The 55,252-nt window shown below is 65.9% G+C and carries 56 protein-coding genes and 1 tRNA gene (1 of these 57 cut by a window edge); 28 read left to right on the forward strand and 29 right to left on the reverse strand.

Annotated features, from left to right (window positions below; translation table 11 throughout):
• Positions 1-20: 20 nt before the first annotated feature.
• The 18 genes from F7P65_RS14365 to mnmA form a co-directional block, all read right to left on the reverse strand.
• Positions 21-452, reverse strand: coding sequence for a tyrosine-type recombinase/integrase (locus F7P65_RS14365; RefSeq protein ID WP_240334311.1), 432 nt, complete (start codon positions 450-452; stop codon positions 21-23).
• 170 nt (positions 453-622) lie between these two features.
• Positions 623-698 (reverse strand) — tRNA-Phe (locus tag F7P65_RS14370).
• Positions 699-748: 50 nt separating this feature from the next.
• Entirely contained in the window at positions 749-943 is a 195-nt protein-coding gene (locus tag F7P65_RS14375; RefSeq protein ID WP_150292888.1) for a DNA gyrase inhibitor YacG, read from the reverse strand.
• Positions 933-1,922 carry a ribonuclease gene (locus tag F7P65_RS14380; protein ID WP_150292890.1) on the reverse strand — a complete coding sequence of 330 codons (990 nt, stop codon included), beginning with the start codon at positions 1,920-1,922 and terminating at the stop codon, positions 933-935. The genes F7P65_RS14375 and F7P65_RS14380 overlap by 11 nt, the downstream gene beginning before the upstream one ends.
• Before the next feature lie 63 nt (positions 1,923-1,985).
• On the reverse strand, positions 1,986-2,558 hold the full coding sequence (locus tag F7P65_RS14385; protein WP_150292892.1) for a Maf family protein: 573 nt from the start codon (positions 2,556-2,558) through the stop codon (positions 1,986-1,988).
• A 12-nt stretch (positions 2,559-2,570) separates the two neighbouring features.
• Complete coding sequence (infA, locus tag F7P65_RS14390) at positions 2,571-2,789, reverse strand: translation initiation factor IF-1 (protein ID WP_003049127.1); 219 nt, start codon at positions 2,787-2,789, stop codon at positions 2,571-2,573.
• A 59-nt stretch (positions 2,790-2,848) separates the two neighbouring features.
• Complete coding sequence (locus F7P65_RS14395) at positions 2,849-4,138, reverse strand: adenosylmethionine--8-amino-7-oxononanoate transaminase (protein WP_150292894.1); 1,290 nt, start codon at positions 4,136-4,138, stop codon at positions 2,849-2,851.
• 69 nt (positions 4,139-4,207) lie between these two features.
• Positions 4,208-4,630, reverse strand: coding sequence for a DUF4168 domain-containing protein (locus F7P65_RS14400; protein WP_150292896.1), 423 nt, complete (start codon positions 4,628-4,630; stop codon positions 4,208-4,210).
• 206 nt (positions 4,631-4,836) lie between these two features.
• A complete protein-coding gene (locus F7P65_RS14405) occupies positions 4,837-6,864 on the reverse strand; it encodes a M13 family metallopeptidase (RefSeq protein ID WP_150292898.1) in 2,028 nt (675 codons plus the stop codon).
• Positions 6,865-7,021: 157 nt separating this feature from the next.
• A complete protein-coding gene (bioD, locus tag F7P65_RS14410; protein WP_150292900.1) occupies positions 7,022-7,636 on the reverse strand; it encodes a dethiobiotin synthase in 615 nt (204 codons plus the stop codon).
• Positions 7,633-8,757 carry an 8-amino-7-oxononanoate synthase gene (locus F7P65_RS14415; protein ID WP_150292902.1) on the reverse strand — a complete coding sequence of 375 codons (1,125 nt, stop codon included), beginning with the start codon at positions 8,755-8,757 and terminating at the stop codon, positions 7,633-7,635. Before F7P65_RS14415 ends, bioD begins: the two co-directional genes overlap by 4 nt.
• A 102-nt stretch (positions 8,758-8,859) precedes the next feature.
• Positions 8,860-9,540 (reverse strand): DUF2490 domain-containing protein, encoded by a 681-nt coding sequence (locus tag F7P65_RS14420; protein WP_150292904.1) that lies wholly within the window; start codon positions 9,538-9,540, stop codon positions 8,860-8,862.
• A gap of 321 nt (positions 9,541-9,861) precedes the next feature.
• Positions 9,862-11,985, reverse strand: coding sequence for a sodium-translocating pyrophosphatase (locus F7P65_RS14425; RefSeq protein WP_150292906.1), 2,124 nt, complete (start codon positions 11,983-11,985; stop codon positions 9,862-9,864).
• A 227-nt stretch (positions 11,986-12,212) separates the two neighbouring features.
• Positions 12,213-13,127 (reverse strand): thiamine-phosphate kinase, encoded by a 915-nt coding sequence (gene thiL, locus F7P65_RS14430; RefSeq protein WP_150292908.1) that lies wholly within the window; start codon positions 13,125-13,127, stop codon positions 12,213-12,215.
• Between the two features lie 27 nt (positions 13,128-13,154).
• The gene (nusB, locus tag F7P65_RS14435; RefSeq protein WP_150292911.1) at positions 13,155-13,601 is read right to left on the reverse strand and encodes a transcription antitermination factor NusB; all 447 of its coding nucleotides are present in this window, start codon (positions 13,599-13,601) and stop codon (positions 13,155-13,157) included.
• 87 nt (positions 13,602-13,688) lie between these two features.
• Positions 13,689-14,978 carry a histidinol dehydrogenase gene (hisD, locus tag F7P65_RS14440; protein WP_150292913.1) on the reverse strand — a complete coding sequence of 430 codons (1,290 nt, stop codon included), beginning with the start codon at positions 14,976-14,978 and terminating at the stop codon, positions 13,689-13,691.
• Positions 14,968-15,630: an ATP phosphoribosyltransferase gene (gene hisG / locus F7P65_RS14445; RefSeq protein ID WP_150292915.1), complete on the reverse strand. Its 663-nt coding sequence runs from the start codon at positions 15,628-15,630 to the stop codon at positions 14,968-14,970. The genes hisD and hisG overlap by 11 nt, the downstream gene beginning before the upstream one ends.
• A 53-nt stretch (positions 15,631-15,683) precedes the next feature.
• Complete coding sequence (mnmA, locus tag F7P65_RS14450; protein ID WP_150292917.1) at positions 15,684-16,790, reverse strand: tRNA 2-thiouridine(34) synthase MnmA; 1,107 nt, start codon at positions 16,788-16,790, stop codon at positions 15,684-15,686.
• Between the two features lie 124 nt (positions 16,791-16,914).
• On the opposite strand from mnmA, the gene F7P65_RS14455 reads away from it, so the two are divergent.
• From F7P65_RS14455 to F7P65_RS14465, 3 genes are all read left to right on the forward strand, one after another.
• Positions 16,915-17,211: a hypothetical protein gene (locus tag F7P65_RS14455; RefSeq protein ID WP_150292919.1), complete on the forward strand. Its 297-nt coding sequence runs from the start codon at positions 16,915-16,917 to the stop codon at positions 17,209-17,211.
• A 110-nt stretch (positions 17,212-17,321) separates the two neighbouring features.
• Positions 17,322-17,621, forward strand: a complete 300-nt coding sequence (gene sciP / locus F7P65_RS14460; protein WP_007687284.1) for a CtrA inhibitor SciP — start codon at positions 17,322-17,324, stop codon at positions 17,619-17,621.
• 163 nt (positions 17,622-17,784) lie between these two features.
• Positions 17,785-18,039, forward strand: a complete 255-nt coding sequence (locus F7P65_RS14465) for a GlsB/YeaQ/YmgE family stress response membrane protein (RefSeq protein ID WP_022682486.1) — start codon at positions 17,785-17,787, stop codon at positions 18,037-18,039.
• Positions 18,040-18,098: 59 nt separating this feature from the next.
• On the opposite strand, the gene F7P65_RS14470 is transcribed toward F7P65_RS14465, so the two are convergent.
• On the reverse strand, positions 18,099-18,347 hold the full coding sequence (locus F7P65_RS14470) for a GlsB/YeaQ/YmgE family stress response membrane protein (RefSeq protein WP_150293100.1): 249 nt from the start codon (positions 18,345-18,347) through the stop codon (positions 18,099-18,101).
• Between the two features lie 157 nt (positions 18,348-18,504).
• Between F7P65_RS14470 and F7P65_RS14475 the strand changes: the two genes are divergently transcribed.
• The 9 genes from F7P65_RS14475 to ribH all read left to right on the forward strand — a co-directional run bounded on the left by F7P65_RS14475 (position 18,505) and on the right by ribH (position 29,056).
• Entirely contained in the window at positions 18,505-19,677 is a 1,173-nt protein-coding gene (locus tag F7P65_RS14475) for an efflux RND transporter periplasmic adaptor subunit (RefSeq protein ID WP_150292921.1), read from the forward strand.
• Positions 19,678-19,729: 52 nt separating this feature from the next.
• Positions 19,730-22,888 (forward strand): efflux RND transporter permease subunit, encoded by a 3,159-nt coding sequence (locus F7P65_RS14480; protein ID WP_150292923.1) that lies wholly within the window; start codon positions 19,730-19,732, stop codon positions 22,886-22,888.
• Positions 22,889-22,949: 61 nt separating this feature from the next.
• The gene (locus F7P65_RS14485; protein WP_150292925.1) at positions 22,950-24,227 is read left to right on the forward strand and encodes a DUF445 domain-containing protein; all 1,278 of its coding nucleotides are present in this window, start codon (positions 22,950-22,952) and stop codon (positions 24,225-24,227) included.
• A 117-nt stretch (positions 24,228-24,344) separates the two neighbouring features.
• Positions 24,345-25,046: an energy transducer TonB gene (locus tag F7P65_RS14490; protein WP_150292928.1), complete on the forward strand. Its 702-nt coding sequence runs from the start codon at positions 24,345-24,347 to the stop codon at positions 25,044-25,046.
• A gap of 22 nt (positions 25,047-25,068) precedes the next feature.
• Positions 25,069-25,584, forward strand: coding sequence for a hypothetical protein (locus F7P65_RS14495; protein WP_150292930.1), 516 nt, complete (start codon positions 25,069-25,071; stop codon positions 25,582-25,584).
• Between the two features lie 56 nt (positions 25,585-25,640).
• Positions 25,641-26,594, forward strand: coding sequence for a bifunctional diaminohydroxyphosphoribosylaminopyrimidine deaminase/5-amino-6-(5-phosphoribosylamino)uracil reductase RibD (gene ribD, locus F7P65_RS14500; protein ID WP_150292932.1), 954 nt, complete (start codon positions 25,641-25,643; stop codon positions 26,592-26,594).
• 40 nt (positions 26,595-26,634) lie between these two features.
• A complete protein-coding gene (locus tag F7P65_RS14505) occupies positions 26,635-27,240 on the forward strand; it encodes a riboflavin synthase (protein WP_150292934.1) in 606 nt (201 codons plus the stop codon).
• Positions 27,241-27,337: 97 nt separating this feature from the next.
• On the forward strand, positions 27,338-28,621 hold the full coding sequence (ribB, locus tag F7P65_RS14510) for a 3,4-dihydroxy-2-butanone-4-phosphate synthase (protein ID WP_150292936.1): 1,284 nt from the start codon (positions 27,338-27,340) through the stop codon (positions 28,619-28,621).
• A gap of 12 nt (positions 28,622-28,633) precedes the next feature.
• On the forward strand, positions 28,634-29,056 hold the full coding sequence (gene ribH, locus F7P65_RS14515; protein ID WP_150292938.1) for a 6,7-dimethyl-8-ribityllumazine synthase: 423 nt from the start codon (positions 28,634-28,636) through the stop codon (positions 29,054-29,056).
• Between the two features lie 50 nt (positions 29,057-29,106).
• On the opposite strand, the gene F7P65_RS14520 is transcribed toward ribH, so the two are convergent.
• The gene (locus tag F7P65_RS14520) at positions 29,107-30,186 is read right to left on the reverse strand and encodes an alkene reductase (RefSeq protein ID WP_150292940.1); all 1,080 of its coding nucleotides are present in this window, start codon (positions 30,184-30,186) and stop codon (positions 29,107-29,109) included.
• Positions 30,187-30,256: 70 nt separating this feature from the next.
• Here F7P65_RS14520 and F7P65_RS14525 point away from each other — a divergent pair, with 70 nt between their 5' ends.
• The 5 genes from F7P65_RS14525 (at position 30,257) to ssb (ending at position 34,651) form a co-directional block, all read left to right on the forward strand.
• A complete protein-coding gene (locus tag F7P65_RS14525; RefSeq protein WP_150292942.1) occupies positions 30,257-31,138 on the forward strand; it encodes a DMT family transporter in 882 nt (293 codons plus the stop codon).
• 10 nt (positions 31,139-31,148) lie between these two features.
• Positions 31,149-31,814, forward strand: coding sequence for a COQ9 family protein (locus tag F7P65_RS14530; RefSeq protein WP_150292944.1), 666 nt, complete (start codon positions 31,149-31,151; stop codon positions 31,812-31,814).
• 88 nt (positions 31,815-31,902) lie between these two features.
• Positions 31,903-32,163, forward strand: a complete 261-nt coding sequence (locus F7P65_RS14535) for a FeoA family protein (RefSeq protein WP_150292946.1) — start codon at positions 31,903-31,905, stop codon at positions 32,161-32,163.
• Entirely contained in the window at positions 32,160-34,016 is a 1,857-nt protein-coding gene (feoB, locus tag F7P65_RS14540) for a ferrous iron transporter B (RefSeq protein WP_150292948.1), read from the forward strand. Before F7P65_RS14535 ends, feoB begins: the two co-directional genes overlap by 4 nt.
• Before the next feature lie 50 nt (positions 34,017-34,066).
• Positions 34,067-34,651, forward strand: a complete 585-nt coding sequence (ssb, locus tag F7P65_RS14545; RefSeq protein ID WP_150292950.1) for a single-stranded DNA-binding protein — start codon at positions 34,067-34,069, stop codon at positions 34,649-34,651.
• Between the two features lie 389 nt (positions 34,652-35,040).
• Here ssb and F7P65_RS14550 read toward each other — a convergent pair whose 3' ends face one another.
• The 3 genes from F7P65_RS14550 to F7P65_RS14560 all read right to left on the reverse strand — a co-directional run bounded on the left by F7P65_RS14550 (position 35,041) and on the right by F7P65_RS14560 (position 36,920).
• The gene (locus F7P65_RS14550; RefSeq protein WP_150292953.1) at positions 35,041-35,940 is read right to left on the reverse strand and encodes a UTP--glucose-1-phosphate uridylyltransferase; all 900 of its coding nucleotides are present in this window, start codon (positions 35,938-35,940) and stop codon (positions 35,041-35,043) included.
• 169 nt (positions 35,941-36,109) lie between these two features.
• On the reverse strand, positions 36,110-36,547 hold the full coding sequence (locus tag F7P65_RS14555) for a hypothetical protein (protein ID WP_150292955.1): 438 nt from the start codon (positions 36,545-36,547) through the stop codon (positions 36,110-36,112).
• 199 nt (positions 36,548-36,746) lie between these two features.
• Complete coding sequence (locus F7P65_RS14560) at positions 36,747-36,920, reverse strand: DUF1674 domain-containing protein (RefSeq protein ID WP_150292957.1); 174 nt, start codon at positions 36,918-36,920, stop codon at positions 36,747-36,749.
• Between the two features lie 108 nt (positions 36,921-37,028).
• On the opposite strand from F7P65_RS14560, the gene htpX reads away from it, so the two are divergent.
• The 9 genes from htpX to F7P65_RS14605 all read left to right on the forward strand — a co-directional run bounded on the left by htpX (position 37,029) and on the right by F7P65_RS14605 (position 48,001).
• Positions 37,029-37,952, forward strand: a complete 924-nt coding sequence (gene htpX / locus F7P65_RS14565; RefSeq protein ID WP_150293102.1) for a zinc metalloprotease HtpX — start codon at positions 37,029-37,031, stop codon at positions 37,950-37,952.
• Positions 37,953-37,983: 31 nt separating this feature from the next.
• On the forward strand, positions 37,984-39,267 hold the full coding sequence (locus tag F7P65_RS14570; RefSeq protein WP_150292959.1) for an RsmB/NOP family class I SAM-dependent RNA methyltransferase: 1,284 nt from the start codon (positions 37,984-37,986) through the stop codon (positions 39,265-39,267).
• 50 nt (positions 39,268-39,317) lie between these two features.
• Positions 39,318-39,803: a PAS domain-containing protein gene (locus F7P65_RS14575; RefSeq protein ID WP_150292961.1), complete on the forward strand. Its 486-nt coding sequence runs from the start codon at positions 39,318-39,320 to the stop codon at positions 39,801-39,803.
• Between the two features lie 90 nt (positions 39,804-39,893).
• A complete protein-coding gene (gene rpe / locus F7P65_RS14580) occupies positions 39,894-40,556 on the forward strand; it encodes a ribulose-phosphate 3-epimerase (protein ID WP_150292963.1) in 663 nt (220 codons plus the stop codon).
• The gene (locus tag F7P65_RS14585) at positions 40,553-42,322 is read left to right on the forward strand and encodes a heparinase II/III family protein (RefSeq protein WP_150292964.1); all 1,770 of its coding nucleotides are present in this window, start codon (positions 40,553-40,555) and stop codon (positions 42,320-42,322) included. Before rpe ends, F7P65_RS14585 begins: the two co-directional genes overlap by 4 nt.
• Positions 42,323-42,562: 240 nt before the next feature.
• Positions 42,563-44,152 (forward strand): bifunctional phosphoribosylaminoimidazolecarboxamide formyltransferase/IMP cyclohydrolase, encoded by a 1,590-nt coding sequence (gene purH, locus F7P65_RS14590; protein WP_150292967.1) that lies wholly within the window; start codon positions 42,563-42,565, stop codon positions 44,150-44,152.
• A gap of 135 nt (positions 44,153-44,287) precedes the next feature.
• On the forward strand, positions 44,288-45,814 hold the full coding sequence (locus F7P65_RS14595) for an NAD(P)/FAD-dependent oxidoreductase (RefSeq protein ID WP_150292969.1): 1,527 nt from the start codon (positions 44,288-44,290) through the stop codon (positions 45,812-45,814).
• Entirely contained in the window at positions 45,814-46,218 is a 405-nt protein-coding gene (locus F7P65_RS14600; protein WP_205452080.1) for a GtrA family protein, read from the forward strand. Before F7P65_RS14595 ends, F7P65_RS14600 begins: the two co-directional genes overlap by 1 nt.
• Positions 46,196-48,001 (forward strand): hypothetical protein, encoded by a 1,806-nt coding sequence (locus tag F7P65_RS14605; RefSeq protein ID WP_162854637.1) that lies wholly within the window; start codon positions 46,196-46,198, stop codon positions 47,999-48,001. Before F7P65_RS14600 ends, F7P65_RS14605 begins: the two co-directional genes overlap by 23 nt.
• Here the strand turns inward: F7P65_RS14605 and msrB are convergent.
• From msrB to F7P65_RS14620, 3 genes are read right to left on the reverse strand one after another with little or no spacing between them, the layout of a single operon-like run.
• Complete coding sequence (msrB, locus tag F7P65_RS14610; protein WP_150293104.1) at positions 47,998-48,465, reverse strand: peptide-methionine (R)-S-oxide reductase MsrB; 468 nt, start codon at positions 48,463-48,465, stop codon at positions 47,998-48,000. The two genes, F7P65_RS14605 and msrB, sit on opposite strands and share 4 nt — an antisense overlap.
• A 19-nt stretch (positions 48,466-48,484) precedes the next feature.
• Complete coding sequence (locus tag F7P65_RS14615; protein ID WP_150292971.1) at positions 48,485-49,675, reverse strand: ABC transporter permease; 1,191 nt, start codon at positions 49,673-49,675, stop codon at positions 48,485-48,487.
• Positions 49,672-50,640, reverse strand: a complete 969-nt coding sequence (locus F7P65_RS14620; RefSeq protein WP_150292973.1) for an ABC transporter ATP-binding protein — start codon at positions 50,638-50,640, stop codon at positions 49,672-49,674. The genes F7P65_RS14615 and F7P65_RS14620 overlap by 4 nt, the downstream gene beginning before the upstream one ends.
• 22 nt (positions 50,641-50,662) lie before the next feature.
• On the opposite strand from F7P65_RS14620, the gene queG reads away from it, so the two are divergent.
• Positions 50,663-51,709 carry a tRNA epoxyqueuosine(34) reductase QueG gene (gene queG / locus F7P65_RS14625; RefSeq protein ID WP_150292975.1) on the forward strand — a complete coding sequence of 349 codons (1,047 nt, stop codon included), beginning with the start codon at positions 50,663-50,665 and terminating at the stop codon, positions 51,707-51,709.
• A gap of 12 nt (positions 51,710-51,721) precedes the next feature.
• On the opposite strand, the gene F7P65_RS14630 is transcribed toward queG, so the two are convergent.
• Both F7P65_RS14630 and F7P65_RS14635 read right to left on the reverse strand, forming a co-directional pair.
• A complete protein-coding gene (locus tag F7P65_RS14630; RefSeq protein WP_150292977.1) occupies positions 51,722-52,096 on the reverse strand; it encodes a hypothetical protein in 375 nt (124 codons plus the stop codon).
• On the reverse strand, positions 52,093-52,773 hold the full coding sequence (locus F7P65_RS14635) for an EI24 domain-containing protein (protein ID WP_150292979.1): 681 nt from the start codon (positions 52,771-52,773) through the stop codon (positions 52,093-52,095). The genes F7P65_RS14630 and F7P65_RS14635 overlap by 4 nt, the downstream gene beginning before the upstream one ends.
• 112 nt (positions 52,774-52,885) lie before the next feature.
• Here F7P65_RS14635 and F7P65_RS14640 point away from each other — a divergent pair, with 112 nt between their 5' ends.
• Positions 52,886-53,887, forward strand: a complete 1,002-nt coding sequence (locus F7P65_RS14640) for an adenosine kinase (RefSeq protein WP_150292981.1) — start codon at positions 52,886-52,888, stop codon at positions 53,885-53,887.
• A gap of 55 nt (positions 53,888-53,942) precedes the next feature.
• Here the strand turns inward: F7P65_RS14640 and F7P65_RS14645 are convergent, their stop codons facing one another.
• Positions 53,943-55,252 carry the 3' portion of a lipopolysaccharide biosynthesis protein gene (locus tag F7P65_RS14645; protein WP_150292983.1) on the reverse strand. 211 nt of this gene lie beyond the right edge of the window, so the window shows 1,310 of its 1,521 coding nt (coding positions 212-1,521); its start codon lies off the right edge, out of view — the gene reads right to left on this strand; it ends in the stop codon at positions 53,943-53,945.

Genomic DNA, 55,252 nt, shown 5'->3' on the forward strand with positions numbered 1-55,252 from the left:
TCCGAATTTCCGGCACCACCTCAGTCTGCGATGGGTCGGGTGCCAATGAGTGGATAGGCGAGGTCGAGCAGCCACCGCATCTTTTGGAGCGTTTTGGGCGCACGCCCCTCGATCTCCAGGCGGGCAAGCCATTCATCAGCGATAGCCTTGAAGGTTTCTTCTGATTTGGCCTTTGCCTCGCGAACCTTGGCCTTCCGCACTTCAGCCGGGTCTTGCCCGTCCGCCAGCGCTTCTCGCGCCGCCGTTCTCTTCTCGCGAGCCTTAGCGAGAGACACTTCGGGGTAGCTGCCGAAGGAGAGCGTCTTCTGTTTTCCGAGGAAGCTATAGTTCATCCGCCAGAGGCGGCCGCCGTTCTCCTTGACCAGAAGATACAGGCCCAAGCCATCGGTCAGCTTGTAGGGCTTATCCTTTGATTTTGCTGCATTTATCGCCGTCACTGTGAGGGCCATCATGGTATCTCCGAAATGGCAAATTGCCGGATACCATGAAAATACCATGATCAGTGTGTGGCTGACAGTGCACCCCCGGGGACGTACGGGGACGATGGGCTATTCAAAAATCCAGGTTTTCCGCCATTTTCTAGACGGCGCTGGATGCTGCTGGATGAGGAAAAAAGAACAAATGGTGCCCGGGGACGGAGTCGAACCGCCGACACTGCGATTTTCAGTCGCATGCTCTACCAACTGAGCTACCCGGGCACGGGTACCGGCGAGGACCGCCGGCGCTTGGTGAGGCGTGCCTATAGGCATCAGTTCGGGGTGCTGTCTACCCCATCGTCGTCACTTTTTTTCATCTCGTCGGCAGCGGGCGCTCCGGGGACGCGATAACCCTCGCCCAGCCATTGCAAAAGGTCGCGGTCGCGGCACGCCTTTCCGCAGAACGGACGGGTGTCGGGATGCGAGGGCTGGCCACAGATCGGGCAGGAAGAGGCTTTAGGCGACATGGCCGGCCGATATGGCGAGGGCAGGGTCCGCCTTCAAGCCGATCGAGCCGCCCCGGCGGCGCGCGAGTTGTTCGATCCAGTCGGTCGCCTTGTGCAGACGGTCGATGATCGCGGGGGCGGCCGTGATCGTTGCCGGCCCGCCATTGCCGTGGCGCTCGGCGCGGCGCAGCAGTGCAAGCGCCGCCGTTTCCACCGGATCGGCGCGGAGCAGTTCCATGAGGTTCATGCGCTCGCGGCGGCGGATGATCTGGATAAAGCCGAAACCGTTCACCGCCGTGCGCTCGAAGGGGAGAGACAGATATTTGTCGATCTGGGCGGAGGCGACGGCGCGTTCATCCTTGTTGTTCATCGTCGGCAGGTCGATGCCGATGGAACCGGTCAGGCCCATGCGGCGGATTGCCTGCGCCGCCAGTTTCGCACCCTTGGGGCCGAGCTTGGCGGGCGGCATGGAACCGTCGACGTCGATCAGGATCATCGCGGGCGTGGGAAAGATGCGCAGGGCCGCTTCCTCCGTGCCGATGTCGCCGGACATCGCCTCTTCCATGAGTTCGCTCCAGCCATGGGCTTCCAGCCGGTCTTCCTCATGCGCCGGGCACGGCACGATGGGGATGCCGGTCGCGCGGATGCGCTGGAGCAGGCTGGGAGCAGAATGCGCTTTCGATCCGGGCTGGGCGATGCGCGCCTTGGCGAGCTTGGCGCGGCCTTCCTCCGGGATCGCTTCGCGCAGGATTTCGAGCAGGACCGTCGCGCCTTCCGCGATTTTCGGCGGGATGGGCTCGACCAGCACTTCCTCGCCGGAAATCAGACGGGCAATGCCGCGCTTCTTCGGAATGACGGTGTGGGTCAGCTTGCCCTGTATCACCGCGCCGGCGCGGGCGGTGTCGCCTTCACGCTCGATCTGCGCTTCGACCAGACGGCCCTTTTCGATCAGCGCCGCGCGGGCCTCGCCAATGCCTTCTTCATAAAGCCATTCGGCCATGGGTATATTCCTGTTGGTCGGGATTGCCGAGCCGGGAAATGTGCCATTTCCCGCGCAATCCCTCTAGTCCAGTGGATAGCCCGCTGCCTTGAGCAGCGCGCGGGTTTCGTAAAGGGGCAGGCCCATGATCGCGCTATGGCTGCCCTGAATGGCGCGGATCAGGCCCGCGGCGCGACCCTGGATCGCATAGCCGCCTGCCTTGCCGTGCCATTCCCCGGACGCGATATAGGCCTCGATCTCGGCACGGTCGAGGCGTTTGAAGGTCACGACGTTGGTCGAGAGGCGGTGGCGGGCCTTCCCCTCCGCATCGATCAGGGTGATGGCGCTGAGGACGCGGTGGCGGCGGCCGGAAAGAAGGTCGAGGCATAGGCGCGCTTCGGCTTCGCTTTCCGTCTTGGGAAGGATGCGGCGCCCGGCGGCCACCACCGTATCGCCGGAAAGGACCAGCGCGCCCGGATGGCGGGCAACCACCAACGCGCCCTTGTCGGCAGCGACGCGCGCAGCATAGGCGGCGGGCATTTCGCCCTTCAGGGGGGTTTCGTCAAGATCGGCCGGGTCCACCGCATCGGGGGACACGCCGATCTGGCCCAGAAGGTCACGCCGTCTGGGAGAAGCCGAAGCAAGGATAAGCCGCATGGGAAAAGCGGCTTATTTGAATCGGTAAGTGATCCGACCCTTGGTCAGGTCGTAGGGGGTCAGCTCGACCAGCACTTCGTCGCCCACCAGCACGCGGATGCGGTTCTTGCGCATCTTGCCAGCGGTGTGGCCGAGGATCTCATGATCATTTTCAAGCCGCACACGGAACATGGCGTTGGGGAGAAGCTCCACAACCTGTCCGCGCATTTCCAGTAGTTCTTCTTTTGCCATAATATCCTGGGAAGTCGAAAAATCGCGCCGCCATAGCGCCAAAATGTCGAAAAAGAAAGTCAGGCTGAAACACCGAATGCATCGCCGGCTTTCCGGAGCACCGCGAAGACGCGATCGAGTTGATCTGCGTCAAGGCAATAGGGTGGCATCAGATAGATGGTGTTGCCCAGCGGACGCAGCAAGAGGCCCTGTTCCCCGGCAAAGGCCCGCAGGCGCGGCGCGAGGTCGGAGAGGTAGCCCGCGTCCGGCGTCATCAGGTCGATGGCGATGACGGTGCCCAATTGGCGCGGATGGGCGAAGGCGGGATGTTCGGCCAATTTGTCGAGGCGCTGTTCCAGACCCCGTGCCAGAGTCGCGATGCGGCCCAGCACATCCTCCTCGCGCCAGATGGCGAGATTGGCGGCAGCGGCGGCGCAGGCGATGGCGTTCGCGGTGTAACTGCTCGAATGGTAGAAAAGGCGCGCCCGGTCGGTGGATTTATGCGCCTCGAAAATGCGCGACGTCGCGAGTGTCGCCGCAAGCGGGATCGCGCCGCCGGTGATACCCTTGGCCACCGCCATGATGTCCGGCACCACCCCCGCCTGCTCACAAGCGAACAGCGTGCCGGTGCGACCCCAGCCGGTCATCACCTCATCCGCGATGAACAGGACGTCGTGGCGCGCGCAGATCGCCGCCATCTCGCGCAGGACCCATGCGGGATAGATCAGCATCCCTCCCGCACCCAGGATCAGCGGTTCGACGATGAAGGCGGCGGGCTGTTGCGCGCAGGCGGCCTCCAGCGCGTCGAGCGTCGCCTGTTCCTGCCCCTCATGGGGGAAGGGGATCGTATCGACATCGAACAGCAGCGGGGTCCAGGCGGCGTTATAGACCCCGCGTTCGCCCACCGACATGGTACCGATGGTGTCGCCATGGTAGCCGTGCTGGAGGACGAGAATGCGATGGCGCGGCGCGGCCAAGCCGTCCAAAGCCAGATTATGCCAATAGCCGAGCGCCATTTTCAGCGCGACCTCGACCGCCGTGGAACCGCTGTCGGAGAAGAATATATGGGCGAGCGGGTCACGGTCTGCCGCCTTGGGAGCGAGGTCGATCAGGCCCCGCGCGACCTCTTCCGCCGGTTCATGGGTGTATCCCGCAAAGATGAGCTGGTCGAGCTTGCCCGCCTGTTCCGCAATGGCCGCCGCGATCCGGGGATGGCAATGCCCATGGGTCGTCACCCACCAGCTGGAAATGCCGTCGATCAGCGTGCCGCCATCGGCCAGATGCAGCAAAGCCCCCTCCGCCTTGACGACGTGGGGGATCGGCTCATTCAGACCGTGTTGGAAAAAGGGGTGCCAGACAGGGGAGGTCATAGCGGCTGCTTAAGCCCATGACCTCCCCCTCTGCAATGTCCGTCTTATCGCACGGCGCCGCGCGGGCTATTACTGTTGCGGTGCAGCCGGAGCCGCATCGGCGGCCGGCGCCGCTGGAGCCGCCGCAGCCGGAGCGGCCGCCTGGATTTTCTGCTGGAGCGCCGGATCAGCGGCTGCCGCCTGGCCGATCTGGTTGAATTTTTCCGGCGGCATGCCCGACGCCTGAAGCGCCGCCAGCATCTTGGGCTGCTTGTCGGCAGCCGCGATCGAGCTGTCCTGCTGAATCTTCGTCACTTCGACAGCGGCGGCGGCGAACTGCTTGATTTCAGCATCGGTGAAAGCGGTGGCGCCCGCAGCGGGGGCAGCCTGCGCCGGAGCGGCCTGAGCCGGGGCTGCGGGAGCGGCGGCGCCCTGCGCCAGAGCCGGCGCCGCAACGGCCAGTGCGATGGACGCGGCAGCGGATTTCAGAAGAATGTTGTTCAGACCCGTCAAAATACTTCTCCTCAACTTTACCCGACCAAGCTGTGGAAGAGCGGAAACGGTTTAAAGAGGCTTCCGGCAAAGCGTTGCATTTAAGAGACAGTCAACGAGGAAAATGCAATTGATCGCTGGAGTCGAACGATCCACCGCCGGCGCCCATCATTGCCTTACCGAAATGGAAAGGAGGCAGGATTCGCGAAACCCGCCTCCCTCCCCTATTACCAGATCTTCACGCGATCCTGCGGTGCGAGATAGATTTTCCCGCCCGGCTGCGGCTTGAAGGCTGAATACCATTGGTCGAAATTCCGCACGGTATCGGCGCGATATTGCGACGGCGAATGCGGGTCGGTGACGAGTCGCTGGCGCAGATTGGGCTCGCGATAATTGCGCCGCCACACCTGCGCCCAGCCCAGGAAGAAGCGTTCATCGCCGCTCGTGCCGTCGATCACCGGCGCAGGCTTGCCGCCCAGCGAGGCGTGATAGGCGTCCAGCGCCACCGCGACTCCGGCCAGATCGCCAATATTCTCGCCCAGCGTGAAGGCGCCCTTCACATGCGCGCCCGGGAAGGGTTCATAGGCGTCATATTGCTTGACGAGCTTGTCGGTCAGCGCCTTGAAATTGGCGACGTCCTGATCGCTCCACCATTGGTTGAGCTTGCCGGTCTCGTCATATTTCGCGCCCTGATCGTCGAAATGATGGCTGAGCTCATGGCCGATCACCGCGCCGATGCCGCCATAGTTCACCGCCGGGTCGGCATGCGGATCGAAGAAGGGCGGTTGCAGGATGGCGGCGGGGAAGACGATCTCCACCATGCCGAAATTGGCATAGGCGTTGATCTCCATCGGGGTCATGCCCCATTCCCAGCGATAGATGGGCTTGCCGAGCTTGCCCATCTGATAGTCGAATTCAAACTGGTTCGACCGCAACGCATTGCCGAACAGATCGTCCCGCTTCACCGTCAGGCCCGCATAATCGCGCCATTTGTCGGGATAGCCGATCTTGGGCGTGAAGGCGGCCAGCTTCTTGTGGGCACGGGCCTTGGCGGCGTCGCTCATCCAGCTGAGGCCGTCGATGCGGCGGCCCATGGCCGCGATCACATTCCTGACCAGCTGATCCATCGCCGCCTTGGTTTCGGGCGGGAAATATTGGGCGACATAGACCTTGCCGACTTCCTCGCCCATGGAGGCTTTGAGGAAATCCACCGCGCGTTTCCAACGGGCCTCGCGCTCGGGCGTGCCGGAGAGGGTGGTGCCGTAGAAAGCGAAATCGGCGTTGGCGATATTGTCGGGCAACTGATCGGCAAAGCTGTGCAGCGTGCGCAGCAGCAGCGCGTCCTTCAGCACGCCGATCGGCGCCTTGGCAATCAGCGCGGCTTCGCCGGTGACGGCGCTGGGTTGCGACACCAACAGGTCTTTGGGGCCAAGCTTGTTGGCCGCGAAATAGGCGGTGAAGTCGAAGCCCGGCGCCGCCTTCTGCAAGTCCGCCAGCGTCATCTTGTTATAGGTCTTGTCGGCGTCGCGGCTGTCGACCTGGGTCCAGTGGACTTTGGCGATGTCCGTTTCAAAGGCCATCAGCGCGGCGGCGCGGGCCTTGGCGTCGGCTTCCCCGGCGAGGGTCAGCATCTGTTCGAGATGCGCGACATAGGCGGTGCGGATCGCCGCCATCTTCGCATCGGGTTCCAGATAGAAATCGCGGTCTGGCAGGCCCAACCCATCCTGATGCAGCACGAGGATGTAGGTTTCGGGGTCCTTGTCGTCCTGATTGACATAGAAGCCGAAGGGCCCGTCAATGCCGGCGCGGGCAGCCTCGGCAGCGAGCGTCGCATAGCCCGCCCTGTCCTTGATACCCTTGATCTTCGCGATCCACGGCCTGGCGGGGGTCAGGCCCTTTTTCTCGACGGTGGCGGCGTCGAGATAGCTGGCATAGGCATTGCCGATCTTGCTGTTGGGATCGTTCCGCGCTGCGTCGAGAATGCCCCTGGTCCGTTCCCGCGACAGGTCGTCCAGCGTGTTGAACGCGCCATAGTTGGACTTGTCCGCCGGAATCGGCGTGTTCTTCGCCCATGTGCCATTGGCGTAATCGTAGAAATCGTCGCCGGGCTTCACCGACCTGTCCATGCCGGCCGTATCGAAACCATAGCTGCCGTAGGTCGGTTTTGCCGCGCTCTGTTGCGCAGGATCGGTCTGCGCGACGGACGCGCCAGCAGCCAGCGCAACCGCCGCTGCGCCGAGGAGGAGATATTTCATCAAAGCTTTCCCTTGCTTCATTTGGTCAGGGCACGCGGACGCGCCCATGATGGCCGGGAGTTGAGCGCCTCAAGGCGGCGATGTCCATGTCGTTGGTCGAAAAATCTCAGGCGCTTGCGGCTTGGGCAAAAGAGCAGCTGCGCTCCTGCGCAATGCCTCAGGGCAGGCGGATGGCCGACGCGAACGCTGTCCGGAGCGCGCTCGCATCCAGCGGATCGAGATGCGGCAAACGGCCAAGGCACGGCACCTTGCCCAGCGCCGGAATGATCCGTTCATTCTCCGCATGCGGATCGCCGATGAACACGATCCCCGCAATCGCTATCGCCCGCGCCCGCAAGGCCTCGATGCTGAGCAGGCTGTGGTTGATCGTGCCCAGCCCGGTCCGGGCACAGAGGATGACCGGCGCACCCCAATGCGCGAACAGGTCGATCATCAACACCGTCTCGCTGACCGGCACCATCAGTCCGCCCGCGCCCTCCACCACCAGCGGGCCGTCGACCTTCGGCAAGGCCAGAGCGTCGAGGCCGATCTCCACCCCGTCGATCCGCGCCGCCAGATGGGGCGATGCGGGGGTGGTCAGGCGGTAGGCTTCGGGCAGGATGCGCGACGGCGGAAGCCCGGACAGCGCGGCCACCCGTTCCTTGTCGCCTTCGGGGTCGATGCCCGCCTGAACCGGCTTCCAATAATGCGCGCCCAGCGCTCCCGCGAGGCCCGCCGCGAACACCGTCTTGCCGATATCGGTATCGGTGCCGGTGACGACCAAGACGCTCATGCCGCCACCCGCAGCAAGGCCTCACCCAGCGCGGCGATGTCGGCGCGCCCGACATTCAGGGTCAGCGAAATGCGCAGGCGGCTGGTGCCGGGCGGCACGGTCGGCGGGCGGATGCCTCGCACGTCGAATCCAGCCTCCTGCAAGGCGGCGGCGGCAGCCATGGCGCGGCGGTCCTCCCCCAAAATGACCGGGATGATCTGGCTGCGCGGCGCGGGCAGGCCAAGCGGGGCGCAGATCACTTCGCTGGCGTCGACCTGCAACGTCTTCAATCGGTCGCGCAGGTCGCCCGCCTGTTCGATCCGGTCGAGCGCCGCCGACACCGCCACCGCCATCAGCGGCGAGGGCGCGGTCGAGAAGATAAAGGCCCGCGCCCGGTTGATGAGATAGTCGATCAGGATGCGCGGCCCGCAGATCAGCGCGCCCTCCACCCCCATCGCCTTGCCGCAAGTGTGCAGCGTCACGACATTGTGCAGGCCGTCCAGCCCTGCGGACAGGCCGCGTCCCGACGGACCGAAAACCCCTGTCCCATGCGCTTCGTCGAGGATCAGCATGGCGTCATGCTTCGCCGCCAGCATCGCCAGATCATGCAACGGCGCCATGTCGCCATCCATGGAATAGAGCGTCTCGACCGCGATCCACACGCGGCCCTTGCCGCCTTCCTGCCGCCACGCGACGATCAGGTCGGCAAAGCTCTGCACCTCATTATGGCGGGCGAACACCGTCACCGCCTTCGACATGCGGATGCCGTCATGGACGCTGGCGTGGATCAGCTCGTCCGCGACGATCAGGTCGCCGCGCTGCGGCAGGGTGGAGAACAGCGCCAGATTGGCGGCAAAACCGTTCGCCATGAACAGCGCGGCCTGGGTGCGGAAGAAGGCGGCGGCCTTGGCCTCCAGCCCCTCATGTTCGGGCGCGTTGCCGCGCAGCAGGCGCGATCCGCCCGACCCCACCGGCACGCCCCGCGCCACGGCGTCGGCCACCGCCTGGCCGATGATCGGATCGCCGGCGAGACCGAGATAGTCGTTGGAGGCGAAGTCCCGCCCGGAACGGGGAATCAGACGGCGCAACCGGCCGCGCTTCTCCAGCGCCGCGAGCTGCGAACGGAAAGGTTCGCTGGTCATGGCGAGCCTATAGGCCTTCGCGCCATGACCGGGCAAGCGCACCCCCTCTTTATTGCCGGGCCGCTCATTCCTTCCCCGGACAGGGCCCGAAGGATGGGGCCTTTAGAAAGAGAAGCTCAACGAGAAGGAGGCGACATTGTCGTTGCTGTCGTCGGCATCGGGACGGAAACCATGCTGGTGCAGATAGCCGATTTCCGCATTCACATTCCTGGCGACCGGCGTGGTGATGGCGATCAGGTTGCGCATCCGTTCCTCACCCTCGACGCGCTGAAAGCTGGTGGTGTTGAGATCGATGAAGCTCTCATGGCTCAGCACCAGCGCGGTCTTGCCGCCTTCCCTGAACGGCAGCACATATTTGACATAGGGGCGAAACCGCCAGGCCGTGCCGTCGATCCCCTCGCGCCAGCGCTCCTCCAGACGCAGACGGGCGCTGAGCTGGCCGGGGCCGATCTTCACGATATTGTCGAACGTCACCTGCTGGCGACCGCGATGCTCCATCACCGAAAAATCGCCGCCATTATATTGCGGGTCATGGGTGTAGCCCGCCCAGATCGTCACCCGCTTGTTCAGCTTGTAGCCGATCAGCGAGTTCATCTCGACTTCGTACAGCCCATCGCGGTCATTGCTGAACCGACCGACAACCTCCTGTGAAAAGCGCCAGCGATCGCTGAGCTTCACCGTCGCGCTGGCGGTGGTCCAGATTTGTCCGTCCTCGCTGGCATGGGCCATGACAGGCAGGCTCAAGGCGATACAAGCGGTGGTTAGTTTCAGGCGCAACGACATTCGATTCCCCAACGGTCCGGTAACGGGGGCCGTCTATGACCGTTTCGCGTCTTTAATGTTGCGGTTCTGTTTCACTTTAGTGACAGCCGCCTCGTCCGGCCCGAAAATTCCGGACGGGATGATGTCATCAGGCCAGTGGAAGGCTTCTTGCCCACCGGCCGTTCGACGACTCCAACCGGGCAGCTTCAGGAAATCGGGCTCGGGTCGATGTCGGAAATCGTACGGTGAAATGGATGGGAAACGGCCGCAAAAGCGGACAAAAATAACCCCGCCCATATCTGGGCGGGGTTATTTTTTGTCTTTCCCTTTTCAATCGATGAATTACGCGCCGTGCGCGAGCGCCGCCAGCAGCAGCAGGGCGACGATATTCGTGATCTTGATCATCGGATTGACGGCCGGACCGGCGGTGTCCTTATAGGGATCGCCGACCGTATCGCCCGTCACCGCGGCCTTGTGGGCTTCGCTGCCCTTGCCGCCATGATGGCCATCCTCGATGAACTTCTTGGCATTGTCCCAGGCGCCGCCGCCCGAGGTCATGGAGAGCGCCACGAACAGGCCCGAAACGATCACGCCCAGCAACAGCGCGCCCAGGGCCGCAAAGCCATTGGGCGTGCCCGCCACCGCCGAAATCGCGAAATAGACGACGATCGGCGCCAGCACCGGAAGCAGGCTGGGCAGGATCATCTCCTTGATCGCGGCGCGGGTGACGAGATCCACGGTCCGGGCATAGTTGGGCCGCGACGTACCCTCCATAATGCCCTTGTTGGTGGCGAACTGGTCGCGCACGTCCTTGACCACGTCACCGGCCGCGCGGCCCACGGCGGTCATGCCCATCGCGCCGAAGAGATAGGGCAGCAATGCGCCCAGCAACAGCCCGACAATGACATAGGGGTTGGAGAGGCTGAAATCGACCGGCTCGGTGAGGCCCAACGCCGAGTTGTAGAATTTCAGATCCTCCGTATAGGCGCCGAACAGCACCAGCGCGGCGAGGCCCGCCGATCCGATGGCATAGCCCTTGGTCACGGCCTTGGTGGTGTTGCCCACCGCGTCGAGCGCGTCGGTCTTGACCCGGACGCTGTCTTCAAGCTGCGACATTTCCGCGATGCCGCCCGCATTGTCGGTGACGGGGCCGTAGGCGTCCAGCGCCACGACCATCCCGGCAAGCGCCAGCATGGCCGTCGCGGCGAAGGCGATGCCGATCAGGCCCGCCAGTTGATAGGCGACGATGATGCCGACCACGATCACCAGGGTCGGCAGCGCCGTGGCCTCCAGGCTCACCGCAAGGCCCTGAATGACGTTCGTGCCATGGCCGGTTTCCGATGCACGGGCGATGCTGCGCACGGGGCGATAATTGGTGCCGGTATAATATTCCGTGATCCAGACGATCAGGCCCGTGACCGCCAATCCGACCATCATCGACCAGAACAGCGCCATGCCGGTATAGCCGCCGCTGCCGTCAAGGTCTGTGCCGAAGCGGGCATTAAGATCGCCCAAGGTGAAATGCGCCGCCGCATAGAGCGCCGGGATCGACAGGATCGCCGTCGTCCAGAAGCCCTTGTAGAGCGCGCCCATGATCGACTGGCTCGCCCCCAGCCGCACCATATAGGTGCCGATGATCGAGGTGATGATGCACACGCCGCCGACGATCAGCGGCAGCGACATGAGCTGCATCAGAAAGGCGTTGTCCACACCCTTCACCAGCAGGGCGGTCAGCACCATGGTCGCGCCGACCGTCACCACATAGGTTTCGAACAGGTCCGCCGCCATGCCCGCGCAGTCGCCGACATTGTCGCCCACATTGTCGGCGATCACGGCGGGATTGCGTGGGTCATCCTCCGGAATGCCCGCCTCGACCTTGCCGACAAGGTCCGCGCCGACGTCCGCCGCCTTGGTGAAGATGCCGCCGCCCAGACGCGCGAAGATGGAGATAAGGCTGGCGCCAAAGGCCAGAGCCACCAGAGAGTCGATCACCAGCCGGTCATCGGGCGCATGCCCCGCAGGCCCGGTCAGATACCAGAAGAAGACGCTGATCGCGAGCAGCGCCAGCCCTGCCACCAGCATGCCGGTGATGGCACCCGCCCGGAACGCCACGGTCAGGCCGCTTTGCAGCGTGTCGCGAGCGGCTTCGGCGGTGCGGACATTGGCGCGCACCGAGATGTTCATGCCGATGAAGCCCGCCGCGCCGGAGAGCAGCGCCCCGATCAGGAAGCCGATGGCCGACGTCGCGCCAAGGAAGAAGAAGACCAGCGCCGCGACGACGACGCCGACCATGCCGATGGTCATATATTGCCGGCTGAGATAGGCCTTCGCCCCTTCCTGAATCGCGCCTGCAATCTGTTGCATGGTATCATTGCCGGCGGAGGCCGCCAGCACCTGTCGACTGGTGAACAGGCCGTAGAACACGGCCAACAGGCCGCACCCTATGGCAATCGAGACAATCTGCATGGATGTTCCTCTCCCCCTGTTATGCCTGTCATCGGCCGCTCCGCAGGGAATGACGGGCGGACGAAAGGCGCAGAGACGGGCGGCCGGAATTCACGCATCCGGCATCAGGCACCGCATCAATCAGCATCAGGCTCACGCACATCATGCGGTCCTACCGGGCTGAGAAAGGTCGGGGGTGAAGCTACAGGGCGGACGGCTCGCGTCAACCCGTTACGAATCAGAGCGATTCAGCCATGTTGCCAGCCCAGCCGGTCTGGCAGGGGGAAGACGACCCCGTCGATCATCAGCGTCAGGCCCGATCCTGCGGAAAAATGCCCGACCGGGATCGCCCGCACCGGTGGCTTGATCGCGGCCGGGAGCACAAACAGCAATTCATAGTCGTCCCCGGCCCGCGCCGCCGCGATCTGCACGGCACTGCTGGCGCCGCGCGTTGCCTCCAGGGCGGGGGACAGCGGGATATGATCGATGGTGACGGCAAGGCCGCTCGCCTCCGCCATGCGGGCCGCGTCGATCAGCAACCCGTCCGATACATCCATCATCGCATGAACATGGCGGGCAAGCAGGGCCCCTTCGGCGAGGCGGGGGCGCGGTCGGCGATAGGCGTCGACCAGAGGACCCGACGCGCCGGGCATGGATTGCAGCAGGTCAAGGCCCACGCCCGCATCCCCCACCGGGCCAGTCAGATACAGCCGGTCGCCCGCCTGCGCGCCGCCGCGCACCGGCACCGGCCCGGTCGCTTCGCCCAGAGCGGTGAGGCTGTAGCTGCGGGGTGCGCCCTTCGGCATCTTGACCGTATCGCCGCCCAGCAGCGGCATGGCATGGCGGGCCAGCGCCTCGCCCAATCCCTCCAGAAAGGCCGCGTCCCACGCATCGTCGCCCGACAGCGCATAGTTGAGCAGGCAGCCGACCGGCTTGGCACCCTTGGCGGCAAGGTCGGACAGATTCACCGCCGCCAGCTTCCAGCCGATGTCGGCGGGCGGGTCGGTGGCGAGATAATGCACCCCCTCCACCATCGTATCGCTGGTCAGGATCAGCCGCGCATCGCCGATCTCCAGCACCGCCACATCGTCCTGCAAGCCCTGCGCGGCCGGGTCGTTCGCGAGCAGGCGCAGCAGGGTCAGAAAGCGGGATTCAGCGGACATGGCTTCCCCCCGCTTGGCCCAAGGCCGTTATTTCCGCACGTCCTTCGCGACAGCATCGAGCAGGCCGTTCACGAAGCCCGCCTCGCGCTTGTCGTAGAAGGCGTGGGCGACATCGACATATTCGCTGATGACCGTGCCGGTCGCCACATCCTTGCGGGCGAGCAACTCATAGGCCCCCGCGCGCAGGATTTGCCGCATCGGCTTGTCGAGCCGCTCGAGACTCCAGCCCTTGGACAGACGCGCCACGATCAGCCCGTCGATTTCCTCGCGGCGGCGGTCCACGCCCTGCACCACATCATCGAAGAAGCTCTCTTCCGCCTGTGCATAGGTCACATCCTCGATGGTCGCGCCCAGGCGGTGCTGGTGGAACTCATGCAGCAGCACATGAAGCGGCGTACCCTCCATTTCGAGCTGGTAGAGCGCCTGAACCGCGGCAAGACGCGCGGCGGAGCGGGATTTCGAGCGATCGTTCATCAACAGGTCCATAGCCGTTCGAACCGGAAAAGTCGAAACCGGTCCGAGGGGAGAAAAATGACCCCGCATGACGCGCGGGGCAACGGATTATTTAAGCCGCGCCGCCACCGAGGCCGCATGCGCCGGAAGCCCCTCCGCCTCCGCCAGCGCGACGGCGGCGGGACCGATGGCATCGATGCTGCGCTGGTCGAGGCTGAGGAAGCTGGTGCGCTTCATGAAGTCGAGCACCGAGAGTCCCGAGGAAAAGCGCGCACGCCGCCCGGTCGGCAGCACATGGTTGGGACCGGCGACATAATCGCCCACCGCCTCGGGCGTCATCCGGCCAAGAAAGACCGACCCGGCATGGCGCACCTGCCGGAACAGCGCGTCGGGATCATCCACAGCGAGTTCCAGATGCTCGGCGGCCAGACGGTTGACCAGCGGCATGGCTTCTTCGAGATCGCGCACGACGATGATCGCGCCATTGGCGTTCCAACTCGTGGTCGCCACCGCCTGCGTCGACAGCAACGGCAGACGCTTGTCCACCGCCGCTGCTACCGCATCGGCAAAGGCTGCGTCGTCGGTGAACAGGATCGACTGGCTGGTCGGATCATGCTCCGACTGGCTGAGCAGATCGGCGGCGATCCAGTCGGGATTATTCTTCCCATCGGCTACCACGGCAATCTCCGACGGCCCGGCCACCATGTCGATGCCGACCACGCCATAAAGCTGGCGTTTGGCCTCGGCTACCCAGGCATTGCCGGGACCGGTGATGACGTCGACCGGCTTGATCCGGTCCGTGCCGTAAGCAAGCGCCGCGACCGCCTGCGCCCCGCCGACGCGCCAGATTTCCTCGATCCCGGCGATGGAAGCGGCCGCCAGCACCAGCGGGTTGATCTCGCCATTGGGGGTCGGCGTGACCATGGCGATGCGATCGACGCCCGCGACCTTGGCCGGGATGACATTCATCAGCAGCGAACTGGGATAGGCGGCGCGCCCGCCGGGGACATACAGCCCCGCCGCATCCACCGCGCTCCACCGCGCCCCGAGACGGACACCCGCCGCATCGACGCTGTCGCTGTCCTGCGGCTTCTGCTTTTCATGATAGGCGGTGATGCGCGCCGCCGCGAGTTCCAGCGCATCGCGCAATTCGGTCGAAAGCCCGTCCAGCGCCTTGCGGCATTCGGAAGGCTCCACCGCCCAACCGCTGATGTTCAGGTCATGCCGGTCGAAGCGGCTGGTATAGTCGGCCAGCGCCGCATCGCGCTCGGCCCGGACGCGCTTCAGGATCGCGGTGACATCGCGCGAGACATCCTCGTCCGCCTCGCGCCGGGCATCGACCAGCGCGGTGAAGGCAGCGGCGAAATCCGCGCTCGCGCTATCGAGCCTAAGCGACATCCTTCACCCCCACGGCCTTGCGGAAGGCTTCGACCAGCGGCGTCAATTCCGCCGAACGCATCTTGAATGCAGCACGATTGACGATCAGCCGCGCCGACACCGGCATGATGACATTGGTCTCGACCAGGCCATTGGCCTTCAGCGTCGCGCCTGAGGACACAAGGTCCACGATCCGCCGCGACAACCCCAGCGAAGGCGCCAGTTCCATCGCGCCGTTCAGCTTCACGCACTCCGCCTGAATCCCGCGCGCCTCATAATATTTGCGCGTGAGGTAAGGATATTTGGTGGCAACGCGGACATGGCTCAGCGCCGCTTCATCCTCATCGGCGAGACCGACAGGCTCCGCGACCGACAGGCGGCAATGGCCCATGTCGAGGTCGACCGGCGCGTAAATCTCCGAATAATCGAACTCTTCCAGCACGTCCGATCCGACGATGCCGATCTGCGCCGCGCCATGCGCCACGAAGGTCGCGACGTCGAACGCCCGCACCCGGATGATCGACACATCGGGCCGGTTGGTGGCGAAGCGGAGCGCGCGGCTCTTCTTGTCATGGAACTCCGCCTCCGGTTCGATACCGGCTTTGGCGAGCAAGGGCAGCGCTTCATCGAGGATGCGCCCCTTGGGGATGGCAAAGGTGAGCGGACGAGTCATGACCCGCGCGCCTTACTTGCGAAGGGGCGAAAGGGCAAGGTAACGCATAGGATCTAGGCCGCCTCCGCCAGCGCCGCCTCGGTCGCCGCGATCCAGCCGCCGCCCAGCACCCGGTCGCCGGCATAGAGTACCGCCGCCTGCCCTGGCGCCACGCCATATTCCGGCGCATCGAAGACCAGCCGCTCGCCCTCCAGCCGGGCCGGAACCGGCTTCGCCATCGACCGCACCTTGGCGGTCAGCGGCCCGGTGAAATCCCCGCCCAGCCAATTGATGTCGCTCAGCCGCGCCCCCGACACCGCCAGCGCCGCCTTCGGCCCGACGATCACGCGCCGCGCCTCGGCGTCCAGCCGCACGACGTAGAGCGGTTCGGCCTGTCCGCCGATTTCCAGCCCCTTACGCTGGCCGACCGTATAGTGGATCATGCCCTTGTGCGTGCCCATCACGCGCCCGTCGATATGCACGATGTCCCCGCCCTCATCGGCATCGGGGCGCAGCTTGCGCACGATTTTCGCATAATCGCCGTCGGGGACGAAGCAGATGTCCTGGCTGTCGGGCTTCATCGCCACCGACAGGCCCAGTTCCGCCGCGATCTCGCGCACCTGGGGCTTGGGCAGGCCACCCAACGGAAAGCGCAGATAGTCGAGCTGCGCCTGAGTCGTGGCGAAAAGGAAATAGCTCTGGTCCCGCGCCGGATCGGCGGCGCGGTGCAGTTCCGCGCCCTGCGGCCCCTCCACCCGGCGGACATAATGGCCGGTGGCAAGGCAGTCCGCGCCCAGGTCCCGCGCGATCTGGAACAGGTCGGTGAACTTCACCCCCATATTGCACTTCACGCAAGGGATCGGGGTGCGCCCGGCCATATATTCATCGGCGAAATCAGCGATCACCGAATCCCGGAAACGGCTTTCATAATCAAAGACATAATGGACAATGCCGATGCGGTCAGCGACCGCGCGCGCATCGCGAATATCCTGCCCGGCGCAGCAGCTTCCCGTGCGGCCCACCGCCGCGCCATGATCGTAGAGTTGCAACGTCACGCCGATCGTTTCGGCGCCCGTGCGCGCGGCGAGCGCGGCAACGACGCTCGAGTCCACGCCGCCCGACATGGCAACGACGATGCGCCGCGCGTTGAGCGGCTCTGAAAGCTGGAACTGGGGCTGCATGCCCGCGCATATAGTCGCCCCTGCCCCGGCATTCCAGCGGGATTCAACCCGCGAAAACAAGATGGCGCCAAAATCCGGGTCAAGTTTACCGGACCTTATCCTTTAGCGCGTAGACCCCTTTCCCATGGATTTGGGATTCCTTCGGACAGGCGGGCTGAAGCCCAGCTTCGTCAAGCCTATCGGGCGTCGGCGCGTCCCGGTCTGGCCATCGCTGCGGGCTGCTTCGGCGGCGGCGCAGGCGGCCAGCCCGACCGCGCAGGCGGTCGCGGGCGTCCTGCGGGGGCAGGAAATCGAAGGCGACTGGATCCAGGAACTGGCCGATATCCTCGCGCCGCGTTCCAGCGGCCATATCGAGGCTGAAGGGCTTGCGGGTAGCTTTAACCCGTTGATCGCAAACCGTTTAAGGGTGGGGCAAGGATGATGAAAGGGGCGTTTACCGTGGCGCTTTAGACCCTGTTCAGGGCTTGAGGCGCAAACAGTTTCGCACTGCTGAAAAAACGGCAACGCCAGTGCCGCTTATTGAGGGTGATAATGATCGAAAATCAAAAAATCAGACCTGCCCAGGTCGTCGGGCCGCTCGGAGAACCCCTGACTCTGGAGAGCCTGCCGCCGGTGGATACGACCCGCTGGGTCGTGCGCCGCAAGGCGGAAGTCGTGGCGGCCGTAAATGGCGGACTGCTGACCGTGGACGAAGCCTGCGCGCGCTATTCGCTGACGCTGGAGGAATTTGCGAGCTGGCAGCGCGCGGTCGACCGTTCGGGCATGCACGGCCTGCGCGTGACGCGTATCCAATATTACAAGTCGCTCTACGAACGGCAGCAGAAATACTGAACACCCAAAAGGGTCGCATCGCAACGAACAGCAAGGCCGCCGGATCTGGCATCCGGCGGCCTTCTGCTTACCCTTTCATATCGCCTAGGGAACGGAAAGCCGACTTTTCCGTTGAACAGTTCAGCCTTCCCGGAAGGGGCTGTGGTCCAAGGAGAGTAAGACAATGGGCATCATCTTATGGCTTGTCGTCGGCGGCATCATCGGTTGGCTCGCCAGCATGGTCATGCGCACTGACGCGCAACAGGGCATCTTGCTGAACATCGTCGTCGGCATCGTCGGCGCCTTCATCGGCGGCCTGATCTTCAGCGGCGGTTCCATCAACGACGGCCTGACGCTGTACAGCTTCCTGGTGTCGCTGGTGGGCGCCATCGTCCTGCTGGCAATCGTCAATCTGGTGCGGCGCGGCTCGGTCCGCTAAGCGCCTTTCGTTAAGCCGAAGAGGGCCGTGCCAGACGATGGTGCGGCCCTCTTCATGCGTCAGCCGCGCCCGGCGAAGAACCGATAGAGGGCAAGCACGCCGATCGACCCGAACACCGCAGCGATGAAACTGGCCTGCTGGCCCGGCGCATAGACGCCCAGCATCCGCCCGACATAGCCCGCCAGCAGCGCGCCCGCTATGCCCAGCAGGATGGTCAGGACGCAGCCGCCCGGAGCGCGGCCGGGCATGACCAGCCGCGCGAGGGCGCCCGCAAACAGCCCGACGATGATCCACCCCAGCAATTCCATCCCGCCTTCCCCCTTCCGTGTCCGGACCATAGCGCCATAGCTGCGCGGCTTTGGCAAGGGCAGGCGCGGGGATCGTGATAATGGGACTTGAGCGGGGTGATGTATTCTTATAATACAGCAATCCGCGCGGCGCTTTTGGCCGGAAGATGGATTCAGGATGAATTACGAAACCCAATTGGTCGGCGATGTTCCGGCCCATATGCTGGATGAGCGGGAACAGCGCCCGATCTGGCGCAGACGGCTCGTCATCGGCGCGGCCGCCGCGATCGTCCTGATCGCCGTCGCGACGTGGATCGGCATGCGCGGCAAGGGCGCGGACAGCGTTCCGGCGGCGGCGCAGGCACCGGTGGTCACGGTGATCAGCCCCGGCCGGTCGGTCGTGTCGCACACCGTCAACGCCACCGGATCGCTCGCCGCGCGCGTAGACATGCCTGTCGGCGTCGTCGGCGAAGGCGGCGCGGTGACGCGCGTGCTGGCGCAGCCGGGCGACTGGGTCAAGGCGGGTCAGGTGCTGGCGACGGTCGAACGGTCGGTCCAGACCGAGCAGATCCGTTCGCTCGCCGCGCAGGTGGAGGTGAACCGCGCCGACGCCAAGCTGGCCCAGGCGCAGCTCGACCGGGCCAAGGCGCTGGTGGCGCGCGGCTTCATCAGTCAGGCCGACATCGACCAGCGCACCGCCACGCGCGACGCCGCCAATGCCCGCGTCAATGTCGCCGTCGCGCAACTGGCCGAACAGCGCGCCCGCACCGGGCGCCTCGACATCCGCGCGCCGGCAGCAGGGCTGGTGCTGACCCGCACCGTGGAACCGGGCCAGATCGTGGGCGCGGGCAGCGCCGTGTTGTTCCGCATGGCCAAGGACGGCGAGATGGAAATGCTGGCGCAGGTCAGCGAAGGCGATCTGGCCGCGCTGCGCGTCGGCAACGGCGCGACCGTCACGCCGGTGGGCGGCACCGCGCAATTCGCCGGCCGCATCTGGCAGGTCTCGCCCGTGGTCGACAATCAGAACCGTCAGGGCGTCGTCCGCATCGCCCTGCCCTATAATCCGGCGATCCGTCCGGGCGGCTTTGCCTCCGCCTCGATCGTCAGCGGCACCGGCGCCGCGCCGATGCTGCCGGAATCGGCGGTGCAGACCGATGAGAAGGGCCATTATGTCTATGTCGTCAACGGCCGCGAGGAAGTGCAGCGGCGAGACGTCAAGACCGGCCAGGTGACCGATGCGGGCGTATCGATCCTGAACGGGCTTAACGGCGATGAACGCATCGTCGCTTCGGCCGGCGCCTTCCTGACGCCGGGGCAGAAGGTGAAGCCAGAGGTCCGAACGTCGAAATAAGGCCGCGCCGCGCGCCCGTTCCGCGCGCCGCCCGGCAGGCGAGGAAGCCGACATGAGTTTTCGTAATATTTCCGCCTGGGCCATTCGCAATCCGGTGCCGCCGCTCGTGATGTTCGTGGCGCTGCTGCTGGCCGGGATGGTCAGCTTCAGCCGGATGGACGTCAATCAGCAGCCCGACGTCAGTTTCCCCATGGCGAGCGTCGTCGTGCTGCAACCCGGCGCTGCCCCGACCGAACTGGAAACCCAGGTCACCCAGCGCATCGAAGCCGCGGTGCGCGGCATCAGCGGCGTCGATGAAATCACCTCCTGGGTGTCGGAGGGCGAATCCCACACCAGTGTCCAGTTCCAGATCGGCACGCCGGTCGACCGCGCCGTCAACGATGTGAAGAACGCCGTCGACCAGATCCGCAGCGACCTGCCCGAAGGGATATTGGAACCGCAGGTCAGCCGCGTCGACATCGACGGCGGCCCGATCGCCTATTTCAGCGCCGAAGCCACCGACATGACGCTGGAGGAGCTGTCCTGGTATGTCGACAACACCGTCGCCAAGCGGCTGCTGGCGGTGCCCGGCATGGCGGCGGTCAAGCGCGGCGGCGGCGTCAGCCGCGAGATCCGCGTCATCCTGGACCCGGTCAAGCTCCAGTCCCACGGCATCACGGCCAGCCAGGTCAATCAGCAGCTTCAGCAGGTGAACCTGAACGCCGCGGGCGGGCGCACTGAAATCGCCGGCGCCGAACAGGCGATCCGCGTGCTCGGCAACGCCCGCGACGCCTATGCGCTGGGCCAGACCCAGATCGCCATTTCCGGCGGCCGCACCGTCAAGCTCGCCGATCTGGCCGATGTGCGCGACATGTATGCCGAACAGCGCTCGCTGGGGCTGATGAACGGGCGGCAGGTGACCAGCTTCAGCATGGAAAAGGCGAAGGGGTCGTCCGACGTTACCGTGTTCGACGACGCGATGAAGGTGCTGGACCAGCTCAAGAAGGAAAATCCCAAGGTCCAGTACAAGCAGCTTTATACCAGCGTCGAATATACCAAGAACCAGTATCACAGCGCCATGCAGTCGATGATCGAGGGCGCGGTGCTGGCGGTCGTCATCGTCTTCCTGTTCCTGCGCGACTGGCGCGCGACGATCATTTCTGCGCTGGCCATCCCGCTCTCCGCCATTCCCGCCTTCTGGTTCATGGACATGATGGGCTTCACGCTCAACATGACCTCGCTGCTGGCGCTCAGCCTGGTCGCGGGCGTGCTGGTCGACGACGCCATTGTGGAGATCGAGAATATCGTCCGCCACATGCGCATGGGCAAAAGCGCCTATCAGGCCGCCATCGACGCCGCCGACGAAATCGGCCTCGCCGTGCTGGCGACCACCATGGCGATCGTCGCGGTGTTCCTGCCGGTCGGCATGATGCCGGGCATTTCCGGTCAGTTCTTCATCCAGTTCGGCCTGACGGTGGTCGTGGCGGTGCTGCTCAGCCTGGCGGTCGCGCGCCTGATCACGCCGATGGTCGCCGCCTATTTCCTCAAGGCCCATGGCCAGGAAAGCCATGGCGAAGGCTGGCTGATGGATGTCTATATGGCGATATTGCGCTGGTCGCTCGACGAACGCCGCGCCATCGCCCACCGCGCCCGCGGTGGCCGGGCGCGCCTGACCGCCTGGCTTCGCGACCATCGCATCTGGACGATGGGCCTGGGCATATTGGCCTTCATCGCGACCATCGTCGCCTTTGGCACCCTGCCCATGTCGTTCCAGCCAAGCATGGACACGGATTTCAGTCAGGTGAAGATCGAAACCGTGCCGGGCAGCACGCTGGAGCAGACCACAGCCATCACCCGCAAGGTCGCGGACATGCTGGCCGCCGACAAGGACACGGTCGACGCCGCCTTCGCCGACATCCAGACGACCGGCGCCGACATCTTCCTGACGCTGCGCAAGGACCGGCCCACCAGTTCGGTCGAATGGGAACGCAAGGTCGCGCCCAAATTCCAGCAGGTCGCCGACGCGCGGGTCAATTTCCAGTCGCAATCGGGCGGCGGTTTCGGTCGGGACATCATCATCATGTTCGGCAGCGACGATCCGGCCCTGCTGGAAAGGACCGCGAATCGGCTGGTCAAGGAAATGGCGGGCATTTCCCTGATCCGCGCGCCGCGCGTGCAGGGCGACATGAACCGGCCCGAAATCGTCATCAAGCCGCGCTTCGACCTGGCCGCCAGCATGGGCGTGACGACCGCCGCGCTCAGCCAGACGATCCGCGTCGCGACCATCGGCGACATCGACCAGAACAGCGCCAAATTCTCCCTGTCGGACCGGCAGATCCCGATCCGCGTATCGATCGCGGAACACAGCCGCCGCGACATCGCCACGATCGAGAATATGCCGGTGCCCACGGTCAATGGCGGCTCGGTCCCGCTGAAGGTCGTCGCCGACATCGAATTCGGCGCCGGGCCGACGCAGATCCGCCGCTACAACCAGATCCGCCGCATCGTCGTCGGCGCCGACCTCGCCCCCGGCGTCGTCACCAGCCAGGCCATGGCCAAGATCAACGCCCTGCCGACGATGAAGGCGGTTCTGGACGGCAGGATTCAGGGCGTGCAGAAGATCAATATTGGCGACAGCAAGTTCGAAGCGGAGATGATCCAGAATTTCGTCATCGCTGTGATTTCCGGCATCCTGCTGGTGCTGGCGGTGCTGACGCTGCTCTACAAGCGGCTGATGCCGCCCTTCGTGAACCTGGGGTCGCTGCTGCTGGCGCCGCTGGGCGGGGCGCTGGCGCTGCATATCGCCGGGCAACCGCTGTCGATGCCGGTGTTCATCGGCCTGCTGATGCTGCTGGGCATCGTCGCCAAGAACTCGATCCTCGTCATCGACTTCGCGCTGGAGGAGATCGGCAAGGGCGTGCCCAAGCTGGAGGCGATCATCGACGCCGGGCACAAGCGCGCCCAGCCGATCGTCATGACCACGGTGGCGATGGTGGCGGGCATGGTGCCCACCGCCCTGTCGCTGGGCGGCGACGGCGCGTGGCGCGCGCCCATGGGGATCACCGTGATCGGCGGGCTGCTGCTGTCCACCGTGCTGACGCTGGTGATCGTGCCGGCATGCTTCAGCCTTGCGCTGGGGATTGAGGAATGGGTCGGTCCGCGCCTTGGCCGACGCCTGCTGACCTACAAGCCCGGCGATGGCCGCCCGGGCGAAGCGCAGCCGGCGGAATAACGAAGCGCCCGGAAAAGAAGTGCTTGCCTGAACGAAACGGCGGCGTAACCGTTGGTTCGTCATGAAGCTGCTTGCTCCATCCCGGTCCATGGCCCGGCCCGATGCCGACAGCCCAGTCCATCCGGCCCGGCGCATGCGGCTGGTGGCGACCGGCATGCTGCTGGCAATGGCGGCGCTGTTCCTCGGCGCGCGGGCGACGGTGCACCTGCATCCCGCCATCGGCTTCGTCCAGGCCTTTGCCGAGGCGGCGATGGTCGGCGGCCTGGCCGACTGGTTCGCGGTGACGGCGCTGTTCCGTCACCCGCTGGGCCTGCCGATCCCGCATACCGCGATCATTCCGCGCAACAAGGACCGGATCGGGGACACGCTCGCCTTGTTCCTGCGCGACAATTTCCTGACCCCCACCGTCGTCGCCCGGCGGATGCAGCGGCTGGACGTGGCGGGAGCGGCGGGGCGCTTCCTCGCCAGTCCCTCCGGCGGCGACGGGCGGCTGCGCGAAAGCGCCTCCCGCCTTGCTGCCGATCTACTGGAGACGCTGGATCAGGAACGGTTGGGCGGCATGGTGAAGGGCGCCATCGCCCAGCGGCTGCGCGGGATGAACCTGGCCCCGCTGATCGGCCAGGCGCTGGAGGCTGCGATGCGCGACGGCCGCCACGCTCCGGTGATGGACAGCCTCATCCACTGGGCCGACCGCACGCTGGAAGCGAACGACCATCTGATCCGCCAGATGGTGCACGACCGATCCGGCAAGATCATGCGCTGGACGGGTCTTGACGAGAATCTCGCCAATGCGATCATCGACGGGCTGCGCAAGCTGTTGACCGACATGGCGCAGGACCCCGGCCACAGCCTGCGCCTGAAGGCCGAGGAAGGCATGGCGAAGCTCGCCGCCGACCTGCAATTCGACCTGGAGATGCACGCCCGTGTCGCCCGTATCCGCGACGAAATCGTCGACAATCCGGCCATGCAGCGCTGGATCGACGGCCTGTGGGAACAGGCGCGCACCGGCCTGCTGCGCGCGGTCCGCGATCCGGGCAAGGCGATGGCGGGGCGGCTGGGCGAAGCGCTCCGCCAATTGGGCGGCACCTTGCAGGAGGACGCCCGGCTGCGGCTGCTCCTCAATCGCTTCATGCGCCGTGCAGCGGTTGGAGCGACAGCGACCTACGGAGACTCCATCGTGACTCTGGTCAGCGAAACGGTGCGCGGCTGGGACGCGGGCACCGTCACCAGCCGACTGGAACATGCGGTCGGCCGCGACCTGCAATATATTCGTATCAACGGCACGCTGGTCGGCGGTCTGGTCGGTTTAGCCATCCACGCCATCGATACGTTGCTTTAAACGCCCTTCCTTCAAAGGCGGTTCGCTCCCAAAAAATGATGTTGCAACATATCATTGAATAATGTTGTATCATTACATTGCGATTCCCAAGAGATTCGCAAAACAGGAGGATGCGAGATGCGACTGATGACGTTGCGGACGGCAGGCGGGACGACAGGCGACGAGCGGCTTTCCGGCTACAGGAGGGGCAACCGATCCCCCATCGGCATAGGCGGCGCTGTGGCCGTCCATGCCTTGGTCGTCGGGGTGCTTCTGCTGATGCCCAGAGAGATGATCGCGCCCTTCACCGGCGGCACGCTGACCACCTATGACGTGCCCGACCCCGTCCCGCCGCCACCGGAGACATTCGTCCCCGAAACCCACGCCAAGCCCCCCGAAGGCGGTCCGGCCATCATGGCGGTCAAGCCGGTCATCGACACCCCGGCCAACCCTTTCGCGGTCAAGGAAGACCCTCTTGCCACAAGCGGCACAGGCGGTGGGACAGCCACCATCGTCACCCCGCCGGTCACGCCGACCCTGCCCGATCCGGTGCTGGTCGAAGCATCGATCGACCCGCGTGCCCTGGCGGCGTTCCAGCCTGACTATCCCGGCGCGATGATCCGCCAGGGAATGGAGGGCAAGGTCACCGTCCGCGTGGCCATCGGCCCGGATGGCCATGTCACCGGCATAGAACGACTGTCGGCCACGGACGATGCCTTCTGGGTCGCGACCCAGCGTCATGCCTTGCGCAAATGGCGCTTCCGCCCCGCGACTCGGGACGGCGTGGCGATCGGCTCCAGCCGGGTGCTGACCGTTACATTCCGCCTCGCAGACGTCTGAAATCAGGGCAAAGGGGCCGGGCATGGCCGCATCGGACAACAGCGCTTTTGCATCCGGCCCCGCCTTATCCTATATCGGCGCCATGGCGATCTTCCCCCGTCCCGTGTCCCCCAAGAGCGCACTCAGCGATCTGTGGAGTTATTTTGGCAAGGACCGGCCCCATAAATGGCCGTTGCTCGGCCTGTCCGTCGCGTTCACCTGGGTCATCATCTGGGCCTTCATCGTCGACGCCAACACCAACACCATGCCGACGCGCAACAAGATCATCTATGTCCAGAGCTGGGACGCCAACCGTTCCGACGCGGCGATCATCCTCCAGCAGAAGATCGACCTTGCCAAGAGCGAGGCGGCGCTGGCCAAGCAGCAGAAGCGGATGCAGGGTTTCGCCGACGCCTTCGGCATCGAGTGGAAGGAGGAAGCCGCCCGCAACGGCGCGCGCCATCAAGAGGCGTTGAAATATGTCAACGCCCAGCTCGACGCCCGGCTGGCCAAGGCCGAAGCGGAAGAAAAGCCCGCGGCAGGAGCGAAACAGCCCTGAGCCCCCGCAGCAAAGCCGCAATCCCCCCCGCCGATTCCGCAGCGGACCGGCGCTTCATGGCCGCCGCCATCGCCCTGTCGGAACGGGGACGCGGGCTTTCCACGCCCAACCCCAATGTCGGCTGCCTGATCGTCAAGCACGGCCGGGTGGTCGGGCGCGGCTGGACGCAGAGGGGGGGCCGTCCCCATGCCGAGGCGCAGGCGCTGGATCAGGCGATGGACCGCGCCCGCGGCGCCACCGCCTATGTGACGCTGGAGCCCTGCTTCCACCTGTCCCCGCGCGGTCCGCGCTGCGCCGATCTGATGGCCCGCGCCGGCGTGCGCCGCGTCGTGATCGCGCTGCGCGATCCCGATCCGCGCACCGATGGGCAGGGCGCCGCCTGGCTGCGCCAGCGCGGCATCGCGGTCGAAATGGGTCTGATGGCGGAGGAAGCAGCGGCGGCCATGCGCGGCTTCGTGCTGCGTCAGACGCTGGGCCGACCGGCGGTGACGCTCAAGCTCGGCCTGTCGCTGGACGGCCGGATCGCGCTGGCGGACGGGTCCAGCCGCTGGATCACCGGACCGGAGGCCCGCGCCCACGCCCATCTGGAGCGGGCGCGCCATGACGCCATATTGGTCGGCGGCGGCACCTTGCGCGCCGACGCGCCGCGCCTCGACGTGCGCCTGCCCGGGCTCGAGGATCGCTCGCCCCGCCGCCTGCTGCTGAGCCACGGCAAGACGCCAAAGGGCTGGGAGAAGATCGCCGCGCCGGAGGACATCGCCACCCTGGCCCATGTCGATCATCTGCTGGTCGAAGGCGGCGCGCAGACGGCCGCCGCCTTTCTGCGCGCCGATCTGGTCGACCGGCTGCTGCTCTATCGCGCGCCGGTCCTGATCGGCGACGGGCTGGCGGGGATCGGCGCCATCGGCCTTACCGATCTGGCCGATGCGCATGGCCGCTGGCGCCTCGATGACGAGCGGCAATTGGGCAATGACCGGCTGGAGGTTTACCTGAGAAGCCGGAACGCCTAGATCACCGCCCACGTCCCACGGAATTGACAGGCCCCGCTTCATGTTCACCGGCATCATCACCGACATCGGCACCATTCGCACGGCGGAGCAGCGGGGCGACCTGCGTCTCGTCATCGGCTGCGCCTATGAGATGGAGGGCGTCGCCATCGGCGCGTCCATCGCCTGTTCCGGCGCCTGCCTGACCGTGGTGGAAAAGGGCGCCGACTGGTTCGCGGTCGATCTGTCCGCCGAAACCGTCGCCCGCACCGCGCCGGGCCTGTGGGCGCAGGGCGGACGTCTCAACCTGGAACGCGCGCTGAAGGTCGGGGATGAGTTGGGCGGCCATATCGTCACGGGCCATGTCGATGGCATCGGCACGCTGGTGTCCGCCACGGCGGAGGGGGATTCGACCCGCCTCGTCATCGCCGCCCCCGCCGCGCTGGCGCCCGCGCTCGCCGCAAAGGGATCGATCACCGTCGACGGCATTTCGCTGACCGTCAACACCGTCGAGGACCAGGCCGACGGCAGTGTGCATTTCGGGCTGAACATCATCCCGCACACCGCCGCCGCCACGACATTGGACAGTCTCACCGAAGGCCGCGCCCTCAATCTGGAGATCGACGTGCTGGCGCGTTATCTCGACCGGATGCAGAGTTTGCGCCGTTAATCTCCCGCAAAAATGGTAGCAATGTGATTATCTCTTGCCATAATCACATTGCAGTGTGATAAGCGGCGCCAACCCATCCGGGTAAGGAGTCGTTGCCATGTCGTCCGCACTGATCGATACCGTTCGCTCGCTTGTCACTGACGGCGGCATGTCCCGTTCCGGCCTGGCCCGCGCCGCCGGCCTTCACGCCAATTCGCTGCGCAAGCTGGGCGAGGCGGACTGGAACCCCACGGCGGAGACGCTGGGCAAACTCGAAGCCTATCTCGCCAAGCGGGAGGGAGGCACCGCGCTCGCCAGCCCTGAAGAGATCATCAACGAAGCCCGCAACGGCCGCATGTTCATCCTGGTCGATGACGAGGACCGGGAAAATGAAGGCGACCTCGTCATCCCCGCGCAGATGGCGACGCCCGATGCGATCAACTTCATGGCCACCCATGGCCGCGGCCTCATCTGCCTGGCGATGACCAAGGCGCGGATCGAGGAATTGGGCCTCGACCTCATGAGCCGCAACAACGGCACCCGCCACGAAACCGCTTTCACCGTGTCGATCGAGGCGCGCGAGGGCGTCACCACCGGCATCAGCGCAGCCGACCGCGCCCGCACCATCTCCGTCGCGATCGACGGGTCGAAGAGCGCGGACGACATCGTGACCCCCGGCCATGTCTTCCCGCTGGTCGCCAGGGACGGCGGCGTGCTGGTGCGCACCGGCCATACCGAAGCGGCGGTCGACGTCGCCCGCCTCGCGGGCTTGAACCCGTCCGGCGTGATCTGCGAGGTGATGAAGGATGACGGCACCATGGCCCGTCTCGACGATCTCATCCCCTTCGCCCAGAAGCACAAGATGAAGATCGGCACGATCCGCGACCTCATCGCCTATCGCCGCCGGCACGATCACATGGTCGAACGCCGTGCCGAAACCATCTTCAACAGCAAATGGGGCGGCGACTGGAAGGCGATCAGCTTCTTCAACAAGGCGACCCAGACCGAGCAGATGGTGCTGCAGAAGGGCAATGTCAGCCAGGATGAACCCACGCTGGTCCGTATGCATCAGCTGTCGCTGCTCGACGATGTCTATGGCGCGTCGGGTCCTCGCGACGGCTTGCTCGCCAAGTCGATGGAGATCATCGCCGAGCAGGGTTCGGGCATCATCGTCGTCCTGACCAGCCAGTCGCCGGGCGATTTCGTCTCCCGCATCCTGCGTCACCATGCCGGCCAGCCGGGGACGGGCATGGATGAATTGCGCGACTATGGCGTCGGCGCGCAGATTCTGGCCGACCTTGGCGTGCATGACATGATCCTGCTCAGCAATTCGCATCACAGCCTGATCGCGCTTGACGGCTATGACCTCGCCGTGGTTGGGCAACGGGCAATCGAGCTTTAAGGAGCGCTACCCATGGCAAAATTCCTGATCGTCGAAGCGCGCTTCTACGACCATCTGAACGACCTGCTGATCGAGGGCGCGGTCGCCGCGCTGGAAGCGGAAGGCCATAAATATGAAGTGGTGACGGTTCCCGGCGCGCTGGAAATCCCCGGCGCTGTGGCGCTGGCGGCGGAAAGCGGGCGCTATGACGGCTTCGTCGCCATCGGCGTGGTGATCCGCGGCGAAACCTATCATTTCGAAGTGGTGTCGAACGAAAGCGCGCGTGGCCTGATGGCGCTCGGCATGGACGGCATCGCCATCGGCAACGGCATATTGACCGTGGAAAACGAGGCGCAGGCCCTGACCCGCGCCCGCAGCAGCGAAAAAGACAAGGGCGGCGAAGCGGCGAAGGCCGCCATCGCCATGCTCGCCCTGCGCGAAAAATTCGGCGCCTGACAGGCGCGTCGATAAAAAAAGGGGCCGCCGTTGCGCGGCCCCTTTTTTGTTCAGGCCGCTTCCAGCGCGGGATAGTCGACATAGCCCTCCGCGCCCTGGGTATAGAGCGTCGCCTGCCTTATATCGTTAAGCACCGCGCCCGTGGAAAGCCGCTCAGGCAGGTCGGGATTGGAAATGAAAGGCCGACCGAAGCTGATCGCCTGCGCCAGCCCGCTGTCCAGATCGGCCTGCGCCCGCGCGACGTCATAATCGCTGTTGAGCACCAGCGGCCCGGTGAAATGCTGGCGGATCAGCGGCGACTGGCGCGGCACGTCGCTGGCGCCGCGCGTGCCGTCCGGCCGCAATTCGCGCAGTTCCAGGAAAGCGATGCCGATCGGCTCCAGCGCCTGCGCCACTGCCAGCGACAGGCTGGCCGGATCGCTGTCGTCAGTCCCCTGGGTATCGCCGTTCAGCGACAGGCGAACCGCCGTGCGGTCGGCGCCGATGGCATCGGCCACCGCCTGGGTGATTTCCTTGAGCAGCCGCACGCGGTTTTCGGGCGAACCGCCATAGGCATCCTCACGCTTGTTGGTGCCGTCGCGCAGGAATTCGTCGATCACATAGCCGTTGGCGCCGTGAATCTGCACCCCGTCGAACCCCGCCGCGATGGCGTTACGCGCCGCCGTCGCAAAGCTCTCCACCAGCGCCGGAATCTCCTCGGCGTTCAGTGCGCGGGGCTGTTCATAAGGCTTGTTGCCTTCATAGCTATGGGCATGGCCGGGCGCGGTGATCGGGCTGGGCGCGACCGGCTGCTCGCCCGTCACGCTGGAATGGACCAGTCGTCCCATATGCCAGAGCTGGGCGAAGATCCGCCCGCCCGCCTCATGCACCGCCGCCGTCACCGGCTGCCACGCTTCGACCTGCTCCGCCGACCAGAGACCCGGCGCATGGGGCCAGCCCATGCCCTGCTGCGACACGCCGACGCCTTCGCTGATGATGAGGCCCGCCGACGCGCGCTGCCGATAATAGTCCGCCATGATGGACGTCGGCACATGGGCGCGTGTCGCGCGGGCGCGGGTCAGCGGCGCCATCAGCACGCGATTGGGTGCGTGGACCGCGCCGAGCCGGACGGGTTCGAACAGATGGGTCATGAAGAAATTCCCTTTCGAAAGTTGCAAATTGCAACGGGACATCGATGCTGAAGCCAGCTAGGGAGCCGCCATGGTTCCTTCAACCCCCGCCCCTCGCGCCCGCGGCCCAAGATTTGCTTTCCCAGCGCTGATTCTGGCTAATGTCTTCCTGCCTCTGGGGCCGGTGCTGGTGCGCCTGTCCGACGTGGGACCGGTGGCGGCGGCGTTCTGGCGGCTGACCCTGGCGCTGCCCTTCCTGCTGCTGCTGGCCCTTCCGGGCCTGAAGGCCGCGCGCCCCGGTGCCCGCGATTGCGGCGCGATGCTGCTCGCCGGGCTGTTCTTCGCCGCCGACCTCGCCACCTGGCATCTGGGCATTCCGCTGACCAAGGTCACCAACGCCGCCATTTTCGGCAATATGAGCGCCATCCTCCTGCCGCTCTGGGGCCTGCTGGTGCTGCGCCAGATTCCCCGCGCCCCCCAGGCGGTCGCGTTGATCCTGGCGGCCATCGGCGCGGCGATCATGATGGGCGGCAGCTATGAACTCTCTCCCCATTATCTGCGCGGCGACCTGTTCTGCCTGCTCGCGGGGATATTTTACACCGGCTATCTGCTGGTGGTGCAGAATGTTCGGCAGCGGCTGAACAGCTGGTCCATCCTGGCCGGCTCCAGCCTCACCGGCGCGCTGCCCCTGCTGCTCCTCGCTCTCTGGCTGGGCGAGCGGGTGATGCCGGGCAACTGGACCCCGGTGATCGCGCTTGCCTTGTCCAGCCAGCTCATCGGTCAGGGCCTGCTGACCTATGCCATCGCCTGGTTCCCGCCGCTGGTGCTGGGCCTCAGCCTGTTGCTGCAACCCGTGGTTTCGGCGCTGTTCGGCTGGGTCCTGTTCCACGAACTGCTGACCCCCACCGACTTGATCGGCGCCTGCGCCGTGGGCGTGGCGCTGGTGCTTGTGCGCCTGCCCGGCCGGGCGTAGAACCCCGCCCATGACCCCGACGCACGAAGACATGACGCTGGACGAAGTGCGCGCCGCGCTCGCCCCGATATTGCCCCGCCACGCCGCCTTCGATGGCTGGCGCGCCGAGGCCGTGACCATGGCGGCGGAGCAATGCGGCATCGATGCCGACATTGCCGGGCTCGCCTTTCCGGGCGGGACCATGGACATGATCGACGCCTGGTTCGCCAGCGTCGACGCGCGGATGCTGGCCATGCTGCCACCCGAAAAGCTAGCGGCGCTCTCGATTCGCAAGCGCATCCTCGCGCTCATCGAAGCCCGCCTCACCTTGCTGGCGCGCGACCGCGAAGCGCTGCGCCGGGCGCAGGCGATCCTCGCCATGCCGCGCAACGCCGCCCGCGCCGCGAAGCTGGGGTGGCGCGCGGCGGACGGCATGTGGCGCGCGGCGGGCGATGAGACGACCGACCTCAACCATTATACCAAGCGCATGACGCTGGCGGGGGTCTATGCCGCGACCCTGCTGGTTTTCGTCGATGACGAGAGCGAGGACTGGGCCGAAACCCGCGCCTTCCTGGCCCGCCGGATCGAGGGCGTGATGCGCTTCGAACGCGCCAAGGCCCGGTGGAAAGGCATTGGCGGCGGCGAGCGGCTCAGCCTGTCGCGCTTCATCGGGCGGTTGCGCTACCCCGCCATCTGATCCGCCACCGAAGAACAGCGATTCCCGCTGGCCTTTTGCAATCGGTATTGATAGTCACTCGCAGAAGTTTTTGACGAGTGCCTTACCCTTGCGCCTGACCGACCTGCCGCTGCGCCAACCCGCTTATGTGGACCTGATCGACTGGAACGCCCTGTCCGCGTCCGACGGACAGCGGCTTCGCGAATTCGGCCTGTGCGAAGGCGCCAGCGTGGAGGCGCTGCACCATGGCGGCCTGTTGGGGCGCGGGCCGATTGCCTGCAAGGTGGGGCGCATGACCGTGGCGATGCGCCGCAACCATGCCGCCGCCATCACCGTCCGCACGGGGCCCACGGAAGAAGAGGACGCATGACCGGCCTGCCGCTGATCGCGCTGGTCGGCAATCCCAATGCCGGCAAGAGCGCCCTGTTCAACGCCCTGACCGGCGCGCGGCAGAAGCTGGGCAATTATCCCGGCGTCACCGTGGAGCGCAAGGCGGGCCGCTTCTCCCTGTCGGACGGCCGCCCGATCGAGCTGGTCGACCTGCCCGGTACCTACAGCCTCAACCCGACCAGCCCCGACGAACAGGTGACGCGCGACGTCATCCTGGGCAAGCAGCAGGGCGAACGCCTGCCCGACGCGCTGGTGGTGGTGGTCGACGCCTCCAATCTCGACAATCACCTCCGCTTCGCACTGGAGTTGATCGCGCTTGGCCTGCCGACCGTGGTGGCGCTCAACATGGTCGATCTGGCCACCCGCGACGGGCTGGAACTGGACGCCGCCATCCTTTCGCGCGAACTGGGCGTGCCGGTGATCTCCACCGTCGCGGTGCGCAAGCGCGGTCTCGACCATCTGCGCACCGAACTGGAATCGATGCTCGACGGCAGCGCGGGCAAAGTCCGCGCCTCGACCGACCAGCTTGATTTCGACGGCCTGCGCAAGGAAGCCCGCCGCATCGCCCGCGCCGCCATCGTCCGCGAAACCCCATCCCGCCGGATGACGGCGGCGGTCGACCGCGTGCTGCTGCATCCCGTCGCCGGTTTCGTCATCCTGCTGGCGCTGCTGTTCGTGATGTTCCAGGCGGTGTTCAGCTGGGCCGCCGCGCCCGCCGACATGATGGAGGGCTGGGTCACGGCGCTGGGCGAAACCGTCACCGCCATCCTGCCGCCGGGCATTCTCCACGACTTCCTGTTGCAGGGCGTCGTCGGCGGGGTCGGCGCGGTGGTGGTGTTCCTGCCGCAGATCCTCATCCTCTTCTTCTTCATCCTGATGCTGGAGGCGACCGGCTATATGGCCCGCGCCGCCTTCCTGATGGACGCGCTGATGGCGCGGGTCGGCCTGTCGGGCCGGGCGTTCATCCCGCTCCTCTCCTCCTTCGCCTGCGCGGTGCCGGGGATCATGGCGACGCGCACCATCGCCGATTCGAAGGATCGGCTGACCACCATCCTGATTGCACCGCTGATGACCTGCTCGGCGCGGCTGCCGGTCTATGGCCTCATCATCGCGGCCTTCATCCCGGCGCGCAGCGTGGGGCCGGGCATCGGCCTGCAAGGGCTGGTGCTGTTCCTGCTCTATGTGGCCGGCATCGTCGGCGCGATGGTCGCCGCCTGGGCGCTGCGCCTGACCGTGACCAAGGGACAGAGCGGCGGCTTCCTGATGGAAATGCCGAAATATCAGTGGCCCCGCCCGCAGGACATCGTCATCGGCCTGTGGCAGCGCGCCATCATCTTCCTGAAGCGCGCAGGCACCATCATCCTGATGACCAACATCATCCTCTGGGTGCTGGCCAGCTTCCCGCAGGCGCCCGCCGGTATGCGCCAGAGCGAATACAGCATTGCCGGCCGGATCGCGGGCGGCATCCATGTGCTGGTCGAACCGATCGGCTTCAACCGCGACATCAGCCTGGCCCTGCTGCCCTCCATGGCGGCGCGGGAAGTCGCCGTGTCGGCGATCGCCACCGTCTACGCCATCGATGCGGGCGATGATGAGGACGCGATGAACCGCACGCTGGGCGAACGGCTGCAAGGCCGCTGGTCGCTGGCGACGGCGCTGGCCTTCCTCGCCTGGTTCGTGTTCGCGCCGCAGTGCATTTCGACCATCGCCGTCACCCGCCGCGAAACCAATGGCTGGAAGTGGCCGATGTTCATGATCGGATACCTGTTCGCGCTGGCCTATGCCGCCGCCGGGCTGACTTATTGGACCGCCGTGGCGCTCGGTTTAGGGTAGCGTCCGCCCGAGAGCGTTCTATAAGGACCGGCTAACGCATCGGAGGAAACATGGCGGGTTCGGTCAACAAGGTCATTCTGGTAGGCAATCTGGGCGCCGACCCGGAAGTGAAGAGCTTCCAGAATGGCGGCAAGGTGTGCAATCTGCGCATCGCGACCTCCGAAACATGGAAAGACCGCATGTCGGGTGAGCGCAAGGAGCGCACCGAATGGCACAGCGTCTCGATCTTCTCCGAAGGTCTGGCGGGCGTCGCCGAACGCTTCCTGCGCAAGGGGTCGAAGGTCTATATCGAGGGCCAACTGCGCACCCGCAAATGGCAGGACCAGTCGGGCAATGACCGCTACACCACCGAAGTCGTGTTGCAGGGGCCGGGCGCGGTGCTGACCATGCTGGACGGCGCGCCGGGCGGTGGCGGTGGCCAGGGTGGCGGCTATGGCGGCGGCGGTCGCTCGCAGGGCGGCGGCAGCGACTGGGGCGCCAGCTCGGGCAGCTTCAGCGGCGGCAACGACTATGACGATTTCGGCGGCGGCGGCTTCGGCGGCGGCAGCGGTTCGGGCCGCTCCTCGGGCAGCGGTCGCGGCAGCGCGGGCGGGCCGAATTTCGACAATGATCTGGATGACGAAGTCCCGTTCTGAAGGAACGGTGTCCCGGAACAAAAAAGGCGGCGCCCCCGATGCGCCGCCTTTTTTTATCAAGCGGATGGCTGCTATCGGCCATTTGCGGACATCCAGATCATCCGGCATCACCGTCCCCTTGTCGTCACCCCAGCGAAGGCTGGGGTCTCAGGCCGTCAGGGGATGAGGTCCGAATATTCCGCCATTGAGGATTGCTCTCCTCAATGAGCCGGATCTTCCATGCGCGCTTCCATGTCTTCAAAGCCTTTTCGCTGGCATGACGGATAATTTTTCGTCTGATTTCCTGAAACTAATCCGATACCCGCCAGTCCCCTAACCCACCCAACTCAGCCACAAAAAAGGACGGCCCGGCACAAAGCCGGACCGCCCCCGTCCCTAATCCCGACCGTTCAAGCCGCAGCGGCGATCCCGCTGACACCCAGCTCCGCCAGCGCGAACTCGCGGATATGGTCGCCCAGATCCTCGCGATCCAGCGCCAGCGCCAGATTGGCCTCGATATAGCCCGCTTTCGACCCGCAATCGAACCGCCGCCCGTCGAAGGTCACGCCATGGAAAGGCTGGCTCCCGATCATCGACGCCATGGCATCGGTCAACTGGATCTCGCCGCCCGCGCCCTTTTCCTGCGTCTCCAAAATCTTCATGACCTCCGGCTGGAGGATATAGCGGCCCGGCAGGATCAGGTTGGACGGCGCGGTCCCCGGCGCCGGCTTTTCCACCAGCCCCTTCACCTCGGTCAGCGCCCCATCACGCGCACCCGGATCGATCACGCCATAGCTCGGCGTGTCGGCCATCGGCACCTCCAGCGCGCAGACCAGATTGCCGCCGACCTTGTCATAGGCTTCGACCATCTGCTTGAGGCAGCCGCGACCCGGCGCACCCTTCATGAACTCGTCCGGCAGCAGGATCGCGAACGGCTCGTCGCCCACAATATCACGCGCGCACCAGATCGCATGGCCCAGGCCCAGCGGCTCCTGCTGGCGCAGGAACACCGCATTACCCGGCGACAGGCGGGTGCCCTCCAGCGCGGACAGGTCCTTGCCCCGCTCGCGCTGCGTCGCTTCGGCCTCATAGGCCATGTCGAAATAATCCTCGATCGCACCCTTGCCGCGCCCGGTGACGAAGATCATCTGCTCGATCCCCGCCTCCCGCGCCTCGTCGACCGCATATTGGATCAGCGGACGGTCAACGACCGGCAGCAATTCCTTGGGCACGGACTTGGTCGCCGGAAGAAAGCGCGTGCCGAGACCCGCGACGGGGAAAACGGCTTTGCGAATCGGTCTGTAGGACATCAAGTCTCCATTCTCGCTGACGCATTTCCAAAGCTGCCGGCAAGCAGCCAGTGGAAATATGATTCAAGGGTAGCAGAACGGTTCACGCAAAGTAAAACCGCTCAAAAAAGTGCGGACAGAAATTCCGCCCCTCTCCTAAAGATGAAGCGTGGAGGATTATTTAACCCGTTCAGACAGCCAGCAGACGCTGCGCCACCATTTCGAGCGAGCCAATCTCCGCTTCCAATTGTTCGAGCGACACATGCGATTGGTTATTCCGCGCATCGCGGCAGGTGAAGCCGCCGGGCGCGGGCTGCTGAAAGCCGCCGATGATGAGCGACCGGAACCGGTCGATCCTCTGCATGTCGCGCTCTATATCCGATATTTCCATCAATGCGCTGGCGTTGCGCCGGTCCCGCATCGCCACCATGGTCCGCAATTCGGTCATCAATTTGGTCATGCCCGGACGCATACGGGCGCCCACGGTCCGCACATCCCCCATGGATTCGCGCATCATGCCGACCTTGGCCTCCAGGCTCTGTTCCAGCATCGTCCAGGCGCAGACCAGTCGCCCCACCGCACAGAGCAGCGCCGCATCCTCCGGCGCATAATCCGAAACCGACCTCACATTGATTTCCGCAACCACGTTCACTTTACTCGCGCCCCGATATGTTCTGCTTTCCGCTCAAGGGGAAACTGCCCATTTTGCAGCGCAAAAGGCTAGGGGCGGACGGAAAACCCCTCGCACCATCGGCACAGGCCATCGCCAACTGTGCCCAAACAGCGATGAGCCGTTAACCGTGTTTCGCCCAACCGGAACCGACCGGTCAAAAATCGATAGCGATTCCCTTGCGTTCCCAGTCGCCATAGCGAACCGGGCTCAATTCCTCGTCATGGCGGGACAGCTGGTCGATGGGGTCCGGCTGCGGCACGGGCGGGCTCTTGGAAAGATGCGCGGGCGGCTTCACATGCGCGGGGCGCTTGCCGTTGAAGGTTCCCATCGATCCATCCTTTCGATTGCGGGGCAAGCTCCGTCACCCCATATTCACACCTGCCCGCTAAGTGGGCCGCCAGGGAGATTTACGCAAGTGAGTGGTTTTCGGACGGTGATGCTGTTGTCGGCGCTGACGGCGCTGTTCATGGCGTTGGGCTATACGCTGGGCGGCAGCGGCGGGGCGGTAATCGCGCTGCTGGTGGCGGCAGGCATGAACCTGTTCACCTTCTGGAACGCCGACAGGATCGTGCTGTCGATGCACCATGCGCGGGAAGTGGACGCGACCAGCGCGCCGGAATTCTACAATCTCGTCGCGGAACTGGCGCAGCGCGCGAAACTTCCCATGCCCCGCGTCTATCTGATCGACGAACCGCATCCCAATGCCTTCGCCACCGGCCGCGACCCGCAGCATGCCGCCGTGGCCGCCACCACTGGCCTGCTGTCCATGCTGAGCCGGGACGAAGTGGCCGGCGTCATGGCGCATGAACTGGGCCATGTGCGCAACCGCGACACGCTGATCATGACGATGGTGGCGACGATTGCGGGCGCGATCTCCATGCTCGCCAATTTCGGGCTGTTCTTTCGCGGTGGGCACAATGAAAATGGCCACAGCAACATGGTCGCGACCCTGCTGGCGGTGATCGTCGCCCCCTTCGCGGCGATGATCGTGCAGATGGCGATCAGCCGCACCCGCGAATATGGCGCGGACGCCGCGGGCGCGGAGATCAGCGGCAACCCGCGCGCTCTCGCCTCCGCCCTCGCCAAGATTTCGGGCCGGGCGGAAATGATCCCCAACCCGGTCGCCGAGCGCAATCCCGCCGCCGCCCAGCTCTACATCGTGCCGGTGCATGTGAGCGAACTCTTCTCCACCCACCCCGCCACGGAAAAGCGCATTGCCGCGCTGGAAGATCTGGCGCAGGACATGGGCGCGCCGGTCATCACGCAGCGCGCCTCCGCCCTGTCTCCGGCCCCCGCTCCGGTGACGCCCCTAAAGCGCAAATCAAGCGCCCTTGATCCCCTCCGACGCGACAGAGGTTAACTTCGCGGCCAATCTGGCCTAATCGGCGCTGATGGCAAAATCCCCACGCTCCGAAGACGTCCCCGGCCTCCCCGCCCGCCGCGCCGCCCTGCGCCTGCTCGATGCCGTGCTGCGGCGGGGCGACCCGCTGGAACTTGCGCTGCACGGCGCCGCGCAGGGCCTGCCCCCGGCTGACCGCGCTCTTGTCCACGCCATCGTTGCCGAGACGCTGCGCCACCTGCCCGATCTCGACGCGCTGATCGACAGCGCCACCCGTCAGCCGCTCCCGCACGATGCCAAGGCCCGCATGGTCCTGCGCATAGCGCTCATTCAGACCATCGCGCTCGGCACCGCCCCCCATGCCGCCATCGCCACCGCGTTGCCGCTGGTCGACGGCGGCCCGCGCAAGCTGGTCCATGGCGTCTTCGGCACGCTGACCCGCGCCAATCCCGCCCTGCCCTCACCCCCGACCCTGCCGGCCGAGGTTACGGCCCGCTGGGCCGGGCAGTGGGGCGAGGCGATGCCGCAAGCCGCCGCGCAGGCCTATGCCGCCCGCCCGCCGGTGGACCTGACCCTGCGCGACCCCGCGCAGACCGCCCATTGGACCGAGCAGCTGCACGGCCAGAGCTTCGCCCCCGGCCATGTCCGCCTGCCCGAAGGCGCGAACATCCCCGATCTCCCCGGTTTTGCCGAGGGCGCCTGGTGGGTGCAGGATCTCGCCGCCTCCACCCCCGCCCGCCTGCTGGGCAGGGGGGAAGGGCGCCACGTCCTCGACCTCTGCGCCGCACCGGGCGGCAAGACCATGCAACTCGCCAGTGCCGGCTGGCGCGTCACCGCCGTCGATCAATCGAAAAAGCGGCTCGAACGCCTCAGCGAAAATCTGGCCCGCACCGGCCTGTCCGCCGAAATCGCGCAGGCCGACCTGCGCACATGGGCGCCCGACGCCCCCGCCGACGCCATCCTGCTCGACGCGCCCTGCACCGCCACCGGCATCTACCGCCGCCACCCGGACGTGCTGCACCGCATCGGCCCGCGCCAGATCGCGGACCTGGCCGAGCTGCAAGCGGAACTGCTGGCCCGCGCCGCCCCATGGCTGAAGCCCGGCGGCATGCTGATCTACGCCACCTGCTCGCTCGAACAGGCGGAAGGCGAGGAGCAGGTCGCGCATTTCCTGAACGCGCATCCGGATTTCACCTCCGCCCCCGCCACCCCCACCGAATTGCCCGAGGGCATCGCCCCCACGGCGCGGGGCTGGGTCCGCACCCTGCCCGAAACACTCACGGCACAGGGCGGCACGGACGGCTTTTTCGTTGCGCGACTGGTGCGATCCACTTAGTTTTAACCAAATCGCCTCATGGTGCGATCCTGACAGAAAAGGATTCAACCTTGCGCCCGACCGAGCCTCTTCCGCTGCACCATAGCTGGCCGCTCTATGCCCTGCGCGAGCATCTGGCGCCGGTGATGCTGGATGACCGGCTGGCGCGCGACGACGAAGCGCTGGCGGAACGGGGCCTGGGCCTGTGGCATTGCGACCTGACCGACGACAGCCTCAACTGGACCGATGGCGTCTATGATATTTTCGGGCTGGAACGGGACAGCATCGTCCCCCGCCCGCTGGCGATCGCGCTCTATTCACCGGACAGCCGCACCGCGATGGAACAGCTCCGCGCCTATGCCATCCGCCACCGGCGCGGCTTCACGCTGGACGTCGACATCCGCCCGGCGGATGGCGGCGAATGCGCCATGCGTCTGATCGCCGCGCCCATCGTCCAGAAAAATCAGGTGGTTGCCCTGCATGGCGTCAAGCAGTTCCTGCCCAGGGGCGCAGGCCCGTCGAGAGGGCTGGACCCGACATTGTTCGTCCTGTCCTGACCGCTATTTTCCACGGTCGCCAAAATCCCTGTGGATAGCGCGAATCGGGCGTTGCCCTTGGCCCCGGCCAAGGCTAAGGCCAAAGGTCAAATGACCAGCCCGATCCTTATCTCGCCCTCTATCCTGTCCGCCGATTTCGCCCGCCTGGGCGAAGAGGTCCGCGCCATTGACGAAGCGGGTGCCGACTGGATTCACATCGATGTCATGGACGGCCATTTCGTGCCCAACATCACCATCGGTCCCGGCGTGGTGAAGGCGCTGCGCCCGCACACGAAAAAGCCCTTCGACGTCCACCTGATGATTTCCCCGGTGGACCAATATCTCAATGCCTTTGCCGAAGCGGGCGCGGACATATTGACCGTCCACCCCGAAGCCGGTCCCCACATCCACCGCTCGATCCAGCATATCAAGTCGCTGGGCGTGCAGGCCGGCGTGGTGCTCAACCCCGGCACCCCGGCCAAGATGCTCGACTATCTGATGGATGACGTCGACCTGATCCTGGTGATGAGCGTCAACCCCGGCTTCGGCGGACAGAGCTTCATCACCAACCAGCTGCGCAAGATCGAGGCCATCCGCAAGATGATCGAGAAGTCGGGCCGCGACATCCGTTTGCAGGTCGATGGCGGCATCGACTTCATCACCGCCCCCCTCGCCATCGAAGCCGGCGCGGACGTGTTGGTGGCGGGCACCGCGACCTTCCGCGGCGGCGCCTCTGCCTATGCCGACAATATCCGGACGCTGCGCGGCGGGTGAGCGACCGCCGCCGCCTTTCCCCCCATTCCGCCACGCTGGAGGCCGGACCCGGCCCTGAGGAAGACGGAATCGAAGAGGGCAAGCGGCTCATCCGCATCGCGGATGACAAGGGCCTGTCCCTGGCCCAGCGCATTGCCAACCGTTTCTATCTGCTCAGCTGGAAGACGCCGATCCACGGCCGCCGGCTCAAGGGCAAATATCCGCTCAAGCTGCTCGCCGTTCCCGATGATGAAATCCCCGGCAGCGCCCATGCGGGTCAAGCGATCAGGGCCGGCTATTTCCTGTTCCGGGGCCTGAAACAGCCGCTCGGCAAACTGGATTTCGCCGATCCCGGCCTCACGCCCGGCTTCACCGACTATCTGCACGGCTTCCGCTGGCTGCGCGACCTCGCCACCGTCGCTACCCGCGAACAGGCCGCGCCGCTCGCCGAAGGCGTGATGCGCAAATGGCTGGATGCCCATGCCGACACGCCCAGCGAACCCGCCTGGCGCGCCGACAATGCGGGCTGGCGGCTGCTCTTCTGGTCGGCCCATGCGCCACTGATCCTGTCGTCCAGCGACCTTGTCTACCGCTCGCTGGTGCTCAACTGCATCGCCCGCACCGCCCGCCATCTCGACCGCAGCGCGGACAAGGCGCATATCGGCCTGCCCCGTCTCGTCGCCTGGGGCGGCATCGTCGCGGCCTCCATGCTGCTGCCCGGCGGCGCGACGCGCAAGCTGTTCGGCGAAGCGGGCCTCAAGCGCGCGCTCGACAGCGGGCTTCATGCCGACGGCGGCATCATCTCCCGCTCGCCGCTGGACCAACTGGACGCGATCATGCTGCTCACCATGGTGACGGCGGTTTATGATGTGCGCCGCGAACAGGCGCCGCCCTTCCTCAAGGAGGCGCTGGCCAAGGCCGTCCCTGCGCTGCTCGGCCTGGTCCATGGCGATGGCGGCCTTGGCAATTGGCAAGGCGCGGGCGCCGTCGATCCCGCCACCATGGAGGCGGTCATCCGCGCCAGCCGCGTGCGCGCCCGCCCGCTGCGCCAGGCCAATGGCTGGGGCTATCAGCGCCTCGCCGCCAGCGGCACGGTGGTGCAGGTCGACGCCGCCCCGCCCCCGGTCGCGCAACTGGCCGATGCGGGCTGCGCCTCCACCGGCGCGATCGAGATCAGCGACGGACAGCAACGGCTGATCGTCAATTGCGGCGGCGCCGCGCTGGAGGGCGCGTGGATCACCCGCGATCTCGCCCAGGGCCTGCGCACCACCGCCGCGCACAGCACGCTGGTCCTCAACGACAGCAACTCCACTGCCCTGCTGCCCGATGGCACGCTGGGCAAGGGCGTTACCGAAGTCGAGATCAACCGCCAGGAAACGGAGAGCGGCAGCCGCCTCGATCTGTCCCATGACGGCTATGTCCGCCGCATGGGCTATGTCCACCGCCGGCTGTTGCTGATGAGCGGCGATGGCAAGGAAATACGGGGCGAGGACATGCTGACCCCCGCCGCCCGCCGCCGCAAGCCGGTGAAGCTGCCGGTCCAGCTCCGCTTCCACCTCGCCCCCGGCGTGGAACCCACGCCCACCGCCGATGGCATGGGCGCGCTGCTGCGCATCGACCATGGCGCCACCTGGCAATTCCGCGCCAATGCCGGGAAACTGGCAATCGAGGAAAGCCTCTGGACCGACGCCGAAGGCCGCCCCCATGGCACGCGCCAGCTCGTCATCACCGCCGAAGCCCTCCCCGGCGGCTCTACCATCGGCTGGCTGTTCAAGAAGGTCGGCTGAAACCCGACTGCAATGATCGCCGTCGGTAACAGGCGGATGCTCATCCCAGTTCCTCACCCCGGCGAAGGCCGAGGTCTCAGGCCGTGCTGCGCTCTCCTGAGATATCAGCTTTCGCTGGCATGACGAAGGTGGCCAAACCCCCGCCATCCTATCTTCCACCCTACAAGCTTGCCGCAAAGGCCAAGCGGGACTAGAGGGCTGCGCAAGCGAAGAGCGGCACCCCGAACAGCAGGAAGCATCATGACCGACGTCACCATCAAGCGCGCCCTCCTTTCCGTGTCGGATAAGTCCGGCCTCATCGAACTGGGTCAGGCGCTGGGCAAACATGGCGTCGAACTGGTGTCGACCGGCGGCACCGCCAAGGCGCTGCGCGATGCGGGCCTGGAGGTGAAGGATATTTCCGACCTCACCGGCTTCCCCGAGATGATGGACGGCCGCGTCAAGACGCTGCACCCCAAGGTCCATGGCGGCCTGCTCGCCGTGCGCAACAATCCTGAGCATGTCGCCTCGATGACCGAGCATGACATCGGCGCGATCGATCTGGTGGTCGTCAACCTCTACCCCTTCGCCGCCACCGTCGCCAAGGGCGCCGAGCGCGAGGAGATCATCGAGAATATCGACATTGGCGGCCCCTCCATGGTCCGGTCCGCCGCGAAGAATCATGAAAGCGTCGCGATCGTCACCGACCCGGCCGACTATGCCCGCCTGATCGCGGAAATGGCCGATAAGGGCGGCGCCACCAGCTATGACTTCCGCCGGATGCTCGCGGCCAAGGCTTATGCCGCCACCGCCGCTTATGATTCGATGATCGCCAGCTGGTTCGCCTTCGCCGATCAGGGCGTCGACTTTCCCGAAACGCTGAGCCTGTCGAGCAAGCTGGGTTCGACCCTGCGCTATGGCGAGAATCCGCACCAGTCGGCCGCCCTCTATCTGCCTGTGGGGCCTTCTGCCAACGGCATCGCCCAGGCGCAGCAGATCCAGGGCAAGGACCTCAGCTACAACAATTATAACGACGCCGACGCCGCGCTGGAACTGGTCAGCGAGTTCCGCGACGGCCCGCCGACCGTGGTGATCGTCAAGCACGCCAACCCCTGCGGCGTGGCGACCGGCGATACGCTGATCGAGGCCTATGAAGCCGCGCTCGCCTGCGACAGCGTCTCGGCGTTCGGCGGCATCATCGCCGTCAACCGCCCGCTCGACGGCCCGACCGCCGAGGCGATCAGCGGCATCTTCACCGAAGTCGTCGCCGCCCCCGGCGCCGATGAGGACGCCAAGGCGATCTTCGCGAAGAAAAAGAATCTCCGCCTGCTGCTGACCGGCGAACTGCCCGATCCGGCCCGCCCCGGTCTCCAGATGAAGTCCATCGCCGGCGGCATACTGGTGCAGAGCCGCGACAATGGCCGCATCAGCCGCGACCAGCTCAAGGTCGTGACCAAGCGCGCCCCCACAGAGCAGGAACTGACCGACTGCCTGTTCGCCTGGACCGTCGCCAAGCATGTGAAGTCCAACGCCATCGTCTATGCCAAGGGCAACAGCACCGCCGGCATCGGCGCGGGCCAGATGAACCGCCTCGAATCCGCGCGCATCGCCGCGTGGAAGGCCAAGGACGCGGCCGAGAAGGCGGGCTGGAGCGAAGCGCGCACCATCGGTTCGGCGGTCGCGTCCGACGCCTTCTTCCCCTTTGCCGACGGGCTGCTGGCGGCGGTCGAGGCGGGCGCGACGGCGGTGATTCAGCCGGGCGGCTCGATCCGGGACGAGGAAGTCATCGCCGCTGCCGACGAAGCGGGCCTCGCCATGGTCTTCACCGGCATGCGCCACTTCCGCCACTGATCGCAAAGCCGGGGCCGTTCCGCTCGTCCGGGACGGCCCCGGCCCGCCCGTCATCCTTACCGGCCATTAACCAGTCCTTAGAGGATTTCCTTCACTCCCGGATGTGGAACTGACCATCCCGGGGGGATTTCGAAGATGCCGCGTATCGACCAGAGCGTGGACGTCGCCATTATCGGCGCCGGTCCCGCCGGCCTCACCGCCGCCTATCTGCTGACGAAACAAGGATATTCCGTCACCGTCATCGAAAAGGACCCGGTCTATGTCGGCGGCATCAGCCGCACGGTGGAACTGAACGGCTTTCGATTCGACATTGGCGGGCATCGCTTCTTTTCCAAGTCGCAGGAAGTCGTCGACCTCTGGAACGAGATTCTGCCCGATGATTTCATCCAGCGCCCGCGGATGAGCCGCATCTATTATGAGGGCAAATTCTACAGCTACCCGCTGCGCGCCTTCGAAGCGCTGGGCAATCTCGGCCTCTGGCGCTCGACGCTCTGCATGGCGAGCTTCGCCAAGGCGAAGCTGTTCCCCCGTCGCAACGTCCGCTCCTTTCAGGACTGGACCGTCAACGCCTTCGGTCACAAGCTGTTCTCGATCTTCTTCAAGACCTACACGGAAAAGGTCTGGGGCATGCCCTGCGATGAAATGTCGGCGGATTGGGCAGCGCAGCGGATCAAGGGCCTGTCGCTTTGGGGCGCGGTGGTGGATGGGCTGAAGCGCTCGCTCGGCCTCAACAGGAAACCCAATGACGGCATGGCGACCAAGACGCTGCTGGAAAGCTTCCGCTATCCGCGCCTTGGCCCCGGCATGATGTGGGAAGCGGCGCGCGACTTCGTGGTGGCCGGCGGCAATCAGGTGCTAATGGCGCACCGCTTCAAGCAGCTCTCGCAGGATCAGGGCAGCGGCCGCTGGCGCATGGTGGCGCAGGGACCGGAGGGCGAAGTGATCGTCAATGCCGGTCATGTCATCAGTTCCGCGCCGATGCGCGAACTGGCCGGGCGCATCCATCCGCTGCCCGCGACGCTGGGCCATGCGATGGAACTGAAATATCGCGATTTCCTGACCGTGGCGCTGATGGTGAAAGGTGAGGACATCTTCCCTGACAACTGGATCTACATCCACGATTCGAAGGTTCAGGTCGGCCGCATCCAGAATTTCCGCAGCTGGTCGCCGGAAATGGTGCCCGACCCGGCCCTGGCCTGTGTCGGCCTGGAATATTTCTGCTTCGAAGGCGACGGCCTCTGGTCGTCGAGCGACGCCGATCTGGTCGAGTTGGCGAAGAAGGAAATGGCCATACTGGGCCTCTGCAACCCCGACGATGTCGTCGGCGGCGCCGTGGTGCGGCAGGAAAAGGCCTATCCGGTCTATGACGACGATTATGCCGCCAATGTGCTGGCGATGCGCACCGAATTGCAGCGGCTCTATCCGACGCTGCATCTGGTCGGCCGCAACGGCATGCACCGCTACAATAATCAGGACCACGCGATGATGACGGCGATGCTGACCGTCCGCAATATCGCCGCGGGCGAGCAGCTTTACGACATCTGGTCGGTCAATGAGGACGCCGAATATCATGAGGCGGGCGAGGAAGGCCAGGATGTCGCCGGTCAGCGCGCCGCGCTCGCAAGCGAACGGCAGGTGCCGGGCAGGCTGAAGGCGGCCTGATGCCCCTGCTGGCCAGACTCCGGCCTCTGATCGCGCGGTTCATGTTCGCCCGCTATATGCTGGTGAGCCTGTGCGCGCTGTGCACGGACATGGCCCTGTTCCTGGCCCTGTCCCATGCGGGCCTGCCGCCGGCACCGGCTGCCTTTTGCGGCTATGTCGGCGGACTCGCGCTGCACTGGATGCTCAGCATCCGTTTCGTGTTCGCCACCCAGGGCGGCGTGACCCATGCGCAGCGGCTGGCTTTCATCGTCAGCGCGTTGCTGGGCCTGGGGATCACGGTCACCATGGTGACGGCCCTGTGCGCCGTGGGAATGACCCCCGCTGCCGCCAAATTGTTTTCGGTCCCCCTGAGCTTCCTCTCCGTCTATGCGATCCGCAAATATGGTATTTTCGCCCGCGCCTGAAACGGCCACCCCACTCGCGCAAAGCCCCTTTGCGTCCTGGGGCACGGCGCGCTGGGCCTTTGTCGCATGGCTGTTATGCTGTGCGATCATGATCTGGCTGTTCCGCAGGGATTTCGCGGTTCTGGCGTTCCACGATCCTGACGATGCGCTGCGCTTGCAGGAGGTGCACGACTGGCTGGCGGGACAATCCTTTTTCGATGTCAGCCAGCATCGCGTGAACCCGCCCTTCGGCGGACCGATGCACTGGTCGCGGATCGTCGACCTGCCGATCGGGGCGCTGATCCTGCTGGCCCGTCCCTTCGTCGGCGCGGCCCATGCGGACATCTTCGCCTGCGTCGCGGCTCCGCTGCTGCTGCTGGGGGTGGCGGCCTGCGCGCTCTACCATATGGCGAAACGCATCGGCGCGGGAGAGATCGCGCTGGGCTCGGTCGTGCTGCTGCTCGCGACGCCGACCATTCTCATCCAATATATGCCCTTCCGCATCGACCATCATGGCTGGCAGATCAGCATGGCCGCGGTCGCTCTGGCAGGAGTGTTCGACCCACGGCAGCGACGCGGCGGGATGACCAGCGCGCTGGCGCTCGCGCTATGGCTCCAGATTTCCAGCGAGGGCCTGCCCTATGCCGCCCTGCTCGCGGGCCTGTTCGGCCTGCGCTTCCTGATGGCGGGCGATCAGGGGCCGCGCTTTTCCAGCTATGCTTTGACGCTCGGCAGCGCGGCGCTGGCCCTGCTGGTTGCGACGCGGGGCTTGCAGGCTCCCTTCGATCCGCATTGCGACGTGCTTTCGGCGGCCTATGTCTGGCCGTTGGTCGCCTTTTCGGCAGCCACGGCCATCGGCCTGGCGGTCATCGCGCCGACCTCGACCGCCCGGCGGTTCGCCCTGTTGAGCCTCGGCGCCGGCGCGGCCGTGCTTCTGTTCGCGATGGTCGGCGGCCAATGCGTGTCCGGCGATCCCTTCCAGGCGCTCGGCCCCATTGCCTATAAGCATTGGTACATGCAGGTCATGGAAGGACGTCCGATCTGGGAACAGGATCTGGTGAAGGCGGGCGTGATCGTCCTGCCGTCGCTGGTCGGCCTGCTCAGCGCCTTGCTCGCAGCCCGCCACGCCGCGCCGGACAGCCGGGACAGGACGGCATGGCTCACCCTCGCCCTGCTGATCGTGGGGACCGCTGCTGTCGCCATCATGGTCATGCGCGCGCTGTCGGTGGCCCATCTCACCGCGCTGGCCGCCACCGCCTGGCTGATCCTGCGCCTGTGGCAGCGCATCCAGGCTTCGCCCCGGGCGCTGGTCCGCATCCTGGGTTCAGCGTCGCTGATCGCACTGACGCCCGCGGGCATCTGCGCGCTCTGGGGTGTCGCCACAGCCGAGGCGGACGAGCCCGGGAGCGCTTTGGCCCAATGTCAATCGATGCCGGCCCTCCATGCGCTGGCATCGCTGCCCGCCGCAACCCTGTTCGCGCCGATCGACATGGGTCCTGATATTCTTCTCAAGACCCATCACAGCGTCATCGCCACCGCCCATCATCGCAACGCCGCCGGCATCACGGAGGTCATTCAGGGCTTCATGGCCCGTCCCGATGCGGCGCGCGGCCTGATCGCCCGGCTGCGCGACGGGCGCGGCGCCGACTATGTGATCGGCTGCGACAATCTCAACGAATTCACCTATTATGCCAAGGCCAGTCCCCATGGCCTGGCCGCGATGCTGGGCAAGGGCCGCCATCCCGACTGGCTGACGCCGGTATCCGGCGAGGGGCCGGTGCGCATCTACAAGATTGTCCGCTAATTTGGCAGGAAAGCCAGAGCGACGCCGTTCATGCAGTAACGCTTGCCGGTCGGCTTCGGCCCGTCGTCAAAGACATGGCCGAGATGCCCGCCGCAACGGCCGCAATGCACTTCGGTCCGGGAATAGCCGAGTTCGAAGTCGCGCGATGTGCCGACCGCACGGGGCAAGGGCGCCCAGAAGCTGGGCCAGCCCGTGCCGCTGTCGAACTTCGTCTTCGAACTGAACAGCCGCTGGGCGCACCCCGCGCAGGTGAAGGTGCCGGCGCGATGCTCCTTGTTGAGCGGGCTGGTAAAGGGATATTCGGTCGCCTGGTGACGCAGCACATTATAGGCGAGCGGACTGAGGCGTTTGCGCCATTCCGCGTCGCTCAGGGCAAAGGGATAGGCGCGCGCCGCCGCCCATGGCCAAAGGGCCACTGCCGCCGCCGCCAGTCCGCCAGCGCCCAGAAATTGCCGCCGATCCATAAAGCGAACCATAGCAGGATCAGCCTGTCGCGTTTCTGAACAATTGCTTCCACCAGCCGCCGCCCGATTTGAGCACATGGCGGCGGAACAGCAGCACGCCGACGCGGATGATGAGGCCGACCCAGATCATCTGCCAGATGATGGCCAGCAGATGCGGCCAGAGCGTGTCCACCTGCGCCGCCCGCGCGATCATCGCGAAGGGGGAGGAGAAGGGCAGGATGATCGCGGCGATTTCCGGCGGCGATCCCATCTTGTCGACGGCATAGGTGGCGAAGAAGAAGATCAGCATCTGCCCCATGGTGATGGGCATGTTGAGCGTCTGCACTTCCCGCACGGTCGCCGCCTGCGCGCCGATGCCGATGAAGAGTGAGCCGAGCAGCGTATAGGCCATGGCGAAGTAGATGAGGCCGAGCATCAGGAAGAGCGGCCAGCCAATAGCCGGTTCCGGGATGCTGGTGTCCGGCCCCTTGATCGCCAGGAAGGCGGCGAAGGCGGTGCTGCCCCAGAAGAGGATGCCGACGAAGCTCATCGCCAGCATCGCCATCAGCTTGCCGAGGAAGATCGCGTCCACCGGCACGGCCGCGGCAAGGATCTCGATGATCTTGTTGGTCTTTTCCTCGACCAGATTGGACAGGATCATGCCCGCCAGCAGCAGCGTGAGGAAGAAGATCACGATTTGGGCGATGCGGCCGATGATCAGCCGCCCCTGCGTCTGCGCGCCGATGCTCGTGGACACCGGCTGCGGCTCCACATGCACCAAGTGCAGCGACCGTTCGGCCAGCGCAGCGCTGGCGATCAGGCTGATGTCCCCTTCCAGACGCCTGATGTCGTCGGGCTGCCCGGTCATGATCGGGCGCATCAGCGAACCGGACACGATCACCATGACATCGGCGTTGGCATTGGCCAGTTGGACATCGGGCGCGGGTGACAGCGGGACCCGACGCAGCACGGGCAGCGTTTGCGCCGCCATGCGCTCGCCCAGCCGCGCTTCCGCCTGTTCCATCCGCGCCGCGTCGGCGGGCGGCATCGCCAGCCCCACGACGGGCCGCAGATCGGTGCTGGAGATCCGGCTGCCGAGGCCCCCGAACGCCATGCCGATAAGGATCGGGAACAGCGGCCCCAGCAGGAAGAAGATGAAGGTGCGGGACAGCACCACGGCGGCGAAATCCCGCCGGGCGATGACGAAGGCGGCGCGCAACATTTCCTTCATGCCTCTTCCTCCACCCGCGTCTGATCTTGGCGCATCTGCCGGGCCGCTGCTTCGCCGGCAATGGCGACGAAGGCGTCGTGCAGGCCGGGCCGTTCGATGGACAGGCTTTCGATCCCGGCATTGCCGTCGAGCAGCGCCCGCAGCAGCGGTTCGATCCCCTCTTCCGGCAGGGCGAAATGCCAGGCGCCATCCTCCGCCAGCGTTTCGGCGGGCAGGGCGCGGCGCCAATGGCCGTCGCTCAGCCTGGTACGCAGCCGCACCTGCGGGCGCAGGCGGTCGCGCGCCTGCGCCACCGTGCCGTCGAAGCGGATGCGACCGCCGGCGACGATGGCGACGCGCTCGCACAGGCGTTCGGCATGGGCGATGACATGGGTGGAAAACAGCACCGTCACGCCGCGCCGGGCCTGATCGCGGATCAGCGCCTCCAGCTTGCCCTGGTTGAAGGCATCGAGGCCGGAAAAGGGTTCGTCGAGCACGATCAGTCGCGGCTCATGGACGATGGTGCCGAACAACTGAACGGTCTGGGCCATGCCCTTCGACAATTGGCGGATCGGCTTTTCCGCCGATGCGCCCATGCCATAATCCTCCAGCATGGCGCGGGCCCGCTGGCGCCCGGTCTTGAGCGGCAGGCCGCGCAGCGCACCCATGAAGGCGACGGCTTCGAACGCCTTCATCGAGGGGTAGAGGCCGCGTTCTTCCGGCAGATACCCGACATTGCGGGCCTGACGCAGCGGGGCGGGATCGCCCAGCAGGCTGCGATGCCCCTCGTCCGGGTCAATGATGCCGAGCAAGGTGCGCAACAGCGTGGTCTTGCCCGCGCCATTGGGACCCAATATGCCATGAATGGATCCGGCAGGGACGGCGATGTCGATGCCATCGACCGCCCTGAAATCGCCGAATGTCTTGACAAGACCATGGCCTTGGACGGCATAGGTCGCTGAGGAAGCCGGAGTGTCACCGATCATCGGCCTCTGATAGTCGCATCGCATGCCAACGCAAAACGAAACCTTGGAACAGCGGCTGAAAGCCGAGGCAGCGCGGCTGGGCTTTGCCGCCTGCGCCATTGCGCCTGCCGATGCCGCGCCGCGATCGGCGGAAAGGCTGCGGCAATGGCTGGACGCCGGGCACCATGGCGAGATGCTGTGGATGGAGGAACGCGCCGGGCAACGCGGGTCGCCGCAAGGGCTGTGGCCCGATGTGCGCAGCGTCATCATGCTGGGGATGAGCTATGCGCCGGGGCGCGATCCGCTGGCGCTGGCGGAGGTGGGCGAGCGGGGCCGGATCTCGGTCTATGCGCAGGGGCGCGATTATCATGATGTCGTGAAGAAGGGGTTGAAGGCCCTTGCCCGCTGGCTGGTCGAGCAGCAGTCGAGCGCGCTCAAGGTCTTTGTCGATACCGCGCCGGTGATGGAAAAGCCCTTGGCGGAGGCGGCGGGGCTGGGCTGGCAGGGGAAGCACAGCAACCTTGTCAGCAGGACGCATGGCAGCTGGCTGTTCCTGGGCGCGATCTACAGCGAGATCGCGCTGACCCCCGACGTGCCGGAGACGGACCATTGCGGCAGTTGCACCGCCTGTCAGGCGGCCTGCCCGACCAATGCCTTCCCCGCGCCCTATGTGGTCGACGCGCGGCGGTGCATTTCCTACCTCACCATCGAGCATAAGGGACCGATACCGGAGGATTTGCGGGAGGGGATCGGCAACCGCATCTATGGCTGCGACGATTGCCTGGCGGTCTGCCCGTGGAACAAGTTCGCGGACAGGGCGGCAGCCAACCGGGCCTTTATCGGGCGGGCGGAACTGGCGGCGCCGGAATTGGCCGATCTGTTGGCGCTGGACGATGCGGGCTTTCGCGAGATTTTCTCCGGGTCGCCGATCAAGCGGATCGGGCGCAACCGGATGGTGCGCAATGCAGCCATCGCCGCGGGGAACAGCGGCGATTCGCGGTTGATCGAACGCCTTCAGCCGCTGATCGGGGATGACGATCCGGTGGCGGCGGAAGCGGCAGGATGGGCTTTGCGGCGGTTGACGCGATAAGGCGGCGCGGGCCTATTTCGACTGAAGCGCCGCTGCGCAACTGGCGGCGTCAATGTCCGTCCCCGTCAGCGTGCGCGCATCGACATGGGTGACGAGCGGCTCCTTCCCCTGCGGCGGCATGTAGAGATAGGCGTCCAGCACGCAGCGGCCATTGGCGAATTGCAGCTTGCGCATGGCGCTTTCGCGAATGTCGAGCCGGGGCGTGCCAAAGAGGCGCATGAGTTGCTTCGCGTCGGAGCCGATCAGCGGGCCGGACCGGGTGAAGGCGCTGGCCGGGGGGCCGGCGGGCGGCCGTGCGATCGTGGTCGCGGGCGGCGGCACCACGCCGCCGCACGCGGCGAGCGGGAGGGACAAAGCTGCGGCGAGGGCCAGATGGGAGCGGGTCATGCGGGATTCCTTTGGCGGCCGTGCAGCATATGGACCGCCATAGCCGCGCTCCAGATCGGCGCAAGCAGGTTGAGGACCGGTACCAGGAAGATCAGCGCCGAAACGAGGCCCATGAGCCACCGGCTGCCACGCGGGATCGGCGGCAGGTCGGGTTGGCGCGGCTCGACCATGTCAGACAGGTCGCGGCCGAGCAGATAGGCGTTGAGGACAAGGAAAAGCCCGATGGTTCCGATGCCGGTGACCAGCAGCAGGACATAGGCGGGCAACGCGATCAGGTTCCAGCCCAGGGTTCGCGCCAGGGACCGGAGCGCGAAATGCAGGCTGCGTCCCCAGCCGACCGGACAGGCGCGGGCGGCGGCCTGCGGATAGCTGTCACGTTCCACCGCGACGATGATGTCGTCAGCGAACAGGGTCATGATCGCCATGGCGACAGCGCGGAACAGCAGCCAGGCGGCGGCCAGCATGGCGAGGGTGGTGGCGGCAGCCTCCGCCAGTCCGCTCCAGCCTGCGGTGGCGCCCCAGCCAAAGTGGAGGCGGGCGGCGTGGATGCCGCCCCACAGCGCGGCGGCGAGCAGCGCGAAGGCGAACAGGGTCAGCAGCAGCGTCTTGAGCAGCAGGCGAAGCGCCGCGCCGTGGAAGATCGACGGCAAAGCACGGAAGGCGGCCCTGAGGATCATGACGCTGCTATTCCGCGCCGTTCGCCGCCCGTCAATCCGTGCGTTGCACGGCGCCCCAAGGATCGGTAGAGACGGCAGGATTTTTCCCGTTTTTCATCATGAAGGATTTTGCGTGACCGCTGCTGCCCCCACGCTTGATGTTGTCGCCATCGGCAACGCCATTGTCGACGTGCTCGCCCGGAGCGACGACGCGTTTCTGGCCGAACATGCGCTGACCAAGGGCGGCATGCAGCTGATCGACGCGGACACCGCCGAGAGCCTGTATGCCGACATGGGCGCGGCCAAGGAAATCAGCGGCGGATCGGCGGCGAACACGCTGGCCGGGCTGGCGGCGCTGGGCAAGAAATGCGGCTTCATCGGCCAGGTCAATGACGACCAGCTGGGCGCGGTGTTCGCGCATGACGTGCGGGCGCTGGGCATCCGTTACGACACGCCGACGATGCAGGGCGACGTGCCGACGGCGCGCTGCCTGATCTTCGTCACGCCCGATGCGCAGCGGACGATGAACACCTTTCTGGGTGCGTCGCAGTTCCTGCCCGAAGCGGCGCTGGACCTGGACCTGATCCGGTCGGCTTCGATCCTCTATCTGGAGGGGTATCTCTGGGACCCGGAACAGCCGCGCGCGGCGATGCGGGCCGCCATCGACGCGGCGCGGGGCGCCGGGCGCAAGGTTGCCTTCACCCTGTCCGACAATTTCGTGATCGACCGGCATCGGGCGGACTTCATCGACCTGATCGACCAGGGGCTGATCGACATCCTCTTTTCCAACGAGGGCGAGATCCAGTCGCTGGCGCAAATTGACGATTTCGAGAAGGCAGTCGCCGCCGTCGCCGGGCGCGTGCCGGTGCTGGTGTCGACGCGGAGCGAGAAGGGCGCGATCGCGGTGGTCGACGGGGTGCGCTATGAGGCGCTCGCGGCTTCGGTCGACCAGATCGTCGACACCACCGGCGCGGGCGACCTGTTCGCGGCGGGCTTCCTGGCGGCGCATCTCGATGGGCTGGAAGTCGAGAAGTGCCTGAAGCTGGGCGCGGCGGCGGCGGCCGAGGTGATCTCCCACTGGGGTGCGCGGCCGGAAGAGGATTTGCAGGCGATCCGGGCGAAGACGCTGGGATAAGGGCAAGAGGCCGGGCGAAAGTCCGGCCTTTTTCTTGGGATCGACGCGCCGGTCGTCAGGCCTGTTTCTGCTTGCGGAACAGCGCCCGGTCGTCCGGACCGAAGCCCCAGCGCCAGATGACGAGACCATAGACGCCAAGGATCGTGAAGACACCGAAGACCAGCTCGACCCATTCGAGGCTGGGTGGCAGCGCGACAAAGGCCGCGCCGACGATGCAGGCCGCGCCGCAGGCGCCGAGCAGCGGCCAGCGCCAGGCGTTGATCGGCGCGCCGAGCAGACGGGAGAGCAGGCGCGCCTTGACGAAGGCGCTGGCGCCCAGCGCGATGGTGAGCGCCAGCGCGGGCGCGGCGGCGAGGGCCATGGGTTGGAAGCCCAGACGGCGGGCCAGGAAGATCAGCGCGAAGCTGAGCGTGGCCTGAAGGGCGATCATCAGCAGCGAGATCATCAGGTTGCGGTGGCGGGCGATATAGACCAGCGCGGATTCGCTGACGACGGCGGTGGCGGCGACGACTTCGGCCAGCAGCAGGAAGGCGAGCGCGCCTGTACCGCCGACGAAATGCGGGCCGACCAGGCCCATGACGGCCTCTCCGGGAATGCCGAGGGCGAGCGCGATGCCCGCTTGCGCGGCGATGATCCAGAAGCCGACCTGGCTTACCTGACGGGCGATGGCGGTCAGATTGCCCTCCGCCAGATTGCGGGTGATGACCGGACCGAGAATGGGGTCGAAGCTGGTTTTCAGCTTCTGCGGCAGGGAGGCGACCTGCTGCGCGACATAATAGATGCCAACCACCGCCGGGCTGACGAAGAGGCCAAGGATCGCCATGTCGAGCCGGCGCGAGCCCCATTCGACGCCGTCCGCTGCCGCCAGCGGCAGGTTGCGGCGAGCCAACCGCCAAAGCCGGCCGAAATCGGGGCGCCAGCCATAAGGGATGCCATAATGGCGGGTCATCGGAATGATCGAGGCGACCAGCGCAGCAACCATCGAGACGACATAGGAGAGGATCAGGCCGTCGCGGGTCGAATAGAAGGCAAAGGCAAAGGCGCCGATGCTGATCGCCCATGGCTCTATGATCGATCGTGCGCGGACGGTCGCGCCGATGTCGAAGCGGTAGGCGCAGGCGGCCAGCGCCACATCGGACCCGGCGACCGCGATCACGATCAGCGCGAGCAGGCGATCCAGGCCGTTAATGCCGCTGTTCGGGAACATCGCCTGCGGGAAGGCGACCAGTAGCGCGCTGCCGATGAGGGAGGCGATCAGCGTGACCACCATCGCGTCGGTCACGACATGGCTGTGCGGACGTTCGGTCTGGGCGAGCGCCCCGGCGAGGCCGCGTTTCAGGCCGAGGGTGGCGAGCTGGGCGATGA

This window comes from Sphingobium estronivorans (assembly GCF_008692605.1).
Classification (GTDB): Bacteria; Pseudomonadota; Alphaproteobacteria; order Sphingomonadales; family Sphingomonadaceae; genus Sphingobium; species Sphingobium estronivorans.

Bases quoted from the DNA above. Each gene is read 5' to 3' on its own strand.
- F7P65_RS14480 (WP_150292923.1), top strand. From the start codon at position 19,730: ATGAGTTTTCGTAATATTTCCGCCTGGGCCATTCGCAATCCGGTGCCG.
- F7P65_RS14550 (WP_150292953.1), bottom strand. From the start codon at position 35,940: ATGTCCTACAGACCGATTCGCAAAGCCGTTTTCCCCGTCGCGGGTCTC.
- F7P65_RS14560 (WP_150292957.1), bottom strand. From the start codon at position 36,920: ATGGGAACCTTCAACGGCAAGCGCCCCGCGCATGTGAAGCCGCCCGCG.
- F7P65_RS14475 (WP_150292921.1), top strand. From the start codon at position 18,505: ATGAATTACGAAACCCAATTGGTCGGCGATGTTCCGGCCCATATGCTG.
- F7P65_RS14525 (WP_150292942.1), top strand. From the start codon at position 30,257: ATGGTTCCTTCAACCCCCGCCCCTCGCGCCCGCGGCCCAAGATTTGCT.
- F7P65_RS14595 (WP_150292969.1), top strand. From the start codon at position 44,288: ATGCCGCGTATCGACCAGAGCGTGGACGTCGCCATTATCGGCGCCGGT.
- F7P65_RS14425 (WP_150292906.1), bottom strand. From the start codon at position 11,985: ATGCAGATTGTCTCGATTGCCATAGGGTGCGGCCTGTTGGCCGTGTTC.
- thiL (WP_150292908.1), bottom strand. From the start codon at position 13,127: ATGTCCGCTGAATCCCGCTTTCTGACCCTGCTGCGCCTGCTCGCGAAC.
- mnmA (WP_150292917.1), bottom strand. From the start codon at position 16,790: ATGCAGCCCCAGTTCCAGCTTTCAGAGCCGCTCAACGCGCGGCGCATC.
- F7P65_RS14570 (WP_150292959.1), top strand. From the start codon at position 37,984: ATGGCAAAATCCCCACGCTCCGAAGACGTCCCCGGCCTCCCCGCCCGC.
- rpe (WP_150292963.1), top strand. From the start codon at position 39,894: ATGACCAGCCCGATCCTTATCTCGCCCTCTATCCTGTCCGCCGATTTC.
- F7P65_RS14385 (WP_150292892.1), bottom strand. From the start codon at position 2,558: ATGCGGCTTATCCTTGCTTCGGCTTCTCCCAGACGGCGTGACCTTCTG.
- F7P65_RS14505 (WP_150292934.1), top strand. From the start codon at position 26,635: ATGTTCACCGGCATCATCACCGACATCGGCACCATTCGCACGGCGGAG.
- queG (WP_150292975.1), top strand. From the start codon at position 50,663: ATGCCAACGCAAAACGAAACCTTGGAACAGCGGCTGAAAGCCGAGGCA.
- F7P65_RS14455 (WP_150292919.1), top strand. From the start codon at position 16,915: ATGGATTTGGGATTCCTTCGGACAGGCGGGCTGAAGCCCAGCTTCGTC.
- msrB (WP_150293104.1), bottom strand. From the start codon at position 48,465: ATGGATCGGCGGCAATTTCTGGGCGCTGGCGGACTGGCGGCGGCGGCA.
- nusB (WP_150292911.1), bottom strand. From the start codon at position 13,601: ATGAACGATCGCTCGAAATCCCGCTCCGCCGCGCGTCTTGCCGCGGTT.
- F7P65_RS14465 (WP_022682486.1), top strand. From the start codon at position 17,785: ATGGGCATCATCTTATGGCTTGTCGTCGGCGGCATCATCGGTTGGCTC.
- bioD (WP_150292900.1), bottom strand. From the start codon at position 7,636: ATGAGCGTCTTGGTCGTCACCGGCACCGATACCGATATCGGCAAGACG.
- F7P65_RS14420 (WP_150292904.1), bottom strand. From the start codon at position 9,540: ATGTCGTTGCGCCTGAAACTAACCACCGCTTGTATCGCCTTGAGCCTG.
- ribD (WP_150292932.1), top strand. From the start codon at position 25,641: ATGGCCGCCGCCATCGCCCTGTCGGAACGGGGACGCGGGCTTTCCACG.
- F7P65_RS14380 (WP_150292890.1), bottom strand. From the start codon at position 1,922: ATGGCCGAATGGCTTTATGAAGAAGGCATTGGCGAGGCCCGCGCGGCG.
- F7P65_RS14415 (WP_150292902.1), bottom strand. From the start codon at position 8,757: ATGACCAGCGAACCTTTCCGTTCGCAGCTCGCGGCGCTGGAGAAGCGC.
- F7P65_RS14365 (WP_240334311.1), bottom strand. From the start codon at position 452: ATGATGGCCCTCACAGTGACGGCGATAAATGCAGCAAAATCAAAGGAT.
- F7P65_RS14495 (WP_150292930.1), top strand. From the start codon at position 25,069: ATGGCCGCATCGGACAACAGCGCTTTTGCATCCGGCCCCGCCTTATCC.
- F7P65_RS14395 (WP_150292894.1), bottom strand. From the start codon at position 4,138: ATGACCTCCCCTGTCTGGCACCCCTTTTTCCAACACGGTCTGAATGAG.
- ssb (WP_150292950.1), top strand. From the start codon at position 34,067: ATGGCGGGTTCGGTCAACAAGGTCATTCTGGTAGGCAATCTGGGCGCC.
- F7P65_RS14635 (WP_150292979.1), bottom strand. From the start codon at position 52,773: ATGATCCTCAGGGCCGCCTTCCGTGCTTTGCCGTCGATCTTCCACGGC.
- hisG (WP_150292915.1), bottom strand. From the start codon at position 15,630: ATGACTCGTCCGCTCACCTTTGCCATCCCCAAGGGGCGCATCCTCGAT.
- F7P65_RS14615 (WP_150292971.1), bottom strand. From the start codon at position 49,675: ATGAAGGAAATGTTGCGCGCCGCCTTCGTCATCGCCCGGCGGGATTTC.
- sciP (WP_007687284.1), top strand. From the start codon at position 17,322: ATGATCGAAAATCAAAAAATCAGACCTGCCCAGGTCGTCGGGCCGCTC.
- ribB (WP_150292936.1), top strand. From the start codon at position 27,338: ATGTCGTCCGCACTGATCGATACCGTTCGCTCGCTTGTCACTGACGGC.
- infA (WP_003049127.1), bottom strand. From the start codon at position 2,789: ATGGCAAAAGAAGAACTACTGGAAATGCGCGGACAGGTTGTGGAGCTT.
- F7P65_RS14405 (WP_150292898.1), bottom strand. From the start codon at position 6,864: ATGAAATATCTCCTCCTCGGCGCAGCGGCGGTTGCGCTGGCTGCTGGC.
- F7P65_RS14485 (WP_150292925.1), top strand. From the start codon at position 22,950: ATGAAGCTGCTTGCTCCATCCCGGTCCATGGCCCGGCCCGATGCCGAC.
- F7P65_RS14630 (WP_150292977.1), bottom strand. From the start codon at position 52,096: ATGACCCGCTCCCATCTGGCCCTCGCCGCAGCTTTGTCCCTCCCGCTC.
- F7P65_RS14490 (WP_150292928.1), top strand. From the start codon at position 24,345: ATGCGACTGATGACGTTGCGGACGGCAGGCGGGACGACAGGCGACGAG.
- F7P65_RS14600 (WP_205452080.1), top strand. From the start codon at position 45,814: ATGCCCCTGCTGGCCAGACTCCGGCCTCTGATCGCGCGGTTCATGTTC.
- F7P65_RS14620 (WP_150292973.1), bottom strand. From the start codon at position 50,640: ATGATCGGTGACACTCCGGCTTCCTCAGCGACCTATGCCGTCCAAGGC.
- feoB (WP_150292948.1), top strand. From the start codon at position 32,160: ATGACCGGCCTGCCGCTGATCGCGCTGGTCGGCAATCCCAATGCCGGC.
- F7P65_RS14520 (WP_150292940.1), bottom strand. From the start codon at position 30,186: ATGACCCATCTGTTCGAACCCGTCCGGCTCGGCGCGGTCCACGCACCC.
- hisD (WP_150292913.1), bottom strand. From the start codon at position 14,978: ATGTCGCTTAGGCTCGATAGCGCGAGCGCGGATTTCGCCGCTGCCTTC.
- F7P65_RS14530 (WP_150292944.1), top strand. From the start codon at position 31,149: ATGACCCCGACGCACGAAGACATGACGCTGGACGAAGTGCGCGCCGCG.
- ribH (WP_150292938.1), top strand. From the start codon at position 28,634: ATGGCAAAATTCCTGATCGTCGAAGCGCGCTTCTACGACCATCTGAAC.
- purH (WP_150292967.1), top strand. From the start codon at position 42,563: ATGACCGACGTCACCATCAAGCGCGCCCTCCTTTCCGTGTCGGATAAG.
- F7P65_RS14605 (WP_162854637.1), top strand. From the start codon at position 46,196: ATGGTATTTTCGCCCGCGCCTGAAACGGCCACCCCACTCGCGCAAAGC.
- F7P65_RS14375 (WP_150292888.1), bottom strand. From the start codon at position 943: ATGTCGCCTAAAGCCTCTTCCTGCCCGATCTGTGGCCAGCCCTCGCAT.
- F7P65_RS14470 (WP_150293100.1), bottom strand. From the start codon at position 18,347: ATGGAATTGCTGGGGTGGATCATCGTCGGGCTGTTTGCGGGCGCCCTC.
- htpX (WP_150293102.1), top strand. From the start codon at position 37,029: ATGCTGTTGTCGGCGCTGACGGCGCTGTTCATGGCGTTGGGCTATACG.